Annotated in this window: 59 protein-coding genes, 1 tRNA gene and 1 pseudogene (2 of these 61 cut by a window edge); 23 read left to right on the plus strand and 38 right to left on the minus strand. The window is 51.0% G+C overall.

Annotation, left to right across the window (positions count from 1 at the left end; all coding sequences use genetic code 11):
* Positions 1–1,385 carry the final stretch of a type I Zorya anti-phage system protein ZorD gene (zorD, locus tag FDX22_RS16470; protein WP_146717488.1) on the plus strand. The gene continues 1,858 nt to the left of window position 1, outside the view, so only the last 1,385 of its 3,243 coding nucleotides appear in the window; its start codon lies beyond the left edge, outside the window; the stop codon is at positions 1,383–1,385.
* Positions 1,386–1,541: 156 nt separating this feature from the next.
* On the opposite strand, the gene FDX22_RS16475 is transcribed toward zorD, so the two are convergent.
* The 3 genes from FDX22_RS16475 to proB all read right to left on the minus strand — a co-directional run bounded on the left by FDX22_RS16475 (position 1,542) and on the right by proB (position 4,100).
* A tRNA-Thr gene (locus FDX22_RS16475) sits at positions 1,542–1,617 on the minus strand.
* 114 nt (positions 1,618–1,731) lie between these two features.
* On the minus strand, positions 1,732–2,985 hold the full coding sequence (gene proA / locus FDX22_RS16480; RefSeq protein WP_096758187.1) for a glutamate-5-semialdehyde dehydrogenase: 1,254 nt from the start codon (positions 2,983–2,985) through the stop codon (positions 1,732–1,734).
* 11 nt (positions 2,986–2,996) lie between these two features.
* On the minus strand, positions 2,997–4,100 hold the full coding sequence (proB, locus tag FDX22_RS16485) for a glutamate 5-kinase (protein ID WP_146717489.1): 1,104 nt from the start codon (positions 4,098–4,100) through the stop codon (positions 2,997–2,999).
* A 288-nt stretch (positions 4,101–4,388) separates the two neighbouring features.
* Between proB and phoE the strand changes: the two genes are divergently transcribed.
* On the plus strand, positions 4,389–5,444 hold the full coding sequence (gene phoE / locus FDX22_RS16490) for a phosphoporin PhoE (RefSeq protein WP_096758189.1): 1,056 nt from the start codon (positions 4,389–4,391) through the stop codon (positions 5,442–5,444).
* Positions 5,445–5,500: 56 nt separating this feature from the next.
* Here the strand turns inward: phoE and crl are convergent, their stop codons facing one another.
* The 3 genes from crl to gpt all read right to left on the minus strand — a co-directional run bounded on the left by crl (position 5,501) and on the right by gpt (position 7,762).
* Positions 5,501–5,902, minus strand: coding sequence for a sigma factor-binding protein Crl (gene crl / locus FDX22_RS16495; protein ID WP_096758190.1), 402 nt, complete (start codon positions 5,900–5,902; stop codon positions 5,501–5,503).
* 57 nt (positions 5,903–5,959) lie between these two features.
* Positions 5,960–7,204 (minus strand): esterase FrsA, encoded by a 1,245-nt coding sequence (frsA, locus tag FDX22_RS16500; RefSeq protein WP_115259348.1) that lies wholly within the window; start codon positions 7,202–7,204, stop codon positions 5,960–5,962.
* Positions 7,205–7,303: 99 nt separating this feature from the next.
* On the minus strand, positions 7,304–7,762 hold the full coding sequence (gene gpt / locus FDX22_RS16505; protein ID WP_115259349.1) for a xanthine phosphoribosyltransferase: 459 nt from the start codon (positions 7,760–7,762) through the stop codon (positions 7,304–7,306).
* Between the two features lie 262 nt (positions 7,763–8,024).
* On the opposite strand from gpt, the gene pepD reads away from it, so the two are divergent.
* The gene (gene pepD / locus FDX22_RS16510; RefSeq protein WP_115259350.1) at positions 8,025–9,482 is read left to right on the plus strand and encodes a cytosol nonspecific dipeptidase; all 1,458 of its coding nucleotides are present in this window, start codon (positions 8,025–8,027) and stop codon (positions 9,480–9,482) included.
* A 103-nt stretch (positions 9,483–9,585) separates the two neighbouring features.
* Here the strand turns inward: pepD and dinB are convergent, their stop codons facing one another.
* The 11 genes from dinB to lafA form a co-directional block, all read right to left on the minus strand.
* Entirely contained in the window at positions 9,586–10,641 is a 1,056-nt protein-coding gene (dinB, locus tag FDX22_RS16515; RefSeq protein ID WP_146717490.1) for a DNA polymerase IV, read from the minus strand.
* Between the two features lie 64 nt (positions 10,642–10,705).
* A complete protein-coding gene (locus FDX22_RS16520) occupies positions 10,706–11,353 on the minus strand; it encodes a DNA primase (RefSeq protein WP_117342049.1) in 648 nt (215 codons plus the stop codon).
* Between the two features lie 57 nt (positions 11,354–11,410).
* On the minus strand, positions 11,411–12,409 hold the full coding sequence (gene lafU, locus FDX22_RS16525; RefSeq protein ID WP_135912521.1) for a putative lateral flagellar export/assembly protein LafU: 999 nt from the start codon (positions 12,407–12,409) through the stop codon (positions 11,411–11,413).
* A 2-nt stretch (positions 12,410–12,411) separates the two neighbouring features.
* Entirely contained in the window at positions 12,412–13,275 is an 864-nt protein-coding gene (motA, locus tag FDX22_RS16530) for a flagellar motor stator protein MotA (protein ID WP_117342047.1), read from the minus strand.
* Positions 13,276–13,304: 29 nt separating this feature from the next.
* Positions 13,305–14,021, minus strand: coding sequence for a FliA/WhiG family RNA polymerase sigma factor (locus FDX22_RS16535; RefSeq protein ID WP_146717491.1), 717 nt, complete (start codon positions 14,019–14,021; stop codon positions 13,305–13,307).
* A gap of 20 nt (positions 14,022–14,041) precedes the next feature.
* Complete coding sequence (gene fliL, locus FDX22_RS16540) at positions 14,042–14,506, minus strand: flagellar basal body-associated protein FliL (RefSeq protein WP_135912522.1); 465 nt, start codon at positions 14,504–14,506, stop codon at positions 14,042–14,044.
* A 7-nt stretch (positions 14,507–14,513) separates the two neighbouring features.
* Complete coding sequence (locus FDX22_RS16545) at positions 14,514–15,695, minus strand: flagellar hook-length control protein FliK (RefSeq protein ID WP_117342044.1); 1,182 nt, start codon at positions 15,693–15,695, stop codon at positions 14,514–14,516.
* Positions 15,692–16,009 carry a flagellar protein FliT gene (locus tag FDX22_RS16550; RefSeq protein WP_117342043.1) on the minus strand — a complete coding sequence of 106 codons (318 nt, stop codon included), beginning with the start codon at positions 16,007–16,009 and terminating at the stop codon, positions 15,692–15,694. The genes FDX22_RS16545 and FDX22_RS16550 overlap by 4 nt, the downstream gene beginning before the upstream one ends.
* 4 nt (positions 16,010–16,013) lie before the next feature.
* Positions 16,014–16,406: a flagellar export chaperone FliS gene (gene fliS / locus FDX22_RS16555; protein WP_117342042.1), complete on the minus strand. Its 393-nt coding sequence runs from the start codon at positions 16,404–16,406 to the stop codon at positions 16,014–16,016.
* 33 nt (positions 16,407–16,439) lie between these two features.
* The gene (gene fliD / locus FDX22_RS16560) at positions 16,440–17,774 is read right to left on the minus strand and encodes a flagellar filament capping protein FliD (protein ID WP_117342041.1); all 1,335 of its coding nucleotides are present in this window, start codon (positions 17,772–17,774) and stop codon (positions 16,440–16,442) included.
* Between the two features lie 205 nt (positions 17,775–17,979).
* Positions 17,980–18,894, minus strand: coding sequence for a lateral flagellin LafA (lafA, locus tag FDX22_RS16565; RefSeq protein ID WP_117342040.1), 915 nt, complete (start codon positions 18,892–18,894; stop codon positions 17,980–17,982).
* Between the two features lie 565 nt (positions 18,895–19,459).
* Between lafA and FDX22_RS16570 the strand changes: the two genes are divergently transcribed.
* Together FDX22_RS16570 and FDX22_RS16575 are read left to right on the plus strand one after the other, a co-directional pair.
* Entirely contained in the window at positions 19,460–20,410 is a 951-nt protein-coding gene (locus FDX22_RS16570) for a transcriptional regulator (RefSeq protein WP_146717492.1), read from the plus strand.
* Positions 20,388–20,867, plus strand: a complete 480-nt coding sequence (locus FDX22_RS16575) for a hypothetical protein (protein WP_135912526.1) — start codon at positions 20,388–20,390, stop codon at positions 20,865–20,867. Before FDX22_RS16570 ends, FDX22_RS16575 begins: the two co-directional genes overlap by 23 nt.
* Here FDX22_RS16575 and FDX22_RS16580 read toward each other — a convergent pair.
* The 12 genes from FDX22_RS16580 to FDX22_RS16635 form a co-directional block, all read right to left on the minus strand.
* A complete protein-coding gene (locus FDX22_RS16580) occupies positions 20,864–21,865 on the minus strand; it encodes a flagellar hook-associated protein (protein ID WP_117342037.1) in 1,002 nt (333 codons plus the stop codon). The two genes, FDX22_RS16575 and FDX22_RS16580, sit on opposite strands and share 4 nt — an antisense overlap.
* A gap of 89 nt (positions 21,866–21,954) precedes the next feature.
* Positions 21,955–22,884, minus strand: coding sequence for a flagellar hook-associated protein FlgL (flgL, locus tag FDX22_RS16585; RefSeq protein ID WP_146717493.1), 930 nt, complete (start codon positions 22,882–22,884; stop codon positions 21,955–21,957).
* Between the two features lie 14 nt (positions 22,885–22,898).
* On the minus strand, positions 22,899–24,275 hold the full coding sequence (gene flgK, locus FDX22_RS16590) for a flagellar hook-associated protein FlgK (protein ID WP_117342035.1): 1,377 nt from the start codon (positions 24,273–24,275) through the stop codon (positions 22,899–22,901).
* Between the two features lie 97 nt (positions 24,276–24,372).
* Positions 24,373–24,675: a rod-binding protein gene (locus FDX22_RS16595; protein ID WP_117342267.1), complete on the minus strand. Its 303-nt coding sequence runs from the start codon at positions 24,673–24,675 to the stop codon at positions 24,373–24,375.
* 8 nt (positions 24,676–24,683) lie between these two features.
* Complete coding sequence (locus FDX22_RS16600) at positions 24,684–25,820, minus strand: flagellar basal body P-ring protein FlgI (protein ID WP_117342034.1); 1,137 nt, start codon at positions 25,818–25,820, stop codon at positions 24,684–24,686.
* A complete protein-coding gene (flgH, locus tag FDX22_RS16605; RefSeq protein ID WP_117342266.1) occupies positions 25,820–26,485 on the minus strand; it encodes a flagellar basal body L-ring protein FlgH in 666 nt (221 codons plus the stop codon). The genes FDX22_RS16600 and flgH overlap by 1 nt, the downstream gene beginning before the upstream one ends.
* 66 nt (positions 26,486–26,551) lie before the next feature.
* Positions 26,552–27,337, minus strand: a complete 786-nt coding sequence (gene flgG / locus FDX22_RS16610; protein WP_117342033.1) for a flagellar basal-body rod protein FlgG — start codon at positions 27,335–27,337, stop codon at positions 26,552–26,554.
* 30 nt (positions 27,338–27,367) lie between these two features.
* Positions 27,368–28,105, minus strand: coding sequence for a flagellar basal body rod protein FlgF (locus FDX22_RS16615; RefSeq protein ID WP_135912530.1), 738 nt, complete (start codon positions 28,103–28,105; stop codon positions 27,368–27,370).
* An 11-nt stretch (positions 28,106–28,116) separates the two neighbouring features.
* Entirely contained in the window at positions 28,117–29,319 is a 1,203-nt protein-coding gene (gene flgE / locus FDX22_RS16620; protein WP_117342031.1) for a flagellar hook protein FlgE, read from the minus strand.
* A 22-nt stretch (positions 29,320–29,341) separates the two neighbouring features.
* Positions 29,342–30,214 (minus strand): flagellar hook capping FlgD N-terminal domain-containing protein, encoded by an 873-nt coding sequence (locus FDX22_RS16625; protein WP_117342030.1) that lies wholly within the window; start codon positions 30,212–30,214, stop codon positions 29,342–29,344.
* Positions 30,214–30,645 (minus strand): flagellar basal body rod protein FlgC, encoded by a 432-nt coding sequence (gene flgC / locus FDX22_RS16630; protein ID WP_117342029.1) that lies wholly within the window; start codon positions 30,643–30,645, stop codon positions 30,214–30,216. The genes FDX22_RS16625 and flgC overlap by 1 nt, the downstream gene beginning before the upstream one ends.
* A gap of 2 nt (positions 30,646–30,647) precedes the next feature.
* Positions 30,648–30,995, minus strand: coding sequence for a flagellar basal body protein (locus FDX22_RS16635; protein WP_117342265.1), 348 nt, complete (start codon positions 30,993–30,995; stop codon positions 30,648–30,650).
* 82 nt (positions 30,996–31,077) lie between these two features.
* Here FDX22_RS16635 and flgA point away from each other — a divergent pair, with 82 nt between their 5' ends.
* The 10 genes and pseudogenes from flgA to FDX22_RS16685 all read left to right on the plus strand — a co-directional run.
* A complete protein-coding gene (gene flgA, locus FDX22_RS16640; RefSeq protein WP_146717494.1) occupies positions 31,078–31,848 on the plus strand; it encodes a flagellar basal body P-ring formation chaperone FlgA in 771 nt (256 codons plus the stop codon).
* A gap of 82 nt (positions 31,849–31,930) precedes the next feature.
* Positions 31,931–32,221, plus strand: a complete 291-nt coding sequence (flgM, locus tag FDX22_RS16645; RefSeq protein ID WP_146717495.1) for a flagellar biosynthesis anti-sigma factor FlgM — start codon at positions 31,931–31,933, stop codon at positions 32,219–32,221.
* 12 nt (positions 32,222–32,233) lie between these two features.
* The gene (flgN, locus tag FDX22_RS16650) at positions 32,234–32,662 is read left to right on the plus strand and encodes a flagellar protein FlgN (RefSeq protein ID WP_117342026.1); all 429 of its coding nucleotides are present in this window, start codon (positions 32,234–32,236) and stop codon (positions 32,660–32,662) included.
* Between the two features lie 138 nt (positions 32,663–32,800).
* On the plus strand, positions 32,801–33,745 hold the full coding sequence (locus FDX22_RS16655; RefSeq protein WP_135912532.1) for a lysine-N-methylase: 945 nt from the start codon (positions 32,801–32,803) through the stop codon (positions 33,743–33,745).
* A gap of 47 nt (positions 33,746–33,792) precedes the next feature.
* On the plus strand, positions 33,793–36,354 hold the full coding sequence (locus FDX22_RS16660; RefSeq protein ID WP_146717496.1) for a glycosyltransferase: 2,562 nt from the start codon (positions 33,793–33,795) through the stop codon (positions 36,352–36,354).
* Positions 36,355–36,383: 29 nt separating this feature from the next.
* Positions 36,384–37,454 (plus strand): glycosyltransferase family A protein, encoded by a 1,071-nt coding sequence (locus FDX22_RS16665; RefSeq protein ID WP_146717497.1) that lies wholly within the window; start codon positions 36,384–36,386, stop codon positions 37,452–37,454.
* A 2-nt stretch (positions 37,455–37,456) separates the two neighbouring features.
* Positions 37,457–38,569 (plus strand): DegT/DnrJ/EryC1/StrS family aminotransferase, encoded by a 1,113-nt coding sequence (locus FDX22_RS16670; RefSeq protein WP_146717498.1) that lies wholly within the window; start codon positions 37,457–37,459, stop codon positions 38,567–38,569.
* Positions 38,566–39,834, plus strand: coding sequence for an ATP-grasp domain-containing protein (locus tag FDX22_RS16675; RefSeq protein ID WP_146717499.1), 1,269 nt, complete (start codon positions 38,566–38,568; stop codon positions 39,832–39,834). Before FDX22_RS16670 ends, FDX22_RS16675 begins: the two co-directional genes overlap by 4 nt.
* A 3-nt stretch (positions 39,835–39,837) precedes the next feature.
* A complete protein-coding gene (locus tag FDX22_RS16680) occupies positions 39,838–41,031 on the plus strand; it encodes a sulfatase-like hydrolase/transferase (RefSeq protein WP_146717500.1) in 1,194 nt (397 codons plus the stop codon).
* Between the two features lie 342 nt (positions 41,032–41,373).
* Positions 41,374–41,802 (plus strand): annotated as a pseudogene (locus FDX22_RS16685) (class I SAM-dependent methyltransferase); the annotation flags it as partial.
* A 50-nt stretch (positions 41,803–41,852) separates the two neighbouring features.
* Here the strand turns inward: FDX22_RS16685 and FDX22_RS16690 are convergent.
* From FDX22_RS16690 to FDX22_RS16725, 8 genes are read right to left on the minus strand one after another with little or no spacing between them, the layout of a single operon-like run.
* Positions 41,853–42,248, minus strand: a complete 396-nt coding sequence (locus tag FDX22_RS16690) for an adenylyltransferase/cytidyltransferase family protein (RefSeq protein WP_146717502.1) — start codon at positions 42,246–42,248, stop codon at positions 41,853–41,855.
* The gene (gene fliJ / locus FDX22_RS16695; protein ID WP_117342017.1) at positions 42,245–42,688 is read right to left on the minus strand and encodes a flagellar export protein FliJ; all 444 of its coding nucleotides are present in this window, start codon (positions 42,686–42,688) and stop codon (positions 42,245–42,247) included. Before fliJ ends, FDX22_RS16690 begins: the two co-directional genes overlap by 4 nt.
* Positions 42,689–42,690: 2 nt before the next feature.
* Positions 42,691–44,034 (minus strand): flagellar protein export ATPase FliI, encoded by a 1,344-nt coding sequence (fliI, locus tag FDX22_RS16700; RefSeq protein ID WP_117342016.1) that lies wholly within the window; start codon positions 44,032–44,034, stop codon positions 42,691–42,693.
* On the minus strand, positions 44,027–44,737 hold the full coding sequence (gene fliH, locus FDX22_RS16705; RefSeq protein WP_135912538.1) for a flagellar assembly protein FliH: 711 nt from the start codon (positions 44,735–44,737) through the stop codon (positions 44,027–44,029). Before fliH ends, fliI begins: the two co-directional genes overlap by 8 nt.
* Before the next feature lie 3 nt (positions 44,738–44,740).
* Positions 44,741–45,757, minus strand: coding sequence for a flagellar motor switch protein FliG (locus FDX22_RS16710; RefSeq protein ID WP_117342014.1), 1,017 nt, complete (start codon positions 45,755–45,757; stop codon positions 44,741–44,743).
* Entirely contained in the window at positions 45,735–47,405 is a 1,671-nt protein-coding gene (gene fliF, locus FDX22_RS16715; RefSeq protein WP_146717503.1) for a flagellar basal-body MS-ring/collar protein FliF, read from the minus strand. The genes FDX22_RS16710 and fliF overlap by 23 nt, the downstream gene beginning before the upstream one ends.
* A 4-nt stretch (positions 47,406–47,409) precedes the next feature.
* Complete coding sequence (locus FDX22_RS16720; protein WP_117342012.1) at positions 47,410–47,772, minus strand: flagellar hook-basal body complex protein FliE; 363 nt, start codon at positions 47,770–47,772, stop codon at positions 47,410–47,412.
* 47 nt (positions 47,773–47,819) lie between these two features.
* A complete protein-coding gene (locus FDX22_RS16725; RefSeq protein ID WP_146717504.1) occupies positions 47,820–48,806 on the minus strand; it encodes a sigma-54-dependent Fis family transcriptional regulator in 987 nt (328 codons plus the stop codon).
* A 597-nt stretch (positions 48,807–49,403) separates the two neighbouring features.
* On the opposite strand from FDX22_RS16725, the gene FDX22_RS16730 reads away from it, so the two are divergent.
* From FDX22_RS16730 to flhA, 7 genes are read left to right on the plus strand one after another with little or no spacing between them, the layout of a single operon-like run.
* Positions 49,404–50,267, plus strand: a complete 864-nt coding sequence (locus FDX22_RS16730) for a FliM/FliN family flagellar motor switch protein (RefSeq protein WP_117342010.1) — start codon at positions 49,404–49,406, stop codon at positions 50,265–50,267.
* Complete coding sequence (locus FDX22_RS16735; RefSeq protein WP_117342009.1) at positions 50,260–50,631, plus strand: FliM/FliN family flagellar motor switch protein; 372 nt, start codon at positions 50,260–50,262, stop codon at positions 50,629–50,631. The genes FDX22_RS16730 and FDX22_RS16735 overlap by 8 nt, the downstream gene beginning before the upstream one ends.
* On the plus strand, positions 50,628–51,386 hold the full coding sequence (fliP, locus tag FDX22_RS16740) for a flagellar type III secretion system pore protein FliP (protein ID WP_117342008.1): 759 nt from the start codon (positions 50,628–50,630) through the stop codon (positions 51,384–51,386). The genes FDX22_RS16735 and fliP overlap by 4 nt, the downstream gene beginning before the upstream one ends.
* A gap of 2 nt (positions 51,387–51,388) precedes the next feature.
* Positions 51,389–51,661 carry a flagellar biosynthetic protein FliQ gene (locus tag FDX22_RS16745; RefSeq protein WP_117342007.1) on the plus strand — a complete coding sequence of 91 codons (273 nt, stop codon included), beginning with the start codon at positions 51,389–51,391 and terminating at the stop codon, positions 51,659–51,661.
* Position 51,662: 1 nt separating this feature from the next.
* Positions 51,663–52,445, plus strand: a complete 783-nt coding sequence (gene fliR, locus FDX22_RS16750) for a flagellar biosynthetic protein FliR (protein WP_117342006.1) — start codon at positions 51,663–51,665, stop codon at positions 52,443–52,445.
* Positions 52,435–53,574 (plus strand): flagellar biosynthesis protein FlhB, encoded by a 1,140-nt coding sequence (gene flhB, locus FDX22_RS16755; protein WP_137363204.1) that lies wholly within the window; start codon positions 52,435–52,437, stop codon positions 53,572–53,574. Before fliR ends, flhB begins: the two co-directional genes overlap by 11 nt.
* Positions 53,558–55,651 carry a flagellar biosynthesis protein FlhA gene (gene flhA / locus FDX22_RS16760; protein WP_117342004.1) on the plus strand — a complete coding sequence of 698 codons (2,094 nt, stop codon included), beginning with the start codon at positions 53,558–53,560 and terminating at the stop codon, positions 55,649–55,651. Before flhB ends, flhA begins: the two co-directional genes overlap by 17 nt.
* Before the next feature lie 37 nt (positions 55,652–55,688).
* Here flhA and FDX22_RS16765 read toward each other — a convergent pair whose 3' ends face one another.
* Positions 55,689–56,450 carry a C40 family peptidase gene (locus FDX22_RS16765; RefSeq protein ID WP_096758196.1) on the minus strand — a complete coding sequence of 254 codons (762 nt, stop codon included), beginning with the start codon at positions 56,448–56,450 and terminating at the stop codon, positions 55,689–55,691.
* A gap of 348 nt (positions 56,451–56,798) precedes the next feature.
* Between FDX22_RS16765 and dpaA the strand changes: the two genes are divergently transcribed.
* Positions 56,799–56,939 carry the 5' portion of a peptidoglycan meso-diaminopimelic acid protein amidase gene (gene dpaA, locus FDX22_RS16770; RefSeq protein WP_117342003.1) on the plus strand. It continues 600 nt past the right edge of the window, so 141 of the gene's 741 nt are visible here — the first part of the coding sequence; its start codon is at positions 56,799–56,801; its stop codon lies off the right edge, out of view.

Genomic DNA, 56,939 nt, shown 5'->3' on the forward strand with positions numbered 1-56,939 from the left:
TGAGCTTCCTGGTGTGGTTCATTGAAAAATTCCCTGACGAGCCACCAAGTCTCATCGTTGCCCCCGTCTCTCTTTTGGATAACTGGGAGCGTGAACTCGACAATTTCTTCTACACCTCCGGGATTTCGGTGATGAAATTGTATGGCGACACTATCAAAGCGGTGAAATACCCGAAACAAGCTATTCCTGCTCATCTACAGTCTCAGGGGATCAAAAATTTGCTCAAACCCGGCTGGCAGGGTGAGGCGAAAATCATTCTGACAACCTACGAAACGCTTCGCGATCAGGAGTTCTCCCTGGCACGCCAGTCATGGTCCATCATGGTCTGCGACGAGGCACAAAAAATAAAGAACCCGGCGGCATTAATCACTCATGCAGCCAATGCGATACAAGCAAGATTCAAAGTGGCATGTACCGGCACGCCTGTCGAAAACACGCTTGTAGACCTGTGGAGCCTCTTTGATTTCGCTCAGCCGGGCCTCTTAGGCGCACTCAATGAATTTGGCAAACACTATGTTCGCCCGATAGAGAACGAAGCGGGTCGGGACACAGGGCAGCTTGAAAGTTTACGAACGTTGATTGAACCACAGACATTACGCCGGACTAAAGAAGAGGTTGCGCGTGATTTACCGCAAAAAATCGAAGTCGTCAGCTGTAAACAACTGCCGCTTTCTGGCCCTCAAAAGCAACTGTATCTTTCTTCGATAGCCAACTGGCAGCAACAGCAGGCACTTAGTGAAGGAATGCAGCAAGCAGGCGCGGGGATGCTGGGGTTATTACATCGTCTTAAACTGATTTGTGCGCACCCGGCAGTCGTTAACCCTGAGCCTCGATATCGGGAAGGGTCGCCAAAGCTAAACTGGATGTTGAAAACGCTGGATGAAATTAAGCACACCAGCAAAGACAAAGTAATCATCTTTACTGAACTGCGCGATCTCCAGCGCGAGATACAGCATGCTATTCAACAGCGATTCGGTTTCCGTCCGGTGATCATCAACGGCGACACCAGTACTAAAAGTCATAGCCAGAATAGCCGCCAGCGATTGATTGATGATTTCCAGTCCCAACCCGGCTTTGGCGTGATTATTCTCTCTACCGTCGCAGTTGGATTTGGGGTTAACGTGCAGAAAGCGAACCACGTTATTCATTTCACCCGCTGCTGGAATCCGGCAAAAGAAGATCAGGCAACTGACCGCGCTTACCGTATCGGCCAGACAAAGGATGTGTATGTGTATTATCCGACGGTAATGGACTCTGAAATCACGACGTTTGAAGAAACGCTGGACGAACTCCTTCAGCGGAGACGGACATTGGCCAGAGATATGTTGTGCTCTACACCGGATCTAAGCAGCGCTGATTTTGAGAACATTTTAAAAGGGACATAACTGATCAAGGACCGAACACAGAATGCCCCCACTTATGCCCCCAACTGCGACTTGATTTCGGTTGAGTCCAGTTGATAACAGGAGATAAGATACGGGCCGTAAACCGCAGTATACGGGCTTTTAGTTGATTTCAATAGACTTGAGAAGAGTTTGAAATGGTGCCGATAATAGGAGTCGAACCTACGACCTTCGCATTACGAATGCGCTGCTCTACCAACTGAGCTATATCGGCACTGATAAAGACATGCCCACGATTGTGAACACGGGGTAGAAGGTTAAAACTAACCGGGCGACGCGTCAATGGCCTTGCGAATCAAACGCCTATTTTTGCATCACCCGGTTTCAATTACGCACGAATCGTGTCGTCACCGAAGCCGATCCACTTGTACGTGGTCAGTGCTTCCAGCCCCATCGGTCCGCGTGCGTGTAATTTCTGCGTACTGACTGCCACTTCCGCACCCAGTCCAAACTGGCCGCCGTCGGTAAAACGGGTGGAGGCGTTAACGTACACCGCAGACGAATCCACCTCGTTAACGAAGCGGTTGGCGTTGTGCATATCGCGCGTCAGGATCGCATCGGAATGCTGGGTGCCATGTTCGCGAATATGGCCGATGGCCTCATCCAGGTCGCTGACAATTTTTACGTTCAGATCCAGCGACAGAAACTCATCGTCGTACTCTTGTGCTTTTACCGCCACCACGTTGGCCGGACCGGCCTGCAATTGAGTCAGCGCGGCCTCATCAGCATGCAGCGTGACGCCGCTTTGCGCCATCTGCTGGCTCAGCACGGGCAGGAAGCGTCCGGCGATATTCTGGTGCACCAGCAGCGTCTCGACGGTATTACAGGTGCTCGGGCGTTGGGTTTTGGCGTTAACGATAATCCGGAGTGCGGCGATGATATCTGCGCTTTCATCCACATAGATATGACAAACACCAATACCGCCAGTGATCACCGGAATAGTCGACTGTTCGCGACACAGTTTGTGCAGGCCAGCGCCGCCGCGCGGGATCAGCATATCGATGTACTTATCCATGCGCAGCATTTCGCTGACCAGTGCGCGGTCCGGATTATCAATCGACTGCACGGCGGCCGCCGGTAAACCACAGGCCTCCAGCGCCTGCTGAATCACTGCCACAGTTGCCGCATTTGTCCGGTACGTCTCTTTGCCCCCGCGCAGGATCGCCGCATTGCCGGTTTTCAGGCACAGGGAGGCGACATCAACGGTGACGTTAGGACGCGCTTCATAAATCACGCCAATCACGCCCAGCGGGACGCGACGACGCTCCAGACGCAGGCCGCTATCCAGCAGACCGCCGTCAATCACCTGCCCGACCGGGTCGGCGAGGTTGCACACCTGACGTACGTCGTCGGCGATGGCTTTCAAACGTGCCGGGGTCAGCGCCAGACGGTCAAGCATTGCTTCACTCAGACCGTTTTCCCGCGCCTGCTCAACGTCTTGTGCGTTAGCGCTGAGGATGCTTTCGGTTTGTGCTTCCAGTTCATCGGCAATCTTTTCCAGCACACGGTTTTTTTCGCGGCTGGAGAGTAGCGCCAGCTTATACGACGCTGCTTTGGCAGCAATGCCCATTTGTTCCAGCATATGCCTGCTCCTTAACGGGTGATCATGTCATCGCGATGGACGGCAACCGGGCCATATTCATAGCCGAGGATCGCGTCAATCTGTTGAGAGTGGTGTCCGGCAATACGGCGCAGCGCGTCGCTGTTATAGCGAGTGACGCCGTGGGCAATATCGCGCCCTTCAAGATTGCAGATACGAATCACTTCACCACGAGAGAAGTTGCCTGTCACGCTTTTAATGCCTTTGGGCAATAACGAACTGCCGCGTTCCAGAATGGCTGAGGTTGCGCCTTCATCGACGGTGATTTCCCCGGCGGGCGGTGCGCCGAAGATCCAGCGTTTGCGGTTCTCCAGCGGAGAAGCCTGAGCATGAAAACGCGTCCCCACGGACACGCCTTCCATTACATCACCAATCACGCCAGGCTTGCTGCCTGCGGCAATAATGGTGTCGATACCGGCGCGGCAGGCCACGTCTGCCGCCTGCAGTTTGGTGCCCATACCGCCGGTGCCGAGGCCAGAGACGCTGTCTCCGGCGATAGACCGCAGCGCGTCATCAATCCCGTAGACATCTTTAATCAGCTCAGCCTGCGGATTGGTACGCGGGTCAGCGGTGAACAGGCCCTGCTGATCGGTGAGCAGCAGCAGCTTATCGGCCCCGGCCAGAATCGCCGCCAGCGCCGACAAGTTGTCGTTATCACCGACTTTAATTTCGGCGGTTGCCACCGCGTCGTTCTCATTGATGACAGGAACGATGTTGTTATCCAGCAGCGCACGTAACGTGTCGCGAGCGTTAAGGAAACGTTCTCTGTCTTCCATATCCGCACGCGTCAGCAGCATCTGCCCGACATGAATGCCATAAATGGAGAACAGCTGTTCCCAGAGTTGAATCAGTCGGCTCTGCCCTACTGCCGCCAGCAGCTGTTTAGAGGCGATCGTTGCCGGGAGTTCAGGGTAACCAAGATGTTCACGCCCGGCGGCAATCGCGCCCGAGGTAACAATAACAATGCGATGCCCTGCGACATGGAGCTGCGCGCACTGGCGGACCAGTTCTACGATGTGGGCACGGTTCAGGCGGCGCGATCCGCCCGTTAGCACACTGGTGCCAAGTTTTACCACCAGCGTCTGGCTGTCACTCATGATTCTCTGCCATTCAAGATTGGGGAAATGATATCAAACGAACGTTTTAGCAGGACTGGCCCCGGTTGCCAACAGCCAGCGCACAAAGCATGAAATTTTATTGCGCAGGATCAGCAAGCGTAGCGGCAGGTTGTGACGTTTTTATGACAGAAACAAATAAACATTCTTTTTTAAAAATATTCTTACTTTGTCATAAAACGTTCATTGCCAGACGTTAAAAACCCTCCTGTCTTTGAACGGGGAACACACCCAGTAAATATTCGCGCGTACTTTAAATCAGGAATGAAAATGAAAAAGAGCACTCTGGCATTAGTGGTGATGGGTATTATGGCATCGGCATCCGTACAGGCAGCGGAAGTGTATAATAAGAACGGAAATAAACTGGATGTGTACGGCAAAGTTAAAGCCATGCACTACATGACCGATAATGACAGCAAAGACGGCGACCAAAGCTATATCCGTTTTGGTTTTAAAGGTGAAACTCAAATTAACGATCAGCTGACCGGTTATGGTCGTTGGGAAGCAGAGTTCGCAGGCAATAAAGCCGAAAGCGATCCTAACCAGCAAAAAACACGTCTGGCCTTCGCGGGTCTGAAATTGAAAAACCTCGGTTCCTTCGACTACGGTCGTAACCTGGGTGCGCTGTACGACGTTGAAGCGTGGACCGATATGTTCCCGGAGTTCGGCGGGGACTCTTCCGCGCAGACCGATAACTTCATGACCAAACGCGCCAGCGGTCTGGCGACGTACCGTAACACCGACTTCTTCGGCGTCGTTGATGGCCTGGATCTCACCTTGCAATACCAGGGTAAAAACGAAGACCGCGATGTGAAAAAACAGAATGGCGACGGTTTTGGTACGTCGGTGACCTATGACTTTGGCGGCAGCGATTTCGCCATCAGCGGCGCCTATACCAATTCCGATCGTACCAATCAGCAGAATCTGCAAAACCGTGGTGCGGGCGATAAAGCCGAAGCCTGGGCAACCGGTTTAAAATACGATGCCAACGATATTTATATTGCCACGATGTACTCTGAAACGCGCAAAATGACGCCTATATCCGGTGGTTTCGCCAATAAAACACAGAACGTCGAAGCAGTGGTTCAGTACCAGTTTGATTTTGGTCTGCGTCCGTCCCTGGGATATGTGCTGTCGAAAGGCAAAGATATTGAAGGTATCGGTAATGAAGATCTGGTGAATTATATCGACGTTGGCGCGACCTATTATTTCAACAAGAATATGTCAGCATTTGTTGATTATAAAATCAACCAGTTGGATAGCGATAATAAGCTGGCCATCAACAATGATGATATCGTCGCAGTGGGGATGACCTACCAGTTCTGATCTAACATAAAAAATGCCGGATGGGGTTGCGCCGCCATCCGGCATTTTGCTGTTCACTATGCCGTTAATTTAACCGGCTGATCTTTAAAGTCGTCCGCAGGTTCCAGCGCCAGATTCAGCGACGTTAGCAACCCACGCAATTTTTCATGGAACTCACGTAAGGTGTACTCCAGTCGATCTACCACTTCAGTCTCTTTGATGGGCACGGCGGTCCAGTTGCCGTCTTGATCAAACAAACCAAACTGGTAGCTGTACGTGAAGCGTTTTTCCTGTGCTTCTAACTCCATCCACCAGCCCCAGAATTCACGCTTCTCCGGCGCGGGTTTCACGTTGACGCAAACAGCCAGACAATCGAAAAAAAATCGATTATCTTCGCACTGCCCTTCCCGGATGTAGGGGCCAAGCGCGGTGAATTTCTTGATCAATCTGCTTTTCGGGTGTCCACTCGGTAACGTCATTGCGATCTCCTTAGGTGAAGCAACTGTTTTACCAAATCAATAAAATTTAGCAATCTATTAACACAATCTCTGATTGATCCATCCGGTTATTTCTTGCAGCGCTTTATCAAAATTGCGATACACCGGGTTGAACGGGATCTCCATCAGCTTACCGTCAGAAGATGACGATGTGATTAAGCGAGACTCCTCTTCCGGACTAAACGGATCGTTTTTCCAGAAGCCCGATAGCATCGGCGTTGGACAACGTCGGCCCAACAGGCCTTGTACCTTTAATGAATAGCGATTGAGCTCGACACGCAGTGCGTCATCAGAGGCGTCGTGCATACCCAGACGGCTGGCCAGTACATCAAGATACATTTCCGGGACGCTTGCCTGCCGCTGCGGGTCGCTGAGCAGCGCATGCACTACCGGCCCCAGACACGCCACCGCTTTCAGGCGCGAAGATTCGAGATACGCCAACCGTACCGCCACGTTGGCGCCAAAGCGAAAACCAAATGCCGCCACGCGGGTGTGATCGACCCAGGGAATGTTGGGCAGTGCTTTTAATACGTGCTGATGCAGCAGGCTGGAATCCTGGGTCAGTTTCCATTTCGACGAAAACCCGACCGAGGGCATGTCCAGCGTCAGCATGGCAATACCACGCGGGGCAAAATAGCGTTCATACAGGGTGTAGTAATCCGTTTGCATGGAATCCAGCCCCCCGCACATCAGCACCGTCGGGAACGGGCCGTCACCTTTTGGCATATGCAAAAAACCGGTGATCGGCGCACCGCCGGGAACCGTGAATTCCAGTTCGCGCAGCTTGCCGGGCAAGCGCTGAGCCGCCTCTTCATACGCGCGATTCGCCAGGGCCTGCGCCTGTTCAGCCAGCTCGTCGCCTTTCAGATGCGGATACGCCGCAATGTTGTACAGCGTAGAGGCGTGCAGCCAGTGGCGTCCGCTAATTTGTGGGTCCTGTTCTGCCATGGCCTTCTGTTGCCAGTCCATCGCCTGCTTCGCCCACTCGTAGATCCAGTTCCCGCCACGATAGCCAATGACCGTGTCATAGAGCTCTTTATCTGTACGCTCTGCTTCGCTCATGACGATACGCGCCTGCACCTCAAGGATTTCGCGCGGATCGACGCCGCGCCAGATCCACATCAGGCGATTCACCATGCGGTACCAGTGCGGGATGGTTGTGCCATCCAGGGCAGATTGCACAGACGGCTGCGCGCCGTGATTAAATCGACGAACCAGCGTTGACGTTTCAGGGTGTTTGAAGCGGGGTTTAAACAGGACTTCGCTGAGGTTAGCCTGTGACATAATTACGGCCTCCATGAGTACTCACTAAGGCATAGTGTAACCTGACACGGCACAAAAAGAACAACGCCCGGCATAGCCAGGCGTTGAAAACGATTTAGATTAGCGGCCTGAAATCGGCGGGACGAACACGACGCCCATATCCCACGGCTGCTCGATCCAGGTATCCTGAGGGATATCAACAACATAATCATTCACCAGCGGACGGCCTGCCGGTTTAGCGAAGATGGTGACGAAATGCGCTTTAGGGTACATTTCGCGAATCGCAACCGCGGTACCACCGGTGTCAACCAAGTCATCGATTACGATGAAACCTTCACCGTCACCTTCGGCACGTTTCAGAACGGTCAGTTCGCGCTGATTGTCGTGATCGTAGCTGGAGATGCATACGGTATCGACATGACGAATACCCAATTCACGCGCCAGCAGCGCGCCTGGCACCAGACCACCACGGCTAACGGCAATGATGCCTTTCCATTGTTCAGAAGGCATCAAGCGGCTTGCCAGTTTACGTGCATGGATCTGCAACATGTCCCAGGTGACGACGTATTTTTCGCTCATGTGAAGTTGTCCCAGCCTGTTTATCTACGGCTTAAAAAGTGTTCGAGGGGGAAATAGGTTGCGCGAGATTATAGAGATCTGACGCGCTAAAAACCAGTGTTAAGCGGAATCCAGGCCTCTTTTTGCATGCTTTTTGCTAGCCGTGAGCAGAGAAAGTGGTATTCTCAATTGCATCGCGCAAGCCTGACTTGTGGTGTTTTTAATTCTGCTAACCCCGTGGCCTGTAAGTCAATTTTGCAGGGCATCGCCAAGGAGACTCAACGTGTCTGAACTGTCTCAATTATCCCCGCAGCCGCTGTGGGATATTTTTGCCAAAATCTGTTCTATTCCTCATCCGTCCTACCATGAAGAGCAACTCGCTGAACATATTCTGAGTTGGGCCCAAGAGAAAGGTTTCCACGTCGAGCGCGATCAGGTGGGTAATATCCTGATTCGCAAACCCGCTACCGCAGGAATGGAAAACCGCAAGCCGGTTGTTCTGCAGGCGCACCTGGATATGGTGCCGCAAAAAAACAACGATACCGTTCACGACTTCACCAAAGATCCGATCCAGCCTTATATTGACGGCGAATGGGTGAAAGCCCGTGGCACCACGCTGGGTGCGGATAACGGTATCGGTATGGCCTCTGCGCTGGCCGTTCTGGCGGATGACAGCGTGGTTCACGGCCCGCTGGAAGTTTTGCTGACCATGACCGAAGAAGCGGGCATGGACGGTGCGTTTGGTCTGCAGGCTAACTGGCTGCAGGCAGATATTCTGATCAACACCGACTCCGAAGAAGAAGGTGAGATCTACATGGGTTGCGCGGGGGGGATCGACTTCACCGCCAATCTGCCGCTGTCTCGTGAAGCCATTCCTGCAGGTTTCCAGACCTTTAAGCTGACGCTGAAAGGCCTGAAAGGCGGTCACTCCGGCGGCGAAATCCATGTTGGCCTCGGTAATGCCAACAAGCTGCTGGTACGCTTCCTGGCTGGCCACGCTGAAGAACTGGATCTGCGTCTGGTTGATTTCAACGGTGGTACGCTGCGTAACGCGATCCCACGTGAAGCCTTTGCTACCCTTGCTGTTGCCGCAGATAAAGTCGATGCGTTAAAAGCGCTGGTCAGCACTTATCAGGAAATCCTGAAAAACGAGCTGGCAGCAAAAGAGAAAAATCTGGCACTGCTGCTGGATACCGTCACTAACGACAAAGCCGCACTGACCGCTCAGTCCCGCGATACCTTTGTTCGTCTGCTGAACGCGACACCAAACGGCGTGATCCGCAATTCAGACGTGGCAAAAGGCGTGGTGGAAACCTCCCTGAACGTCGGTGTTGTCACCATGACTGACGACAACGTGCAGATTCACTGCCTGGTTCGCTCGCTGATCGACAGCGGTAAAGACTATGTGGTGAGCATGCTGGATTCTCTGGGCAAGCTGGCAGGCGCTAAAACCGAAGCCAAAGGCGCGTATCCGGGCTGGCAGCCGGACGCGAACTCACCGGTCATGCACCTGGTGCGCGAAACCTATCAGCGTCTGTTTAACAAGACGCCAAACATCCAGATTATCCACGCGGGTCTGGAATGCGGTCTGTTTAAGAAGCCGTATCCGGAAATGGACATGGTTTCCATCGGGCCAACCATCACAGGTCCGCACTCCCCGGATGAGCAGGTTCATATCGAAAGCGTTGGCCATTACTGGACGCTGCTGACTGAACTGCTGAAGTCTATTCCGGCGAAGTAAGTCCCTGCAATAAATGCCGGATGGCGCTGCTGCTTATCCGGCCTACGATCGCGTAGGTAAGCCGGATAAGGTATTTATGCCGCTATCCGGCAATACATCCAACTCAAAGCCCCAGTACCAACTGCCTTTCCAGCTGTGGATCCAGCAGCGTGACGTGTAATCCCACCAGCCTGACCCCACGTCCTCCCCGACGCTCATCCCAGGTTTTGCGCGCCGTGGTAATCAAATCGTCTTTACTTAAGCGCGGCCAGACGTGCTCCTGAGTGGTCTGCTGAAAGTCATTAAACTTTAATTTAATGCCCTGGCGAGCAATACATAAATCCGGTTTTACCTTTGCCAGACGCCGCTCCAGCTCCGGATAAAGCCGCTCGATAATCGCCTCACATTCTGACCACTCATGAATATCCTCTGCCAGCGTGCGTTCAACACCGACGGATTTGCGCATTCTGTCGTTATTCACATCCCGCTCGTCAATACCCTGGCTGCGCTCCCACAGCACGCGACCAAATTTACCAAAACGCTTAAGCAATATCGCCAGGTCGCACTGTTGTATATCTTCACAGGTACGTAATCCCATGGATTCCAGCTTGGCGGCGGAAACTTTGCCGACGCCGGGGATTTTCCCCAGCGGGAGCGTTCTGATAAATTCCGGCACATCATCCGGTGTGATCACATATTGCCCGTTGGGCTTATTGAGATCGGAGGCGATCTTGGCCAGAAACTTGACCGGTGCAATCCCCGCGGAGGCGGTGAGCTGTAGCTCGTCAAAAATCGTCTGGCGAATTTGCTGGGCAATCAGTGTGGCCGATCCGTGACAGTGCGTGCTGTCGGTGACGTCCAGATAGGCTTCATCCAGCGAAAGGGGTTCGATAAGCGAGGTGTAGCGTGCGAAGATCGCCTGAATCTGGCGAGACGCTTCTTTATACGCCTCATAACGACCGGGTAATAAGGTGAGATGCGGGCACAGTTTTAGCGCCATCCCCGTGGGCATCGCGCTGCGTACGCCAAATTTCCGCGCCGGGTAATTGGCGGTGCTGATCACCCCCCGGCGTTCACGGCTGCCACCGATAGCGATCGGGATATCACGCAGCGCGGGGTTATCACGCATTTCCACCGCCGCGAAAAAGCAGTCCATATCGACATGTATAATTTTACGCATCGCCCCTCCCACAACACTGTTTAAGTATACAGTATCTTTATGTAATGAGAAGTCTGAACACGTATTACGGTACTGCGGGTCCATTCATAACGAAACGGGCATCACACAGATAACGCACAACCTCTTTTGACGCATGCTCTGCAGGGTTACCCGCCGTACTGACAAACAGCTTATTCACTTTTCGCACATTCGCCTTAAGCAGATTTTCAATGGTCATCCGGCGAAAGGCATCATTTTCAACGCAGAAAAGTTCATAGTCTCCCAAACGCTCGCCGCAAATTTCACAATGGTTCATCCAGTAGCGTAGTCCGGTGGTTTTACTCTTATCCAGGTAGTAATTGCTGGCCTTGATGTTCTTCATTATTTCTTCTGGCAGCGCATTAATATGGAACAGAAACGTATTCCGCCTGACGGACAGCCAGCCTTCACCATCCTGTATTTTTTTAATATAACGGGTAAACATAACCCCATGGATTCGGGTGATTTGATGGCAGTTCCAGCAGTGCATCTTTGAGGTAATGACCAGATAGTAGGGCGCTATGATGTTGTAACTATCCATAGTGTAGGCATAGTCCAAAAGCCCCTCCTTTAGCCCATCAGGCTCGGTATACCAGATCCCTGATACATTATCGAAATGCGCGCCCTGACAGGCCACATCTGTAACATTATCTGATTGAATATTCAGTGGAATAATTTGAGTTACAGCTATCACATTACCTTCCTTAGCAATAATATGCCCCCACGTTGCGTGGGGGACGAGAGAACAGAATTAATGAGGCACAACAACGGGGGGTTGACGTAAGGAAGTCACCTGCTTTTGTTTATCCAGCTTATCCACCAACGGCTGCACGACCTTCTCGCCGTGCTGGCCAAAGTATTGATACAGCGTGTCGGACGCACTTTGCGTCAACACCATAATCTCAATGCGGCGGTTACCCGCGCTCTCTGGATTTTTCGCATCCAGCAGCATCTGGTCCGCCATGGCGCTGACCTGCATGACTTTATCCTGCGGCATCCCCGCTTCTTCCAGCACACGTCGGGCGGAGAGCGCCCTGTCACCAGACAGATTCCAGTTGTTATAAATATTATTTTTATAGCCCATCGCATCCGTGTGACCGGTGATGATGATCTTATTGTCCAGCGTGTCAAAAACCGGTGCCAGTTCAACCAGTAACGATCGGAAGAATGGCATGATCCGCGCGCTACCGCGTTCAAACATATTGCGGTTCTGGTCATCTTTAATCAGCACGCGTAACCCCTGAGGGACGATCTCCATCTCCAGGTTAGTTTCCATATGCGCATTGCGGGCGATGGTGTTGATGTTAGTCGCCAGCTCTCCCAGTTCAGTCGCGGACTTTTTCTTCAGCAACGCCGTCTTCTCATTCACATCCATGACTTTTTTGGCCGTTTCTTCCGTCACTTTAGCCGTTTCCTGCGGTAGCGCTTGTTTATCTGACTTGCTGCGAGTGACATTTTTACTGCTGGCCCCCGGTGCAATCGGCTGTTTGCCAATTTTATTTAACGGTGCGAGCCCTCCCCCGTTGAAGATGGACTGGCCGTGCAGCGCCGCAACGATATTTTCGCGATCGGATTTACTGACGCTGTTGACAATCCACAGCGTCATAAACAGCGCCATCATCGCCAGCGTAAAGTCGGCAAATGCCACCTTCCACGCACCGCCATGATGACCTGCATGATTCTTTTTAATTTGTCGCCGAATAATGGTGGTCTTCGCACCACGGTCGCGACGATTTGGCGCCTTCCTCATGCTTATTCCTGCTCCAGCATCGCATTCACCCACGCGTCCAGATTGGCAAACGTTGGTTTAGATGCCAGATGCAGAAGTTTACGTCCTGCATCCACCGCCAGCAGCGTTGGCTTACCGCCAGCATGCGCCACCAGCACAGTACGCACACATTCCAGCAGAGAATGTTCCGCACGCGCCTGTTGCTCCATCGAGTTCGCCAGCGGATCCATCAGGCAGTAGCAGATAAATACCCCCAGGAAGGTCCCTACCAGCGCCGCTGCTACTTTCAGGCCGATCAGTGCAATGGAGCCATCAATAGATTGCATGGTAATAATGATGCCAAGTACCGCGGCGCAAATACCGAATCCCGGCATAGCTTCAGCCGTACGCTGTAATGAACGAGACGGTGTCAACAGCTCTTCTTCTACGGTATCCAGTTCCTGATCGAGGATCCCTTCCAGTTCGTGGGCGTCAATTTTGCCCATTGCCATCAGGCGGAAGTTATCAGCGATAAAGGTCACCAGTCGCTCTTGAGTCAGCACCAGCGGGTACTTTTGGAAAATGGTACTTTCAGCCGGTTTTTCAATGTGCTGATCCAACATGCGTAAGCCGCCGTTTTGTACCAACTCCAGCAGTTCAAACAGGCACATTAATAGTTGGCGCTGAAACTCTGGCCCCAGCTGTTTCTTGCTGAGGACACCTTTCAACTGATGGCCGATCTCTTTCAGCACGTGCTTCGGGTTGCCGATAATCATGGCACCAAATCCGGCGCCGAGAATAATAACAATTTCAGCAGGCTGCCAGATGGCAATTAATTGTCCACCCGCTTCAAAATAGCCGCCAAAAACACAGCCAATGACCACCAACAAACCTAAAATCTTTTGCATTCACTTCTCCGCATTTCAATTCGAAATTGTTAATCTTGATATAAACAATCACGAATTTTGTGCGTGATTTTTTTATTCATTTGACAAATTCTGGCTTCAGTTACGCCTAACACCAGCGCAATCTCTTTTAAATTCATATCGTGTTGGTAATACATGGAGAGCACGAGGCCCTCTTTTTCACTGAGTTGACCGAGGGCATAGCTCAGCATCTCTTGCGTCACAAATTGTTCTTCCAGCCCCCGCCCTTCAAGCGGTGCAATTGGCAGGTCGCCATTCAGTAACTCATCCAGGCTGGCCAGCGTTTCGGCCCCTTCCAGCTGTTGAAATTCCAGGTAATCCTCAGACGATAGCCCCCATTGCGAAAGCTCCTCCCGGGTGGGTTCGTGTCCGAGTTTTGTGCGCGCTTCACGAATCACATCCTTAATTTGATGATATTTCTGCCGTAACTGGCGCGGCCGCCAGTCAAGACTGCGCAATTCATCCAGAATAGCCCCGCGAATGCGGTGTACGGCGTAACCCGCAAAGCCTTCATCGGGCAGGCCGTAGCGGCGAATCGCATTCAGCAATCCCATCAGCGCCGTTTGCTCCATGTCCTGCCGGTCCATCACGCAGGTACATTGCGGCGCGAGTTGGCGCACGACTTTGCGCACCAACGGAAGATAAGCCTGTAAATAATGACTCTCTTGCTGTGGGGTGAGCACCGGTGTCGCGCTGAATTCCTCTGACTCGTAAGCGTCTTGCATCATTTAAATTCCTGACTCATCGCTTACTGGAACACGACTTTTTTCACCAATATATCTTTATACGGTGCGGTTATTTTTCGATTCTTTAATTCTTCCTTCAACGCTTCAGCGATTAACGCCCTTATTTGCGATATTTTCATCGCGCGAACTTCTTCATATTTCATTTCAGACAGTCGCTCAACGGCAATGCTCTGATACAGCGGCTCTTGCTGTTTTATTTTCTCCGATTCTTTTTCAGTGGCGACAACCAGCACTAATTCCGCTGACATATAGTGATCGGCACCTTCATTATCGTGCAGGGTGACAATCGTCTCCTGCAACGAAACAAACAGGCTGTTACTTTCATCCATTGATTCCACGGCATCAGTATGCGCGGCTGCCGCAGGTTTTCCATTTCCGACGAAATGGTACATCCCCCATCCAGCCCCGCCACCCACGACGAGGGCCAGGACAGAGCTAATTACACTCGCTATCACGATTTTCTTCATTTGGCTTTTACACTTTGATCAGAACGGATTCATTCCGTTGAAATTGAGGCTCGTCATTAAGCATTAATGCCGATGTCACCTCGTCCTGTTGATGACCAGACTGCTGTTGTTGTTGCTGCTGCGATTGCCCCTCGGAGGAGACCTGAACATTGACCTCCATGAAGTTCTGCGCCGTCAGATGCTGGCGTAAGTTCTCGCTAAATTGCTGCAGCGAACGGCAAACATCGCTTTGGTTTGCGCCGATGTGCACCATGAGTTTTCCCGCATCCAGCTGTACGGCAATTTCCAGTTTGCCAAGCGAAGGTGGGTCAAGACGGATGGTAGACACTTGCTGCTGCTGGCCGAGCTGGAATTGGATCCGGTCTTTCAGTAGCGCCGTCAGTTTTTCACCGAGTTCATCAGGCGACATCTCCACCGGCTGCGCGGTGTGCGTGGTGATTGCGCTCGTATCCGCTATCGCACTAACCGACTGATTACCTTGTACCGCCACGTTGACCAGGTTTTGAGCTACTGCCGGCTGGGTCACGTTAAGGGCGGCGTTCTTTTTCACCACCTGCGGGCGCGGGGCAACGTGACTTTCAGTCTCTTTCACTCGCGCGGTAATTTGCTGAGAAGTCGACAGCGTCGGCTGCTGGGGTGCAATGGCGCGTAAATCCTGCGCCGAAAAGGTCGCCAGTTTCGCCTGTTGCTCAGGTGTGGCCGGTTGCCCTGCCGTCGCCTGCTGCGTCAATGCCGTCAGCGCACTCTGTAATTTTGCCGGTAGCGACGACAAGTCTGCCGCATCCAACTGGGCTGGCGTCGTGCCATTGGCCTTCTGTTCTACCGCGCTCGACAACTGACGCAGGGCCGGTGACCCTGGGTTTGCGGACCGTGCCGCGATCAGCGCTTTCAACGCATCACCATCCGGTTGTTTTTGCAAACCAGCAGACACCGCTGACTGCACCGGTTGGGCCAGAAAAAGCGCCATCAACGCCTGCATCGCCGCCGGATCGTTATCGTGCTTTTGTGCCGCTGATGATTGCTGCTGGTTGGTTTTCGCACTATGGATACGTTCAGCCACCGCGTTTAGCGCCATTTGTGGCAAGGTAAACGCCCCACCGCTTTCGGCTGCCACCGGTGCTGAAATCGTGGCGTTTTCCGGCGTGGCATCGGTCAACGCACTGGCCGTGGCCAGCAATACAGGGTTCATGCCTTCTCCGAAATAATATTAACCATTGAATACGCCAGCACGCCTTCCTGATTTCGCTGATGCGTATCCATACGCGCTTTCAAGATTTCTGCACGTCGGGTCCGCCGTTCAATGAGGGCGGCAAACCCGGTGCGCAATGTCGCTTTTACCTTCCGCAACTCTTCTGCTGACGTCTCTGCGACTTCATATTCATGAAATAAACGCATCAACTGCTGATGCTGCGCGGGCAATCGTCGCCAGCGCTGCTGATCCAGAGATTCGTTCATCGCGTCGATCAGGGCGAAAAGCTGTTGCTGCTGGCCGTGTCTGTCCATTGACTTACCCGAGCTTGGCTGACAGGCCATCCCAGCCTTCACGCAAATTCGTCAGAATGACAATCACCTCATCGATCTTCTCAATCGATAATTCCCCGCTGGCTTCATACAGGCGGTAGACACAGTGGTCGTAAAGACGTGACAGATTCACCACCAGCTCGCCGCCGGTTTCAAACTCCAGCGAGCTGGTTAAGGCATTGAGAATATCGATGCATTTGTTGATGCTTTGCGCCTTCTTCTCAAAGCGCTTGTTTTCGATATGGCTTTTGGCGCGTTCCAGCTCGTCCATCAAACCAGAAAACAGCACCAGCACCAGTTCAAGAGGCGAGGCCGCCGCCGTGCGGGCGGCAAGATCGATCTCTTTATATTGCGAATAACCATCCTGTGTTTCGTACATATTTACAGTAAATCCTTGAGTGAACTCGGTCGGTTACGAGAATGCAGCCATGCTCATTTTCATGGTGTACACCTCAATAATGGTGTTGGTGTACTCCGTCACATAGCGGTCGTAGTTGGTGTTGTAGGTCTCGGTCAGCTGGTCACTTCTGTCATCAATGCGGGTCTGATCGTCATCCAGACCTTGTTGACGTTGGGCGATGATGCCGTTGCTGGAATCGAGATAGCTGTCCATCAGGTTATCGAGTTGGGCGACCATGCTGTCATCACCCACAAAGATTGAGGTCAGACCGTCCGGATTTTCTTCCATGGCGTCATCGAAGGTGTCAGCGTCGATCTGCAAATGGCCGTCGCTGTCCAGCGTGATGCCGTAATCCACAATCGAGGAGCCGTCGTAGTAAGAGTGAACAATGTCATCCATCTGACTGGTGAGCGATTTGAGACCAGCATCACCAGCGAATACACCTGCCGAGGTATCGTCGTCCCCGTAGGTGGTCAGCGAGTCAATGGTATCGACCAGCGAGTTATAGGCGTCGACAAAGGTCTGGACCTTGGCTTCAGAGGCAGAAGAATCTTCAGCAACCGTAAAGGTGGTGAGATCCGTCGGATCATCCAGATCGCTGACTTCACTGAACGTCATCGTGACGCCCGGGATGACATCATCAAATGTATTTGTGCTGTTGGTAATCGTCGGCCCCGTTGAACTTCCCAGATGAATAATCGCATCCTGCGATTCGGTCAGGGTGTCCAGCGTGGGTACCGTCGTACTGGTGTCATTGGTCGGATCGTGATCGATAACCGACACCGAAAAAGCGCTCTGCTCGCCGGTAGTGTCAGAGGTGAGCATGATGGTCGTCGTACCGTCCGTTTTCACCAGCGCGGCCGACACGCCAGGGTTATCGTCGGAATCATTAATCGCGCTGACCAACTCGCTGGCATCGATAAACCCATCACCATCGCCATTGGCATCTGCTGACGCCAGGTCGATGTCCATGGTGCTGTCACCCATCGTCAGTTCAAACGTCCCCGTCGCGGAATAGGTGTCATCAGTCATATCAAAAGTCGACTGCTGCGCTTGCGCTAACTGCTCAACGAAAAAAGAATAGGTTCCCGGCTGGGCCTCTGAGTTGGCAGAAACGGTTGCCGAGTCATTATTGCTCGTTGCAGAAAACACCACCGGCCCGTCGGTGTCGCTATTGAGCGCATCCACCGCAGACTGAAAATTCGTTAGCGCCGTGCTGAGCGAATCAAGCCCATTGCTTTCCGCAGTCAGATCGCTCTGCTGCTCTTGCAGGCTCGCGACCTGATTCGAGATGTCGGCATATGCCATTTTCTGCGCCATTGCTTGAACAGCACTTGTGTAACCCATGATGATTGACTCCGTGCAACGTTATTGAGGTAACAGCAAAAATCATGCCAACATTTTATATATTGATAAATCAGTTAGTTATAAATGTGATGGAAGCTAAACTTCCGTTTATCAGGAAGGTTTGCCAAAAAATATCGCGCCGCTGAAAGCACAACACCGCCAGCAGGCGGTGTTGTGTATACGTGGCTTCACCACTAAACAGAGATTACTGCAGCAGGCTGGAAACCATGCTGGACATGCTGTTGGACTGCTTAAGCATGGTGATGCCGGTCTGCGACAGAACCTGCTGTTTAGTCATGTTGGACGCTTCCGTCGCGTAGTCGGTATCCATAATGTTACCGATAGCCACTTCCGTGTTGTCCTGCATGCTGGTCAGGTTGTTGGCGGTGTCGTTCAGACGGTTGATAGACGCACCCAGCTTGGACTGGATCTTCGACACGTCGTCCATCGCAGTAGAAATGCTGTCAATCATGGTGTTCGCGGAGCCAGAAGCGGTCAGCTCAGTACCGCCAGAAACGCCTGCGGTGCCGGTGGTATCAGCCTGGTCAGCAGAGAAAGAGGCACTGATGCCTTTCAGATCGGCGGTCAGATTACCCAACTGGCTGGAGATATCGACCGTCATGGTATCAGAAGATTCTGCGCCGACCTGGAAGGTGACAGAGCCCTGGAACAGGCCATCTTCACCGGTGTTGCTGGTGCCGGAGGTACCAAACAGGTTGGTGCCGCCGTAGGTGGTGTTTTGCAGCATGTCAGACATCTGCTGACCCAATTCGTCGTATTCGTCCTGCATCGCCTGCAGGTCGTCGTCGTTGTAGGTTCCGTTCGCTGCCTGCGTGGCCAGGTCGCTCATGCGGCCCAGTACGTCGGTCATTTCATCAAAGGTGCTGTCAGCAGTTTGCAGCATGGCGGTCGCATCATCGATGTTGCTCAGCGCAACGCCCATACCGCTGGACTGTGCAGTCAGACGGTTAGCAATCTGTTTGCCCGCAGCATCGTCAGAAGAAGAGTTGATGCGGTTACCTGTCGCCAGACGTTCCATTGAGGTGGACAGAGAATCCATGCTGGTGTTGATGGCGTTAACGGCGGCCATTGAGGCGCTACTGGTATTAATAGATAACATGATACTGCTCCTTGGGATTAATCGTCTTTGTTTCGATACTCTGTAAAAACGACCATCCGTTTGGAAAACTTAACGCACCCTAAAAAATTTTTTTACTCCTCCCCCTCTCTTTATTGCCTCCATATAAAATCACTTACCCGCATTAATTTAGCTTTGCGTGCTCATCGCCTTCATTAACCCACCACCACAGGAAGATCTCAATCAATTTTTAATTAAAAGATTATTAGAAATATCTAATAATGCTTTTACAACCCGCCCCACAAAGGGTTTAAGATTATGAATCAAATGAGATTATCCTTAATCCGACACATTCTAAATTCATCATTTAATCCGTTATTTTACATTTAGTTGCAAATGCCATCAGCCTTGTATGTTGTGAGTTTCAGGCTCTTTCGCTACATTTCAAATCCGATTTCGGACTGCAAAAAAAACAATACTGATTATGCTGTCACTTCCTCATCCGAACAGCCAGAAAGACATCGCAGTTCATTTATGATTCTAATACGTTGATTTTTAACAGCGTGACGCAAAGGATCTAAAAAACCTTGCATGGGCAAATAACACTATGAGTATTGTTGTCAACCACTGGCGGATGGATTCTTCGCTTAATGCATTAATCCATTGTGAGACAGGTGAAACCCGTCGTCTCGGCGAGTACCATTTTATTCTGTTAGAAACATTAGCTAAAAATGCCGATACCGTTTTAGCGCGTTCGTTTTTAATGACCGAAGTTTGGAAAAACCGCATCGTCGGGGGAAATAGTCTTCCCACTGCTATTCATGCTTTGCGGGTCGCTATCGATGATGATGGTAAACAACAGGAAATCATTAAAACCATTCCCAAGAAAGGCTATTTATTTAATAAAAATTACCTCACTGAAACTGTTAACAAAAATAAGTGCAATGTTAATAATGACATCATTGAAGCGGTGGCAGAGCACGCAGCACTCCCCGAGAGCACAACGGAGGATAAGCAGCAAAATGGCAATCAGGTGCTGATGTCCCCGGCATTAGACACCGCTACAGACACACTAAAAACGCCACGCACTGCGGTTAAAAAACGCCCTTATCAGGCAGCTATGATGGTAGGTTCGGTTATCGCCATTGCCTTATTTTTGTTCACATTTATGTATTACTTTAACGCACAGCCAAAAATGACAACCGCTGAAACACCACAATTAATAAAAGAAAACCTGAATAACGCTAAACGTATTACCGTTTACCACCTTTACGATCCTGATACCCAACCGGCCGCCGTTACGCCATTTTCGCAGCATATGTCACCGGGTATTCAAGGGATTAATCAGTTGCTGGACACGCATAATGCGTCAATGGAACTGTATTACCGGGTATCGCTGAATAAATTTGTTTTGGATATAGTGCTGAGTAACCAATGCAATGACAGTTGGCAGTTAGCTTTGAGCTTTGAACGCTGGCAAAACAAAGATAATGAAATGAATAATGTTATGTATAAAGAAGTGGAGAAAGTGTTGAATGAAATGCCAAAATGCAAATAATTACTTTTTCTATGCCCTTCCTGTTATTGCAGCATTCACCATCTTTACCGCCAGTGCGCGTATTGAGAATACGATTATTGCGAACTATGACCTCGAGGCGGGAACCAGCGCACATTATGAAATGATGGTCAGCCCACCGGGCAAAAACACCACCGTGACCTTGATTCCTCTCGATACCAATAAAAAAACGCCGTCCATTTTTAAAATCTCGGCCTGCGTTAACCGCTACTCTGGAGCTGTTAAACAGGGGGAGTTTCGTTTCAGTGGTGCTGAAACCGACCAGAATGATTTGCGTTTATCAAATTTAGGTTCATTCGTTAATGAACACAATCTGCGAACGTGGTGGATTCATTTAAATAAACAACAAAATTTACTGTTTAATCAAGATGTCGGTGGCCTGATTGTTTCAGACCCTTCCTCATTTTCCTTCACCGCAAAAGCCTGCCAGCCTGACTAACGTAATAAACTACGGACGGTTTGGCTGGACAGTCGAGCCTGGCCGTTAACTGCTTGCGCTAACACCTGATAATTATGATTGGCGTGATCCAACACCCCGCCAAGTGTTTCTGACGCTTTGACCGCGCTTTCGGCCTGCGGGAAACGCGCCATCCCGTCAATCAGCTGCCGGGCCTTCTCCTGCTGCGCCGCCATTTGTGAGCGCTGTTCACCAATGGTGTCCAGCGCCTGCTGAATCCCCTCCAGGCTACGGGAACTCCCCTGCTGCAAGGTTTGCAACAGCGCATCCGTACGTGAAGGATCGGCGAAAGTTTTCAGCGGGGTAAAGGTGGAGGGTTTATCACCCTCTTCATGCACGCTCAGCGTCTGTGCCAACTGCGCCCATTGTGTTTCGGTGGTGGAGAAGGTGATAGCCCCCTGATTCTCATGCGTTTGCACACCAACACGGCGTAGCGCGTTGCCGATCATCATTTTATATTGCCCAGAATCAGCATCCTCCCCAACAACCACGGCAGAGAGCTGCGTCTGACGACCGTCTGACACACTGAACATTTTCGCCCCGGTTGAACGCTGCTGGAACATTTTCTCCAGTTCGGGCGACTGGAACGTCACCCGCGCATCTCCCTGCAATACCGATTTCAGTTGCCGATCGACGGCGCCTCCTGACAAGGTTGAACGCTTATCCAGCCACTGCACCACATCGGCCCTTTTCTGCTGCTGCGCCTGGCCGCCACGTCGTGAGGCATGACGGTAATCCAGCAACTGCTGCTCAAGCTGCCCCAGATAGTGGTCAGCCTGTTGCAGCGTGGTGAGCTGATCGTTTAGCTGAACGCTGTAACGCTGTGGGCGTGTAGTGATCAGCGGCGAAGCCGGATAATCACTCGCCGTTGCGGGTAACTTTTGACGAACCGGGGCGTTCTGCGCAACAGCATGCTGCTGCACCGAAGGATTGAGCGCTCCGCTACCGGAGAGGGATGTTGTATTTAAACCGACCTGCATAGTATTCCTGAACTGCTGTTGACTATTGTTGCCGGATGACGGCGCACGCACCTTATCCGGCCTACAAACTCATCGGGTATTTAAGAGACTTAAAGCTGACTAAAGAGGTTTAACTCACTCACCTGCGAGTACGTTTTTAAGGTGGCTTCCATTGCCATCTCCAGACCGGTAAAGGTAATGGAAGCCGGACCGTAATCGAGATCGCTCAGCGAGCTCATTAACTGCTCGTTAGAGGTGGAAATATCCGTCTGCGCGTCACTCATCATCGTCATCGTGTTCTGCGACTCGCCCAGTGATGCTATAGAAGCGTTCAGTGAATCCGACGCGTCGTCAACCACGTCAATGGCACTGGAGATGTCGCTTTGCACCTGCGGATCAGCCGGGTCGACTGACGGATCCTGCAACTCCTGCGACAACGAGGTCAGCGTGTTAAGCACATCCAGATTGTTGCCAAAGAAATCGCTCACTGCCACGTTGGTATCCACCTCAACACCATTCGACACGGTGGTCTCGCGATGATCGCTGTTGCCCTGATAGCTGTAGCTGTCGGTGACGCCGTCGCCATCATCGTCCACCGCCACAATAGGCGGCTGGTCATTTACCGTCCCACCGAAGACATAGTGGCCGTCTTCATCCTGGTAATTTAACGCCGCGACCATCGATTCTGTCAGGGATTGAATATCCTGACCGAGGCTGGACAGCGAGTCAGCGGTATTGGTGCCGTTAGCCGCCTGCAGCAGATCGTCACGCACAGCCAGCAAACTGTCATTGACGCCATCGAGGATCGACTCCTGCTGGCTCATCCCCGCCGAGGCGGAATCGATATTCGTCTGATACTGTTCAATCGCTGACTGTTGGCGATCCAGCTGCGTCATGCGGGTATAAGCAACCGGATCGTCCGAGGGCAGCAGAATGCTTTTTCCCGTCGCCATCTGGGTGACAACGTGTGCCAGGTCGGTGGAAAGCTTATCAAAGCTCTGATTCATGGATGTATAAGATTGTTGCGCAGTCACTCGCATGATAACTCCCCAGGTTAGCTACACATTTCCAGTACGGAATCGAAAATATCCGCACCGGCGGAAATCACTTTCAGGTTGGCCTCATAAATTTGCTGATAGGTAATGAGGTTCACCGCTTCTTCGTCCATGCTGACGCCGCTGACGCTGCTTTGCTGATTCTGCGCTTCGGAATAGACGTTGGCTGCCGCTTCCGCCTCGGTCTGGTTTTGCTGGCTATAGATACCGATATTGCTGATGATCGACGAACACGCTTCCCCTACCGTCACGCTTCCCAGTCCGTCAATCTCCAGCGGTTCGGTGGAGATGTTGATCAACGCCTGCAGGTTATCGCTGTTGCCGCTTTCGTCCGGTGAGCTGGAAAATGCCAGTTCATCGGCGGTGATATCCGGGTTGACCTCCAGCGGGCCATCGGCTGAATTTTCATCATAAATAAACAGCGGCTCCCCGGGATTACCGTTCAGATCGTAACCCTGGGCCAGTTGGGTGTTGACGGCATCGGCAAACTGCGACGCCATGCTGTTGATGGTATCCGTCAGCGGAGTCAGCACGTCATTTTGATAATCAAACAGCGCCCCCATTGATCCACCGGTATCGGTATTCATGGTAGAGGTGGTGCCGGCGAAGGTCAGCGACATCGTTTGTGAGCCGTCGGCATTGGTTTCGAGCGCAATGGTCGAGCTCTCCTGCCCGCTAACTAACGGCTGACCGTTTTTCAGCGTTACGTCGTAGTTACCCTGATCGTCAGTGTTGACCTGTACGTCCATGATGCCGCTGAGCTGTTCGACCATCTGATCACGGGCGTCATACAGCGCGGAAGCGTTATCGCCGTTGGCTTCTGCCTCAGCGATTTGCTGGTTGTAGCTGGCAATCCCACTGGTCAGGGTGTTGACCTGCGCCACCATCGCTTGCTCCTGGCTGACGATTTCACTGCTTTGCGAGTCAATATAATCCAGCGTGTTATTGACACGCAGCGCCAGCGCGCCGGATTCGCTGATCACCTGCTCGCGCAGGGCGGAGTCATCGGGGCTGGAGGTCGCGGCATTGAGCGCGGCAAAAAAATCATCAAAACCGCCGCTCAGGCTGGTGTTGTCGTCGCTGAGCACCGTTTCCAGCTGGGTTAAATATTCCTGCTGGGTGCTGTAGTAGCCGTTATCGCTGGCGGCGTACCATACCTGACTGACCTGATACTGGTTGGACACACGGCGTATACTGTCGACCTGCACCCCGTTACCCGCGCTGTTTGACGAACCCGAGCTGGCGCCAATGCTGCTGATCATCGCCACCTGGCGGGTATAACCATCCGTCATCGCGTTAGCGGTGTTTTGCGCCGTTACGTTCAGCTCTACCTGCGCCGTACTGGCGCCGCTGTAGCCGATACTAATCATATCCATCAAAAAATCCTCGCCGGCCTGCTGCCCGGTGTCTCGTTAACAACCTTGCTGATAAAGAGCGGCGAAAACCTGACGGTTCTTAAGTCGCCGCCGGGCTTTACCCTTTGTGATGAGGCGACAGCTGCTTCACAATCATCGCCGCAATCCCGATACCGTGCTGCTGCGACAGCGAGTTACACAGTTGGTCATCATAAAAACCCTGCATCATGCGTACCGAGTCACTGTTGAGCGGGTTATCTTTTGAATCAAAGATTTCGTTGGTTTTACGCATCTCTTTCAACATATTGCGTAAGAAAATCGCCTCAAACTGCTGTGCGGCTTTCTGCAAATCGTTGCTTTTGATTTTGGGACCCATTAAGGCATCGCTGCCATCCGTGCCGCCGCTGCGATTCACTTTGATATCTGTCATTAAATAACCTCCAGATCGGCATCCAGCGCACCCGCTTCATGCAACGCCTGCAAAATAGACATAATGTCGTCCGGCGTGGCCCCGAGGCTATTTAGCGCATTAACCAACGTTTTCAGGCTGCTGGATTCGGGCAGAGAGATGATGCCAGGGCGCGCGTGGTTAACCGAAATGTTGCTCTGCGGCGTGACGGCAGTACGTCCTCCCGCCAGTGCGTTCGGCTGACTGACGTTGCTGGATTCATTGATCGATACCGTCAGGCTGCCGTGAGATACCGCCGCCGCATGCAGCGCGATCCCCTCACCCATCACCACGGTGCCGGTACGCGAATTGAACACCACACGAGCGCGGACTTTCTCAGCCTGCACCTGCACATCATCCAGCTGCGACATAAACGCCACGCGCGCACCGGGACTGGTCGGGGCGGTGACGACGACGTTGGTCGAGCTTTGCGCGGTAGCAATGCCGCCAAACGCCGCATTGATCGCCCCGGCAATATTATTGGCGTCTTTAAAAGAAGGGCGTTTCAGGTTTAGGGTGATAGTGTTGCCCAACTGGAAGTCGCTGGGAATTTCACGTTCCACCGACGCCCCATTGGGGATAAGTCCGGCGGTAGGCGTATTCACCGTCACGCTGGAGCCACTGGCGCCGGTCGCATTCATCCCGCCAACCACCACACTTCCCTGCGCTAGCGCATAAACTTCACCATCTGCACCATGCAGTTGGGTTAACAATAAGGTGCCGCCACGCAGGCTTTTAGCATCACCAATAGACGAGACGGTGACATCAATGGTCTGCCCGCGTGAGTACATCGGCGGCAGCACGGCGCTCACCGCCACCGCCGCGACGTTTTTCACCTTCGGATCGATCTTGCTCGGCAACTGCACGCCAAATTGACGCAGCATGTTGGTAATGGTCTGGTTAGTGAACTTCACCTGGTTTTTATCACCGGTTCCGTCCAGCCCGACCACCAGGCTGTAACCCACCAGTTGGTTGGTCCTGACGCCCTGCACATTGACCAGCGATTCAAGAGATTGCGCCTGCGACGTGCCCGGTACCACCAGACACAGAGCGATCACGACGGCGTTTAACGCTTTCATCCAGCGCCCGCGTAAGTGTTGCATAGTAAAATCCTGCATTAGATCGGGAACAGTGGATGGTTAAACAGACGCGTCAGCCACCCCGCCGCGTTGGCATCGCTTAATGCCCCGCGTCCGGCGTAGGAGATGCGCGCATCCGCAATCCGTTGTGATGACACCGAGTTGTCGTTCTGAATATCGTCAGCGCGTACCAGGCCACTCAGTCGAATGTATTCATCCCCCTGGTTAAGGGTGAGCCACTTCTCGCCGCGAATTTCCAGAATGCCGTTCGGCTGCACAGAATGGACTGACACCGTAATCTCGCCGCGTAAGCTGTTCTGTTGCTGCGAGGTGGCGCTGCCGTCAAAGTCACGGTTGGCATCTATCGAGCCGGACAGCTTGTCTTTGGTATGCCCAAAGATGGTCGGCGCGCCGATGTCGACGGTATTGCTCTTACCGAAGTTGGTTTTCGCCTGCTTGCTGGACTGGGTAGATTCTTCCAGGATGACGGTCAGGATATCGCCCACCCGATAGGCGCGTCGGTCCGCCGTCAACGACCAGTTATAGCCTGTTTCAAACACACCGCCCGCACGACCATCCGCCGGAGCCGGGGCCTCTGTTTTGGGGGGCGCAAAGAATTCGTCATTTTTTTTGACCAGGATAGCCTGCGATTCACACCCACTGAGCAGGGGAAGCAGCACCATCAGCCAGAGATAATTTTTCACGTTCTGCCTATTTCGTTTAAACCTTGCCGGATGGCGCTGTGCCATCCGGCATTTCACGTTGTTGCGTTACAGCGTCTGACTAATAAACTGCAGCATGTCATCTGCCGCAGAGACCATTTTGGCGTTCATCTCATAAGCACGTTGCACCGTGATCATCGCCACCATTTCGTTGACGATATCCACATTGGAGCCTTCCAGTGCCCCTGACTGCAGCGTGCCGAGCCCATCTTCACCAGGTACCCCTTCCGTTGGCTGGCCGCTGGCGGCAGTCTCCAGATACAGGTTGTCCCCTTCGGCAGAAAGCCCGGCAGGGTTAGCGAAGTTCACCAGCGTCAGCTGGCCCAGTTCAGTGGTGTCAGTATCGCCAGGTAAGATGGCCGTCACCGTGCCATCCTCACCAATTGACACGCTGGTCGCGCCGGACGGCACGTCGATTTCCGGCTGCAACGGCAAGCCCTGGGAGTTGGTCATTACCCCATCAGCATTGACCTGTAGGTCGCCGTCGCGGGTGTAGGCAATATCGCCGTTGGCCTTCTGCACCTGCAAAAAACCCTGTCCCATAATGGCGACATCCATCGAGTTCTCGGTCGTTTCCACATTGCCTTCACTGAAGGTTTTCTGGGTTCCGACAATTCGCACACCGCTGCCGAACTGCATGCCGGTCGGCATGATATTGTTTTGATCGAGCATCGAGCCCGGCGCTTCCTGAGTCTGATAGAACAGATCCTGGAACATCACGCGGTCACGCTTAAAGCCTGTGGTGTTGACGTTGGCGATGTTGTTGGCAATCGCACTCATCTCAGCATCCTGTGCCGACAGGCCGGTCTTACTGATCCATAACGCTGCATTCATAATGCTTTATTCCTGATGGGTCACGGCGGCTCAGGAGCCGGTTAACAAACGGTTGCCCGAATCACTGATCTCTTCGGCGGTTTTCATCATCTTGATTTGCGCTTCAAACTGGCGGTTCATCGCAATGGAGGACATCATTTCACTAACCGCCGACACGTTGCTGCTCTCAAGAAAGCCCCCGCTCACTTTGATGTTTTCATCGCGCTGGGCCGGAACGCCATCGGCAGTGATCAGCATGCCCTGCGCATTTTTCGCCAGATTGTTCACTGGTATATCCACCAGCTTCAGGCGGTCAATGTCCATGGTAGCGGTGACATCACCGTCGTCTGGCGTCACCGAGAGCGTGCCGTCGCTGCCAAAAGACGCAATGGCATTCGGCGGCAGGATGATCGGGCCGTTATCGCCTAACACCACGTTACCGTTGATGGTGAGCTGCCCCTGATCGTCCTGCTGGATATTGCCGTTGCGGGTATAGACTTCGTTACCATCTTTATCCTCAACCGCAATATAGCCAGTGCCCTGCAAGGCCACGTCGAGTGGACGCTCCGTTTTCTCCGCGATGCCGGTGCTGTCGTTCACCCCGCTTGGACTCTCCTTCGCCATATAGCGCGTATCGAATCCGCCGCCTTTCACTTTGTCATTACTCGCCATCGCCATATCCGCGCGAAACCCCGTGGTGTTGACGTTAGCGAGGTTGTTGGCGCTGATTTGCTGCTCTTGCAGCGTCTGGGTGGCCCCGCTCAGGGCGGTATATATCAAGCGATCCATTTATCCGCGCCTTACATTGCCTGGAACAGCGCATCATCAAGCTGCGTACTGGTGGAGATCACTTTCGTGTTCGCCTGGTAGTTACGCTGGGCCGTCATCAGGTCAACCAGTTCAGTGGTGATATCAACGTTGGAGCTTTCGAGCATGCCGGAGGAGAGCGTGCCGCAAGAACCGGATCCCGGTGTACCAATCAGCGGCGTGCCGGATTCCCCCGTTTGCACCCAGGCGGTGCCGCTCACCGCTTCCAGCCCATTTTCGTCGGGGAAGGTCGCCAGCACGACCTGACCTTGCAGCATGCGTTCGCCGTTGCTGTAGGTGGCGTAAACTTTTCCGTCGTCATCAACCTGCACGCCGTTTTGGGTTGCAGACGCATAACCATTCGCGGAGTTGGTGGTGACGGAGAAATCGGAACCGTACTGGGTGCAACTGGAGTAATCGACGGTCAACTCAATCGGCGCGGCCGCATCGGTAGTGAATTCAACGGTCTGCGGCGTGGTCGGTGAGGTCAACTTGCCGGTGTTCGGATCGAACGTTAAGGTGGTTGGTGCTGCGCCGTCCTGAGCAGCACCATCAAAGGTATAATCAACTTCCCAGGTGTTATCCGAGGTTTTAGTAAAGTACTGGCAAACCGAGTGCTCGTTACCCAGTGAGTCATAAACTGTGGTGGTATAGCTGTCGGAATAAGACGCGCTGTTGGTGGGATCAAACGCGACCGTGGAACGATCAATGGTGGCATCACTGGCGTCAAAGTTAGCCGTAAAGGACAAGCTGTCTGACGCTTCTGCCGGAATGTTACCGGTCTGAATTTGGATATCGGACACCGTCCCGGTTTGCAGCGTACCGCTGTCATCAACCGGATAGCCCTGCAGGTAATCGCCGGACGCATTGACGATATAGCCATTTTTGTCCGTTACGAAGGAACCGGCGCGGGTATAGGAGATGTTCCCGGCGCTGTCGCACATCACGAAAAAGCCATCATCGTTAATGGCCAGATCCAGCGCATTGCCCGTTGAGACCATAGAACCACCGGTGGAGATACTTTGCGCTGAACCCGCCACGCTCACGCCCATGGCCTGCGTCCCGGCATACATCGCAGAGAATTGGGTGGTCATCGATTTGTAACCCACCGTACCGGAGTTAGCGATGTTGTTACTGATCCCATCCAGTTGTTCGTTAACGGCGTTTAACCCCGTCGCTGCAATTTCATAACTCATTATTTATTCCTGTAATGTAAAATCAGATAACGTTATCGCTGTCAGAATTATCACTGCCGCCGTCGGTATCAGGTGGCGTGGTGTCATCGGAACCGCCGCTGCCATCAGTGCTATCCGGCACGCCGAACTGGGTGATCATGGTGAAAGGCACTTCCCCGACGCCGTCCACGTTAAGAACCGGTGTGCTGCCATCGAGCGGAATACGCACATCCTCAACCTCACCGGTGACTTCAATAGGTACTTCCGCTTCCCCGGTGTTGGTCACCACCGACACGTTGTAATCACCCGCCGGAATACCGTAATCAGCGGGATTAATATCGAAATCCACCTGCCCAGGTCCGACGGAGGTTTCCCCTTCCGGGATCAGCGATACGGTGTAGTCATCACCGGCGGCGTCAGTGAAATGCAGATCCACATCGGTACAGCTGTCGTCCAGCGTGACGCGCCCCTGAATCTCTTTGGTGTTGTCGGCAATATCCAGCGTGGTGGTTTGCACCATAATGTCGTCACCCACCAGATTCCCTAACGCCATGACCTGAATGTTGCTCATCAGCACGGCGTTGGTATTGGCCTGAACGCTCATCTCTTCCATCATCGCCACCTGCGCCATTGAGGCGAGCTGGTCGATATAGTCTGTCGGGTCCGCTGGATCGGTGGGATCCTGATTCTCAATCTCCGCCACAAACAACGTCAGGAACGTGTCCACGCCAGAGGAGTCCGTGGAGGTGGTTGTGGTTGTCGTAGTGGATGACGTGTCGCTGGTATCCGTGGTGGACGACGTGCTGCTGCTATCACCCAGGTTACTCGTGGAACCGACATTGTTCTCCGCCACCGCTGTCGGCTCTTGGGAAGAAGCCAGCGACTGCGATTGGGCATACAGAGCCAGGGCGTTCATTATGCTTCTCCTAATTTGAGTAAACTTTGCTGCATACTTTTGACGTTATTCAGCACATCAACATCCGTTTCAAAGTCACGGGACGCAGACATCATGTCAGCCATTTGCTCAACCACGTTGACGTCCGGGTACCAGACAAAACCATCCCGGTCTGCCATGGGATGGTGAGGCTCATAACGCTTCACCGCCCCGCCGCTTTGCATGACGTCCTGCACCTGAACGCTGGCGCCATCAATCGCGTGGCGGTTATGCGCACCAATCAGGCTATTGTGGTAAACGGCGGCAAAGACTGGACTACGCGCTTTGTAAGCCTGCGCCTCGCTGCTGGCGGGCGCTTCGGCGTTCGCCATGTTACTGGCGACGGTATTCAGGCGAATGGTTTGCGCCGTCATCGCCGAACCTGAAATCTGATAAATATCAGTAAACGACATGGTTATTTCCCTTCAATGGCCTCGTTGATACCGCTAAGTTGCAGGTTCAAGAAGGTCAGACTGCTTTGATAATCCATACTGTTTTGTGAGAACCGAGCCTGCTCGGTATTCAGCTCTACGGTATTGCCGTCCTCTGAGGGCTGCATCGGCACGCGGTACTTCACATCAACCTCTGGCATTACATTTGTTCGACTTGCCCGTTGCATCTCAGCGGCAAAATCAATATCTTTAGCTTTGAAATTTGGCGTATCGACGTTTGCCAGATTCGCAGTCAGTAACTCGGTCCTCTCAAGACGTAATTTCACTGCCTGCGGATGTACTCCCAACGCTTGCTGAAAACTGATTCCCATTTCTCGCATCACTCCTGCATCAATATCGCTGTTATAAGCAATATGCATGCCAACTTTTAAGTGATTGATGAGAAATGATTTTATGAAACTATCGTCCCGCAGCAGGAAGCCTTCCTTCCCCTTTGTCGCAATAACCCTGCTGGCATTAAGCATTGCCTTACCACTGCATGCCGCCGTCCATCCCGTTCAGCACAGCGCCCGGGAGCAGATCAACGCGCAGGTCCTCACTGCAGCAAGTCAGCAGATCGACGCCCTGGCACAAAAACAGCAGTGGCATGACTACCGCTATACCTTCAATGTCTATATCCCTTCGATGGTTGCGACCGCCCCACTCTGTCCTTCTGAGCCGCACATTAGCGCGTCATCTCCCGCCGAAACGGCCTTAAGCCGGATGAATTTTGAAGTGAGCTGTCCAGGCCACACAGGCTGGAAGGTCAGCGTGGCGGTGCGCCCGGATGTGTTTGTGCCAGTAGTGATGCCGAAATCGTTGATTGAGCGCGACACCGTGCTGACGGTGGATGATTTACAGTTGAAGAAATATCACATCAGCGGGCAGAGAAATGAGCTGTTGATGCAACTGGACGATGCCGTCGGGCTCACCAGCAAACGCACCCTGCAGCCAGGTAAACCGCTGACTCGCGCTGAATTAGTACAACCCATTCTGGTTAAGCGCGACCAGCCGGTAACTATCGTGTCGCATATGGCGGGGATCACCGCATCAATGCCCGGCGTAGCGTTGAAAAACGGCCGTAAAGGAGAAGTGATTAAAATCCGTAACACCAGCAGTCAGCGGGTGATTAGCGGCGTGGTGGATGATACGGGCATCGTCAGCACGCTAACGGCAACGCAGTAACGGGATTTTTTGTGATGGAATTAAAGTTTTCTCCTTCACGGTCGCTTTTAGCAAGTAACAGAAGAATACGCACGAGGTTGCTATGAAAATAACCCCAACGCTGTCCGGTAACCGCCCTACGCCAACGACGTCCGGGAACAGTGCTGCCGACAAAAGCACAACGAAATCCAGCACCGTCAGCACCACGTCACTAACGGCTGATGATGTGACTCAGGCCGGGCTGCAGTCCGCTCAGCAGACGTTGAATGAAGACACGCAGGGCGATGTTGATTACGACAAAGTCGCACAAATGCAGGCTGCGCTGGCCAATGGCGATCTGCAGGTTGATACCGATCGGCTGGCAGGTGACATGCTCAGTTTTTTCCAGAAATAAGAGGTCAGAACCGTGAGTACTAAGCTGCAACAGGTGAAATTGTTGCTTCAGGGCATTCGGGAAGACGAAACGCTGTATGACACACTGCGAACTCAGTTGGAACAGCAGCGTTTGTGTATGATTCGTCGAGCCAGTGACGAGCTGTTGAGCGTCAATGAAGTCATCCAACAGCATTATGAACAGTTAAATAGCAGTAGCCTGCAGCGCCGCGCGATCCTGCAACAGCTGGGCGTGAGCGTCAATCGTCGCGGTCTGGAACAGGTATTTAGCTGGTTGCCCGGCCCACAAAAAAACGCCGCGCAAAGCTGGTGGCAGCGTCTGGAACAAAAAGCGGAACGCTGCAAATCCTATAACGAAAAGAATGGCGATCTGCTGATTCGCCAGTGCGAATTCATTCAGTCGTTTTTGGGCACCGAGCCTGATTTTATTTACCAGCCTTAATCCTGCCACCTTCCGTTTTTAACGGAAGGCGCCTTTCCCCTGCAAATCTAACCCATTGATATATTAATTAAAAAAAACAGGCACGCAAATTGCAATACAGTGCCCAGATTTGAATATTGGAATTTCTGAGAACACGTTATGAGTACAATTAATTGCTACGAGCCTGACTTTGTCCGTGCATTTTTAGCCCACAACCCGGACTCTCCCTTGCATGTCCAGATGACGTGGCAACATGAAATCCGCCAGAGCCTGGCGTTAACAGACATCGCCAGTTGCACAGCCGCCCTTGGCGATGCCAATGCTTTTGTATTGCATGTCACCCAGAGTGATTGCAACTCACAGAGCGCCCTGTTATCACCACGCGATCGGGTGCTGAATCAGGCCGCACTCAATGCCGTAACGATTGCCGGTTTAACGCCAGACCTGCGTCTGTACGCGCTGGGCATTATGCTTTCGTGGTCCGAAAAGCTGCCGGGCGACGACGCCGACACGCTGGCAAAAATTGCCTCACAGCCCAACGTCCTTGCTGACTATGCCGCAACGGGAAAATTGCAGAATCAATTTTCACGTCTACCGGCCCTGCCACAATTGCAATGCCATTTGCTGTCTCTGATGGGCGGCTTGACCTTCGACTGGGAGATCCTGCCCGAAAGCCCGCGCAAAATGACGCTGCCGCTGCAGTTGAGTTTGCTCATGATGCAGGATGCCAACAGCGAAGCTTTGCTGCTCCAGCAATTACAGAAACAGTGGCATAAAGCCCATCAGCAGTACTTTGCCGAGGAAGCCTGGATTTTCAGTAACTATCTGATCTATCGCCTCTACCATGACACCTTCCCGCAGCATGAGAGCGCCAGCATCACCCAACGTCTGTTTGAGCTGGTCACCGATTTTTACCTGATCCGTACCCTACTGAGCCTGTGGACGCTGGACGGCTCGCCGCTGAGCCAGGCTGACATTTTCGCGCTGTTTACATTGCTTGAGCGCTGGCGCCACAGCGAGGAATCAGCCTCAGTACGCCAGCAGGTGCAGGCCATACTGCCAGCGGATTATCTGCTGTCTGCTTTTTCACTGCTTATTTGTTAGCGCCCCTTGGCCGGGAATCTACCGGCCCTTTTTTCCGTGAAGTCATCATGTCCAAATCCGCTAAAACTCGCACTATTTTGCCTGGCGTCGTTAAGACTCTGGATACCGGTCGTGAAAAACCGTTTGTCAGCGTCGTTACGCCGACCTGGAACCGTGCCGCTTTCTTGCCATGGCTACTGTACATGTTCCGCTATCAGGATTATCCGGCGGATCGCAGAGAGCTGGTGATCCTCGATGATTCACCGCAAAGCCACCTGCCGCTTATTGAGCAACTGACGCAAGGCAAACCTGGCGCATTTAATATCCGTTATATCCACCATCCGGAAAGGCTGGCGCTGGGTAAAAAACGCAATATGCTCAATGAACTGGCGCAGGGTGAATATATTCTGTGTATGGACGATGATGACTTTTATCCGGCGGATAAAATCACCTATACCCTTGCGATGATGCAGCGTCACCGGGCGCTGATTTCCGGTTCAGACCAGATCCCTATCTGGTACAGCCACATCAATCGTATTTTTAAAACCCACCGTTTTGGCCCACAAAATATTCTCAACGGGACTTTCTGCTATCACCGTAACTATCTGAAAAAACACCGTTATGATGATGAGTGCAACCTAAGTGAAGAGGCGGGGTTCACCCATAATTTCACCGTTAACCCGCTGCAACTCCCTGGAGAACGCACCATTCTGTGTATCTCACACAGCCAGAATACGTTTGATAAAGATTTTGTACTGGGAGCCAGTGAACCGTTGCAGACCAGCCTCGAGCAGGCAATCCCCGATCCGATGCTGAAAAACTGGTATCAGAGCCTGCATAACGCCACCCACCATCAGCCGATCCACTGGGATGCCATCGATCAGGTGGTGATCGTCAACCTTGATGCGCGCACGGATCGTCTGGGACAGATCCAACAGGAACTTGCCCGGCTGCGTGTCCCGGCGGAAAAAATCACCCGCCTGGCCGCCTGCGAAGACGTAAATGGTCAGTTGGGCCGTCGCCAGTCTCATTTGCAGGCCTTGCATCTGGCACAACAGCAGGGCTGGAAAAACTACCTGTTACTGGAAGACGATACCGTTATTCTGAAGCAAGAGAAGCACATCAGCGTGCTGAATGCGCTGCTCAGCGCCCTGCCGAAATTACCCTGGGAAGTGATCCTGCTCGGCGGTGAAATCAAACAGGGCACGGTTTTGAAAAGCCTCAACGGGATGATCCATGCCCGCGATTGCCGGAAAGTGTGCGCCTACCTGGTTAACGACCATTATTACGCCTCGCTTGCAAGGCAGATGGCGCAGGATCCGTCCGAGTCGCTGGAAGCACAATGGCAGCCCCTGCTGCGCGACGGAAAATGGCTGGCCTGCTATCCGAGCATTGCCTACCAACGCGCGGGCTATAGCGACATCGAAAAGCAGGAAACAGATAATATTCGTTTTTATTTCAATAAAATAAATAAAGCCCCCGCTAACTTTCAATCGGTAACTAGCGCACCATCTCAGCCCGTTAACGCGATAGATAATACGATCGCCTTCTTTATGGAGACCTCATTTCATTATGCCGTCTATCAGCCAATCATTGCCGCACTGCAAGCAATGGGGCATCCATGCTCGTTGCTGGTAAACGATCGCATTCACAAGCCTTTCCTTGATGAAATGGCGGCAACCATTAACGCTATCAACGACCCAACATTGGGTGGCGCACGTATTTCTGAAGTTATTCAGCAACGTAAACGTTTCAAATGTCTGGTCAGCCCCTACTACACGCCGGCTCTGAAAGATTTGGCCGATATTCACGTTCGCGCCATGTACGGACTGGCAAAAGAAGAGTGGAATCATGCCTGGTGGAATACGTTCTACCACCGTATTTTGTGTTACAGCCATTACAGCAAACAAGCGCTGGATATTAACGGCAGCGCGAAGGTGGTTGGAAATCCCCGCTTTGATCGCTGGCATCAAGGACACGTTGAGACATCTCTCCCGGCATCGCTGAAATTTGATGCCAAAAAACCAACGCTACTGTATGCCCCAACCTACGGCGCATTAAGCTCACTACCGCACTGGGCGGAAAAGCTGAGCCATTTAAGCCATGACTTCAATATCATCTGCAAATTGCACCACGGTACCTGCTCTCGGCCGGAAGAGGCCGCTTCGCTGACGTTGGCGCGCAAGTGTTTTAAAAACCGAACCGATGCGCCGGATCACGTCCTTCCGCTGCTCGCGAAGGCCGATTACGTCCTCACCGATAACAGCGGATTTATCTTCGATGCCCTTCATGCCAACAAGCGCGTCATCCTCCTCGACTGGCCGGGTATGCAGGCGTTACTGGATGGGCAGAAAAGTTACTCCAGCCCCCGCAGTGCCGACCAGCAGATCCGAGCGATTTTGCCGGTCGCCGGCGATATGGTGGAACTCAGAAACCTGCTGTCCAGCTCAAACGACTGGAACGCGTTACAGGCGCCATTGGACGAGATCCGCCAACATTATTGCGACGCGTTTATGGATGGTAAGGCGGGGAAGAGAGCGGCCAGTGAGATTGCAGAGGTGCTGGAAAACAGCTCTCTGGTGTCAATGAATACGCTACTGCTCAGTCTGCAGAAAAAATTATTCCCATGATGCTTCCAGACTTCACAGGATAGAGATAAATGACCAGCCCATTAGTGAGTATTATCGTCACCAGTTATAACCACGCTCAATATCTTGAAGAGGCACTGGAAAGTGTTTACAAACAAACATGGAAAAATATTGAGGTTATTATTGTTGATGATGCCTCTACCGACAACTCTCAAAAAATCATCAAGAAATACCAAAAAAAACACCAGTGTAAAACGATTCTGAGAGAAGAAAATTATTACTCCCAACACATTAAAAAAGGTGAAAAACCAATAATACAAGCAATGAATCTTGCACAAGGAAAGTACATTGCTGTCGTCGACTCAGATGATCTAATCATGCCCACAAAAATCTCGCATCAGGTAAACATGATGGAGAAAAATACCAACTTTTCAATGTGTTACAGTGCTGTGCAAGTTATCATGCCTGATGGCTCGATCTTTCCATACAATAATATATTCCTCAATGGCGATGTGTTCGAACATATGCTCATCACGGGTAATTTAAGCCTCTATATTGGCTCACTTATCCGCCGAGATGCTTATTTAAGAATTGAACGTTCCCCTCCTGATTTAGTACAGGAGGACTGGGACATGTTTTTAAAGCTTGCGAAACAAGGGGAGTTTATATCTTCTGAGCGAGTCGTGGCCAAGTATCGTCGCCATAATAATAACACATGGTTCAGAAGAGATAATAGCAAGTTAATGTACCGTAACAGAATGATGATCCTCAACCAATGGAAGCATGAACCTGCATGGGTAAAAGCAATAGATAGCCGTTGGAAACAATATGCGCATCCAGATCATACATTGTTAAATAAAGACATTGATGACTTACTTATTGACGATCCGACTGATGCTCTTTTACATTACCAAGGGTATTTAGTTGCCTTAAATCATAATAACGTTAACAAAATAACATATCACATCGTACAGGCAATTATCCATTGCGATTCACGCTTACAGATCTTGCCAGAACTTTATCGCATAGCGCTTCGTCATATTGATGACCAGAAAATCAGAGAACTCATTATTTTAAGTATCAAGTCGAGATTACCTGACTCTTATCAAACAATAATCAATAACTTATCTCAGGAACATTAATAATGAAATCTTTGCAGCAGAATCCCATTACGGTTACAAAACCCTTTATGCCTCCGCTTGAAGAGTTTTTACCTTATTTAGAGGATATTTGGTCATCACGACAATTAACTAACAATGGCAGCATGCATCAGCGACTTGAGGAGCACTTAGCCGCTTATTTGAACGTCCCGTATATTTCATTATTTTGTAACGCAACAATCGCACTCATTGTAGCGATGCAAGCACTAAGAATTAAAGGTGAAGTCATTACCACCCCTTACTCATTTGTTGCAACTACCCATAGTATACTCTGGAATCAATTAACACCGGTATTTGTTGATATTGATCCTGAGACTCTTAACATTAATTCCAGGCTCATTGAATACGCAATCACCAAAAACACCGGATTAATAATGCCTGTTCATGTTTATGGGCAGAGCTGCAAAACTGAAGAAATAGAAGAAATATCAAGCAATTATGGCATTCCTACCCTCTACGATGCTGCGCATGCTTTTGCGATCGAAGATGTTGGTGGCAGCATCCTGCGTCATGGCGATCTTTCAGTACTCAGTTTTCATGCAACAAAAGTTTTCAACACGTTTGAAGGCGGCGCAATCGTTAGTTACGATAAAAAGACAAAGACACGAATTGATTACCTTAAAAACTTTGGTATCGCCGACGAAGTCACTATTGTGGCTCCCGGTATCAATGGAAAAATGAATGAGATACAGGCTGCATTCGGTTTATTACAATTGAATTATGTAGATGATGCTATCGCTAAACGTAAAAAAATCGATCAGCTATATCGTCAAAACCTGGTCGGTATCAAAGGCATAAGAATACTGAATAATACCAATTATAAAAGCAACTACAGCTACTTTCCGGTATTCATCGAATCAGACTATAAAATATCCAGAGACGAGCTTTACACACGCTTAAAGAACAATAATATCCTGACCCGACGATATTTTTATCCACTACTGTCTAATTTGATGATGTATCAAAAAATGCCCGGAGCACAAAAAGAAAATCTACCGGTAGCAAACTATGCTTCGGAACACATCCTGTGTCTACCAATCTACCCGGATATGACATCTGAGGAGATTAATACAATTATCGAGTTTATTGCAGCATGACTAATATACTTATATTTCCGGCAGGGACAGAAATTGGTAAGGAAATCTATTACGCCTTACGCCATGATAAGCACATCAATATTACACTGGCCGGGTCTGATTACGACAGCCACGCCCGTCACTGTGCTTGCGCATATCATGTCATTCCAGACATAGCGCAACCGAATTGGCTGGATGCCTTGCAGCAACTACTCCAGTTAGAAAAGATCGATTATATTTTTCCGGCACATGACGATGCTCTACTTGCACTCTCTGAAAAAAGAGATGCTCTTTCAGCAACGGTGTTGTGTCCCCCCCATGAAACCTGCCACACCACCCGTTATAAAAGCAAAACATATCAGTCTCTTAGAAAAATATTACCCGTTCCTGCGGTGTATACTGACAGTAACAAAATTACGCAGTGGCCGGTTTTTGTGAAACCCGATCGTGGACAGGGAGCGCAAGGCGCCAGCTGTATTGAAACGCCAGAAGCCTTAGCGTCGCTTCTTGCCCAACAAAGTGATCTGATCGTTTGCGAATACCTTAGCGGGGATGAATATACCGTTGATTGCTTTTCCGACCGCGACCGGGGATTGCTGTTTTGCCAGCCGCGCACCCGCTCACGGATTCGTGCTGGAATTGCGATGACGTCGAGGCTGGTCACGCTTGAACACGTCGAGGAATATGCTCGTGCTATTTCAGATCGATTTCACATGCGTGGAGCCTGGTTTTTTCAGCTAAAACGCGCCGCGACAGGTGAGTTGACATTATTGGAAGTCGCTCCACGTATTGCCGGTACAATGGCGCTAAATCGCGTGAATGGCATCAATTTTCCTCTACTTACTGTCTATGAAGCAATGCGGAAAAAGATTGCTTTGCTCCCCGTCTGTAAAGAACTTCAGATTACCCGTAGTCTGTCTAATCAATACAAGCACAGCATACAATTTCAGCATGTTTATATCGATTATGATGATACCGTTATTATTAATGACAAACTCTGCCTGCTTGTCATTACCTTTTTATATCAATGTATTAACCACGGAATATCAATCCACTTAATCACTCGTCATGCTGGAGATATCCATCTCGAACTTAATACACGTCGTATTAGCATGCTTTTTGATTCAATAATACATTTAGATAAAGATGCAAAGAAAAGCGACTGGGTTAAACAGCAAAAATCTATTTTTATCGATGATAGCTTTTCAGAACGGATGGAAGTCTTTAACGCTAAAGAAATCCCAACCTTTGATATAAACATGCTTGAACTCTTAATTCGTGATTAAAAAATGAATAAAAACATCATATTTCTACATCTTGAAAGTCTCAATCAGACAATTTTTAGCCACAGGGAATGGTTTCCATTCCTTAGCAAAATAAATTCGCAATCCATTAGGTTTAACAACTTCATATCCAGCGCGACATCTTCACTTATGGCCTTCAGCGACCTGTTACATGGCGAAGACAATACGCTTGAGCATAATACTCACCTCGAGACAAATATTACCCTTAAGCGTCGCTGCCCGCCACTTTTTGATACCCTGAAACAACATGGTTATCGTACCGCAGGAATGGGATATCCTAAAAACTGGGCCAATGTTGATTCAATATGGAGCGAAACAGACTCATTCAACTGGTACGACACATCGGCGACCATTCTCGCTGAAATGCGCCAGGTCGTGTCACAGACTGAGCCTTTTGCTTTATATTTATGGAACTTAAGCAGCCATCTTTGTTACCACGATGAGATAAAAAAAGGCGGTAAAAACAGTCTCGACAGATGGCAACGCGGATACCAAAGTATGGATATAATGATTGGCCAAACGATTAAAATACTACTCGATGCAGGAAAACTGGACAATACTATTATTGTCGGGTTCGGCGACCATGGTGATGATTTCTGGGGGCATGGATTTAATGGTGGATACGCCCATGGAATAGAGCCATACACTTCATTAGTGCACACCCCCGCGTTTATTTTCTGTCCGGGAATGAAATCTTGCGATATAAATCACATGGTTAGCATGGTTGATCTGCATAACACTGTTTTAAATTTACTGACGATTCCTACAACACCTTGTGAAGATAATCAATTTTTTGCCTTAACGCCCAAACGTAAGGTCTGTTTTAGTCGTAATCTCTTTTCCCAACAAAAAAGTCTGCACAATGGTAGCCCATTAAAGAAGGGGTATGCTGCCACTAATGAGTATTTCCATTTATTGAAGGTGGATAAAAAATATCAGATGTTTTTATGGAAAACTGACCCAACAAACCAGCTTGATATTTTAAGCTTATTAAAATATAACAAATCTGCAATCCCTTTTATCGATCTTGAAAAAGTAAACCGACAGCGAGTGGGAGGAGCACACCCACATATCACACATTTTTTCTCTCCCGATATGGCACAGGTTATCGCTGATAATTTTCATGATTTGCAGCAACAACTTGAATTATGGATTGGTGGAAAGAAAGTCCTGCGATAACAAATATCAATTATTAACCTATTTTTTATTAAGAAAATAATGAAATTACATACTACTTCATCACCACATTGCAAAATTTGCGATACTGAAGCTGATATTTATGGCGTAACTGACTTTAATGTTTCTTGCTATGGAAACAACGTTCACCGATATAACTATCCGCTAAGCGGCCATGCCGTCTATTATTATAAATGCAAGAACTGTGGATTGATATACAGCCACGCCTTTGATAAATGGTCTGATGCAGATTACTCCAGATACATTTACAATGACGAATATATAAAACATGATCCTAATTTTATTTGAAAAAGATCTCTTCACAACTTCAACTTACTTCGCAATGCATTCAAAAATCTACAAAATTTCCGTATGCTAGATTTTGGTTGCGGTGACGGACAGCTGGTACAGTTATTACAAGAATATGGCACAGATGTGGTTGGTTGGGACCCCTTCAATAATTCAGCCACCATACCAAATGAAAAGTATGAGTTTATAACGTCATTTGAAGTCATGGAGCATACACCAACGCCAGTAAAGACTATGGAGATGATAGACTCTCTTTTAGATCAAAATAATGGTAAATATTTCTTTTCAACACTGACTAACGATTTCCATCTAAATAAGCTGATGAATTTTTGGTATATAGCGCCACGTAATGGACATATCACCATCTACTCTAACAAATCCCTCGATATACTTTTTTCCAAATTCGGAATGAAAGTAAAGCATATTTCAGAGCTTTATCACTTGGCTTACAAGCATAGTGAATAAATAGAAAATCATTGTATTCCATAGCAGAATAATGCCTTGGCACATATGTCCTACTTATATGTCTTGACCACCTCAATAATCGTGGTGGTCGAAATGGCCGGTGTCCGAGGGAAATAAACGACGTCACAAAGATACGAGAAGCTATCAAAGCGGCCCGCCCAGTCATCCCCCATCACTAACATGTCGGCATTGAACTGGCGGATATAATCGGCTTTTAGTTCCAGCGACTCTTCGAGAAACACGCGATCCACGCATTTTAACCCCGCCACAATTCCCATCCGGTCAGACTGGCTGTACACCGGTGTCCGCCCTTTCTTAGCGATATTGAGCGCATCAGAAGAGACCCCTACCACCAGTTTCCCGCCTAACTGCTTCGCCCGTTGCAGGATATTGAGATGACCAACGTGAAATACATCAAAGGTGCCAAACGTGATGATTGTTTTCATTCTTGCCGAAAGACCTTATTACGTAACCAACACTGCGTGGCAATCTCATCCACGATCTTCTGTTCCTTGATAGCGACTTCGTCCTGCAGATCTTGCCGTTTTTCATCCAGCGTCATGGCAACGATTTTTTCCTGGCAGGCCGCTGCGATCAGGTTTTTCTGGATACGCACTTCTTTAATTTTCGCCAGCGTCTTTTCCTGCTCTTGCCAGGCAATCACCTTGCGCAGCGTGCTTTTATAGCCGGACACATTTTTGAGAGATTCAATGCCTGGAGCATCAACCCCGGGACCGGTTTTTTGCACCAGGTAGCCTAGCGCTTTGATGTTGTTTTCATAGCCAGAGCACAGCTGTTGTTGTTTCGCCAACTGCACCGTGATGTCTTTTACTGATTTATCCCGCAGGCGCTGGAGTTGCGCCAGGGTATCAAGAATCTGTCGCACGGTTATTTACCTTCTGCTTTCGATTTGGCGACCGGGAAAAGGGCCTGCAGACGATTTTGTACCAGCTCCAAAGAGGCGGGTTCGCTCACCTCCTGACGCAGAAAACGCTCAATCGCCGGGAAAATTTTGACCGCTTTGTCAACGCCGGGGTCAGCGCCTGCAACATAGCCACCGAGCGGAATCAACGGTTTGATTTCCATGTAGGCGGCGTAGTTCTGTTTTAGCGCCCGAGCGGCCTGCTGGTGCTCCGGGCGGGTGACCTGGGTCATGCAGCGACTGATCGACTGGGCAATATCGATAGCGGGGTAATGCCCGCCTTCCGCCAGCTTGCGGGTCAATACGATGTGCCCATCCAGCACCGCGCGCGCGCAGTCAACGATCGGATCCTGCTGATCGTCCCCTTCCGCCAGCACCGTATAAATAGCGGTCATCGATCCTGTGCTTTCGCTGTTGCCCGCGCTTTCCACCAGCTTTGGGATCATGCCAAATGCCGACGGCGGATAGCCTTTGGTCGCCGGGGGTTCCCCCAGAGAAAGCGCTATTTCGCGCTGCGCCATGGCGTAACGGGTGAGTGAATCCACCAGCAGTAAAACGTGGTGGCCGCGGTCACGAAACCACGCGGCGATAGAATGACACAGCTCGGTGGCTTTTAAGCGCATGAGGGGGGATTCATCCGCCGGGGCGGCGACGATAATCGATTTTGCCAGTCCTTCTGCCCCCAGCGAGTGATCGATAAATTCTTTTACTTCACGGCCGCGCTCGCCGATAAGCCCAACCACCACGATATCAGCCTTGGTCTGGCGGGTGATCATCCCCAGCAGCACGCTTTTGCCGACACCACTCCCCGCCATTAGCCCAACTCGCTGGCCCTTACCGATGGTTAATAATCCATTGATGGCCTTCACACCGACATCCAGCGGTTGATTAACTGACTGACGGGTAAGCGGGTTGATTGACGGGGCTTGAGACGGCAGTACGTCATTGCCGGTCAGACGCCCTTTGGCATCCAGCGGTTCGCCGAGGCCGTTGACCACCCGACCCAACCAGCTTTCGCTAATCAAAATTTCCTGGGCTTTTTCTTCGGGGAACACCCGTGCACCTGCCATCAGCCCGACTGGATGTTTGAAGGGCATCAGGTAGGTAATGTCACGATTAAACCCCACTGCCTGCGCATCAATTAACGTGTGGTTGGCACTTTCAACGCGGCACAGTTGGCCGGTCATCAGCGGGCACCCCACGCTCTCGAGCAAAATACCGTTCACCCGCACCAGTCGGCCGGCAACCCGGGCAAGCGGAATCGACTCAATAGCGCGCAACGCGTTGTCAAAGAATGAAGGGTCACTCACCCTGCGGCTCCGGCAGCAACGTCTCTTTCAGTGCCGACATGCATTGATCGAGCCGGTGTTCGCAGCCGATATCCAGCTCGGACTTATCGGTAATGACCCGGCATTCGCCCGCCTGCAAATCGGCTGAAGGCGTCAGCCCCCATTCATTCACCTTTTCCGGCGCAGCATCTTTGATGCGATTAAACTCGTCGTTACTCAGCAGCACCTGTAACGACTCGGGCAGGGTCGGAAAGGCCGAGATCGCCTCTTCGACCAGTGAGAGGAGTTGCGTCGGTTGCAGCGCCAGTTCACAGCGAATCACCTGACGGGTCACCTTTTCAACCAGTTGCAACAGGTCTTCCCGTTGTTTACGCTGAATGTGCGCCAGGTAGTCATTCACCTGGCCAGAAATACCGTCCAGCGGTTGTGCCGCGAGGGCAAATTGTTTGCGCCCTTCCTGCTGCCCGGCGAGGCTGCCTTCGGTATACCCCTGACGAGAGCCCTCTTCCTGGCCCTTTTGATGCCCTTCCTGAAAGCCCTGTTCATGACCTTCAGTCATTCCCTGTTCAAAGCCTTTTTGCAGCCCTTCCTGGAAACCGTCCATTAACTGGCGTTGATAATCCGCCGGGGTAATCCCCGGCGTGAGCTGCTCTGTTTGCAAATGGCGCTGACGCGGAGGAAAGCGGTGCAGTCGGTAACGACCACGAATGGTTTCAATCGCCATGGTTTACTCCGCCGTCTGTTCAGCAAACAGCTGTAGCTGAATTTCACCCGCTTCTTCAAGTTCACGGGCAATCCCCATGATTTCACGGCGGATTTGTTCAATGCGACTCACCGGCACCGGGCCAAGACGCGAGGTGATCGCTTCCAGTTGCTGCGCCTGACGCTTCGGCATAACCGCATAAATAGAACGACGTAGCAGCGTCTCGGTGCCTTTCAGCGCCACCGCCCAGTCTTCCATCGGCACTTCGTCGAGCAAGCGACGACGTACCTCATCAGTTTGACGGCTCAGAATAAAGAAGTCGTACATCTCATCCTGTAGCTGTTCCAGCACATCTTCATCGCGTTCACGCAGTTGGTCGAGGATCACCTGCTGGTTGCCCTGGAAGCGGTTGACGATGTCGGCCGCCTGTTTGATGCCTTTCACTTTCGAGCCATGTTCGGACAGCACCGATAAACCACGTTCAATCAGACGATCCAACTCATCGACGACGTCCCGATTCACGTCATTCAGTTTCGCCACCCGATAGAGGATCTCATTCTGCACCGACTCGTTCATATACGAGAGCACCGTGGCCGAAATTTCCGGTGTCAAAAAAGCGAGAAATACCGCCTGCAATTGCAGGTGTTCTTCCGAGATCAAGATCGCCAACTGACGCGGCTCGACCCACTGCAAACGCGCCATACGTGAGCGGATCTCATCGCCATAGATCCCATTGATTACGCTACTGGCGATTTCAGTGCCCAGCGCTTTATTTAAAATACCTTGCAGCATCGAGCGCGATGCACCATTGATGCCACTCTGCTCGCGGAACTCATCAAAGAAATTATTGATGACCTTTCTCGCCATGCTGGTTTTCACCCCGGACAGACGCGCCATATTTTCACTCAGGCGAACCACCTCTTCACGGCTGAGCTTTTGCATCACCGTCGCTGCCGCTTCCTCTCCCAGACACAACAATAGAATTGCGGCCTGTTCCAGGTAGCTGTTGGTACTGCCGTTACTTGTTGTCAATTCGCTCATTGCTGGTAATCCATTGTCTGAGAACTTCAGCTACGCGATCGGTGTCGCTCATCGCCAGTTTTTGCAGGAACTCCAGCTTCACTTCCAGACCGGAACTCTGCGAAGGCAGGCTGTCGTCGCCAGGGAAAGAAGGCAGTTCAATATTTTTGCGTTCATCATCCGCAGCGGTAAGTTGCGCTGCCGGGACAGGCAGTACATCCACGTCCATCACAGGCTCATGAGGACGCGGTTTTTGCCGTATCGCCGTCAGACGCTTCATCACCGGGCGCACCACGAACAACAGGAGCAGCAGCGCTAGCAGGCCGCAGCCGATCATGCGTACCCAGGCCAGAATGCTGTCATCCTTCCAGAACGGGATAACCGGTTCTACCGGGACCGCCTGCGGCACAAAGTTAAGCAGGGACAGAGACAGATTATCGCCGCGCTGGGCGTCGATACCCGCCGCATTGTTCAGCAACGCGGTCAACTGCGCGGTTTGCTCAGGCTTCCAGCCTTTCAGCGCCGGTGCGCTCTGATTAAGCACTACCGCCACATTCAAGCGGTTAACTGTAAATCCAGGACGCTGGATGTGCTGCACGCTGCGGTCATAGGAGTAATCGCGCTTGCTTTCGCTGTGTTTTGACAGCGCGGCAGGATCGCGTGAGTCGGCAGTGGTATCAGTCGCTCCAGTCGCAACCTGATTGGGGGCCAGCGGCGGACGATTGCTGAGTGAACCCGGGATCCCCATCGCGATTTGGTTGGTATCGCTATCCAGAACATTCTCTTCGCGGTTGAGTTTCGGATCGTTGCCGTAATGCTCTTTTGTTTCGTCAATATTGCTCAGATCGAGATCGGGCATCACGCTCACCCGGTAATTACCTGCCCCCACCAGCGAATCGAGCACGTTCGCCAGGCTGGCACGCGTTTTATCCTGAATGTCTTTGAGGATCTGATCGTGTTTGCGGGTCGCGGCTGAAACGGCCTCGCCCGAGGCGATCCCGTCGGTCAGCAGATTACCGGCCTGATCGACGACGCTAACTTTCGACGCATTCAGACCCGGAATACTCCCGGAAACCAGATGCACAATGGCATTGACCTGATCCATATTCAGCTTCGCGCCATAGTGCAGTCGCACCACCACCGAGGCGCTGTTTTGCGGCTCATCGCTGACGACAAACGAACTTTCTTCATTCAGTGCCAGATGCACGCGCGCGCTTTCGACAGAATCCAGCGTCATGACGCTTTGCGCCAGTTCACCTTCAAGGCTGCGCTTATAGCGGATGTTCTGCACAAATTGGCTGCTGCCCAGCACTTCGTCTTTGTCCATCAGCTCGTAGCCGCTGGGCAACATCGCCTGCACACCTTTGGCGGCAAGGGTCATTCGCGTTTTGGACAGCGCATCGTCAGGAACCAGAATCTGCCCACTTTGCGGATCGATACGGTATTCCAGCTTTTCGCCATCCAGTACGGTGACTATCTGGGATACCGGCAGGTTTTCCTGTCGACCGTACAGCGAAACGTAGCCGTGATTCCCATTCCACAGCACGCTGACAATTATCGCCGTAGCCGCAATGGCCGCTGCTGCCAGTAACGCCCAGCGCTTATTGCCGTCCAGTTTTAACGACACGGCCGGGAAGGATTGCGTTATTTTTTTTATTAATTCATTCATAGCGTTAGACTGACATGCTCATCAGGTCATTGAATCCAGAAGCAACTTTATTTCTGACCTGAACCAGCGCGGAGAACGACAGCGATGCCTGTTGGCTGGCGATCATTGCCCCCGCCAGATCATCGCTTTTGCCCATCTCAACGGCCGTTTGTTGTTGCTCGGCGACCTGCTGATATTGATCAACATGATTCAGCGCCCCTTGCATAATCTGGCCAAAGGAGACCTGAGATGATGCCGACTGCGCACCAACACGGTTAATCTGCATCGGCGAGAGGATGGGCGACTGCGCGACCTCCTTCATCTGCTGCATGTCCTGCATCATTTGCGTCTGCATCGTACTGGCTGGGGCTAGGATATTTATGCTCATGACCTACTCTTAAAATGAAAAAAGTGCTCGCTGCACGACCAACGGATTCAGGAGAAGATTTCGATTCCCTGTTTTCTCATTGACGCCAGACGATAACGAAGCGCACGTGGGGTAATGCCTAGTAAATCCGCAATTTTGGTTTTATTGCCCTGATATTTGCGCATCAAGTCAGCGATATACTGATATTGCGCGCTGCGGCCATGCTGGCCCAAATTATCGCCTTCGCTTATTTGCGGACTGGGCTTAGGTTGCCATTCAGGCTCGCTCCAGGAATCGGATCCCACAGACGGAAGCCCCAAGGTATCGGGATAAATTACGCCATCTCGATTCAAAATCATGCCACGTTGAATGGCATTTTCTAGCTGGCGTACATTGCCCGGCCAGGCGTAGCTGAGTAATGCTCGCCGCGATGACTCTGAGAGTTTGATATTCTTCGCCAGTACCGTGGAGTATTTTTTGATAAAGGATTCAGCCAGAGGAATAATGTCTTCCATCCGCTCGCGCAGCGGCGGCATCGTCACCGGGATAACCGACATGCGATAATAGAGATCTTCTCTGAAACGTCCTGCGGCAACTTCGGCTTCAAGATTTTTATTGGTGCAGGCAATAAGGCGGAAGTTAAGTTTAATTAAACGATTACTGCCCAGGCGTTCAACCTGTTGTTCCTGCAAAACACGCAAAATCTTCGCCTGTAGTGCTAACGGCATGTCGCCGATTTCGTCGAGCAGTAAAGTGCCATTATTGGCTAATTCCATTTTTCCCGGTACGGTCGCAACGGCCCCAGTAAATGCACCTTTGTCATAACCAAATAACGTAGCTTCGAGCATATTTTCAGGAATAGCAGCACAGTTAACGCCGATATAAGGCGCCAGAGAGTCCTGTGCAAATGCAATAGAATGTATAAATTTCGCAACACATTCTTTACCCGTCCCCGTTTCACCATGAACAAGGACAGGAACATTAAAAGCAGCAATACGCTTAGCTAGTGCAAATGCATTGATGCTGGAGGTTGCTTCGGCAATAAGTTCAAACATGATTATTTTACACTTAGAAGTAAAGTTAACATCCATAACGAGAAATATACAAATTATTCCAAAGCGAGCACATTATCGAATAATAGATATCGCCCGTGCCATGTTTTTCATCCAGTCCCTGTTCATGTTTTACTGCCCTTCCACATGGCAGCCCCTTCGAAGACTATTTTCAAATAGGTTTTTTCCTAAAAAAAGATTACCACTGGTGCTGTTAACAATCTTAAATTAAAAGATAATAAAAATATTATTCATTTAAAAACAATGAGTTACAATGATTTGCGTGTAGAAATTAAGCATGAAAAAGGCATTTGTAGCGCTGCCGCTAACTGGTGAGAATGTCACAGTTATATGATTAATAATTTTTTAATTATAGAACCACATCATTAATAACTTGCAGAAGAGAGGGGCAGAATATTTAATATCCAGCCCGAGATTATCGATGTTCCCATGCACCTCATTTTATAGGTCATGGTCCCCAACAAAAGAGAATAGCGTCAAGGATGCTCAAAAAATTAAATGGATTTGTATTTTCTTTGATAACGTCGGGATGTGATATTTATTCATCCATCAACAAAATTACGGCTGAGAACGTGTACCATGCTGAAATATAGTCAAACACCCGGAATCTTTAAGCTTGAAGGAAACCGGCTTGGGCGTCCATATCATCGTCTGCCGACTATGTTTACGGGTAATTTTGATACAATTGAATCACATCTCGGAAACTATTTCCTGAAGAAACACCGCACAAATATAACACTCAAGAAGATACACTGCGAGATGGATGTTATTAACAAGAGTGCTGAGTTATTAATTTCGCAAGTTGGCCATTTGGCATTTGATATTGACCGCACATTATTGTTAATGCTGCTAGGTAACTTCTATGGTCTGACGTCATCAATGATTGACGAAAAGTCATCAGAAGATTTACCCACCAAAACCGAAACCCGGTTGAAAAGTCGACTGGCACTTGATACCTGTAATATCATTTTTAATAAAAACATATCCGGTATCCCACTCACGCTTAAGCCCGACAGCAGCACCGTCCAGACCCACTGGGCTTATCAACTGATATTTATACTAGGCGATGATGAGAACGCCAGTTTCAGGATCTTACTCGATGATTCACATACTGATTATATTTTGAATTTGATTCGTCGTAGTGAACATGGTGATAAAAAAAAGCTGGTTGATAAACCCCACGCCCAAGCGCGTAAAAAAACACTGATCAAAGAGATTATTAATACGCTGCCGCTGACCATGAACGTGAAGATAGCCGAGATCCCGCTCAATGTTGCCGACCTGACGACCATTAAGCCGGGAGATATTTTACCCATTGCGATGCCAGATACGTTCCCGGTTTATATCGGGAAGTCCGAATTATTTAACGCCCTGATCGTCGAAGATAAAGACAAACTGTTTTTGTCCGAGTTAACGAGTAAGACTGAGAAATCCTATGAGTAAGCAACAAGATATTTTAGAGCAAGGCTTCGAGTTAACCCCGGAAGCCACCACAGCGTCTGCGGTGTCGGTCACCGAAACACTGGTGACGCGGTTAGAAGATCGTTTTTCCGAATCCATGACCCTCCTCAAGCGTATTCCGGTAACGTTAACGCTGGAAGTCTCCTCGGTAGAGATCATGCTGTCTGACCTGCTGAACATTGATGATGACACCGTCATTGAGATGGACAAACTCGCAGGGGAGCCGCTGGATATTAAAGTGAACAATATCCTGCTGGGTAAGGCCGAGGTGGTGGTAGTGAATGAAAAATATGGCCTGCGGGTCCTTGAATTCAACACGCATGAAATCAACGATCTGGCCCCATGAAACGCGCACCTACCTTCACTCTGGTACTGGGTATCTCGTTGCTCATCCTTTCTCCCTTTGCCTGTGCGCAAGGGGGAGATATCCCGTTGCTGAATGTGATTTCACACGGTAATAGCCAGGAATACAGCGTCAAGATTCAGGTTCTGCTACTGATGACGCTGGTGGGCATTCTGCCTACGCTGGTGCTGATGATGACCTGTTTTACCCGTTTTATTATTGTCCTCTCGTTGCTACGTCAGGCGCTGGGGCTGCAGCAAACGCCGCCCAACCGCATCCTGATTGGCATCGCACTGTCGTTAACCATGCTGGTAATGCGGCCCATCTGGATCAACATCTACGATCATGCCGTGGTGCCTTTTGAAAACGACCAGATTACGCTTTCTGACGCGCTAAGCACCGCCGCCTCACCGCTAAAACGCTTTATGTTGGCGCAGACCAACAAAAAAGCCATTGCGCAGATCATGACTATCGCCAATGCGCACGGTAACGCGGCAGATCAGGATCTCTCCATTGTGGTTCCCGCCTATGTCCTGAGCGAGCTGAAAACGGCCTTTCAGATAGGCTTCATGATTTACATTCCGTTCCTGGTGATCGACCTGATCGTCGCCAGCGTGTTGATGGCAATGGGCATGATGATGTTGTCACCGTTGATCGTTTCACTCCCCTTTAAGCTGATGCTCTTCGTGCTGATCGATGGCTGGGCGCTGACCGTCGGGACGCTCACCTCCAGTATTCGCGGCCTGGGGCTGGGATAATTATGTTAACGATTGATGTAGCAGCCGATATTGTCGCCAGCGGCATAAAAGTCGTGATTATCCTGGTCTGCGTGCTGGTCGTGCCCAGCCTGTTGGTCGGCCTGTTGGTCAGCATTTTCCAGGCGGTGACGCAGATTAACGAACAGACCCTCAGCTTTTTACCCAGGCTGATTGTCACGCTGGCAGTATTGGGGATTGCCGGGAAATGGATGATCGTCCAGTTGAGCGATCTCTGCGTGCATCTGTTCACTCAGGCCGCCATTCTGGTGCACTGACATGCGCGAAACCGATATCACACAGCTAAGCAGCCTGATCCTGGGCATGTGGTTTCCCTTCGTGCGCATTATGGCGTTTATACACTATGCGCCGGTGCTGGATAACGCCGCGCTGACGGTCCGCATACGTATCGTGCTGTCACTGGCGCTGGCATTCATCATTACGCCGTTGATCCCCCACCCCGTCCCCAGCAGCCTGCTGTCAATAAACAGCATCATCCTGACCGCAGAACAGTTTCTGTGGGGTATGTTGTTTGGCCTGATGCTGCAGTTTCTGTTTTTAGCACTCCAGCTAGCCGGGCAGATCCTCTCGTTTAATATGGGGATGAGTATGGCGGTGATGAACGATCCCAGCAGCGGCGCATCGACGACAGTGCTGGCGGAAATGATCAACATTTACGCGGTAATTCTGTTCTTCGCGATGGATGGGCATCTGCTGCTGGTGAGTATTTTATTCAAAAGCTTTACCTACTGGCCGATTGGCAATGCGCTGCATCCGCAATCTCTCCGCACTATTTCCCTGGCGCTGGGCTGGGTATTTGCAGCCGCCACGCTGCTGGCGCTACCAACCACGTTTATCATGCTGGTTGTTCAGGGCTGCTTTGGTCTGCTGAACCGCATTGCGCCCCCACTCAACCTTTATTCCCTGGGCTTTCCTATCAATATGCTGGCGGGTCTGGTCTGTTTCGCCACCCTGCTGTACAACCTGCCCGACCACTATCTGCACCTGGCGAATTTCGTCCTGCAGCAGCTCGACGCGCTAAAGGGACACTATGGCGGATAGCAGCAGCGAAGAAAAAACAGAAAAACCCTCGGCGCAAAAACTTCGCAAAGCCAGAGAGGATGGGCAGATCCCGCGTTCAAAAGACATGGGGCTTGCCGCCAGCTTGTTTGCCGCATTTATGGTGATCTCCAGCAGCTTTCCCTGGTATGAAGATTTCGTGCGCGAAAGCTTCATCAGCGTGCATCAGTACGCACAGAATATTAATGACCCGGATATCATCGGACAGTTCCTCGAACATCATCTGCTGATTCTGGCGAAATTTATTCTGACGCTGTTGCCGATGCCCGTAGCCGCCCTGTTTGCCTCGCTGGTGCCGGGTGGATGGCTGTTCCTGCCGAAGAAAATTTTACCGGACTTCAGCAAGTTAAGTCCGATTAAGGGCATAGGGCGTCTGTTCTCCACAGAGCATCTGGTGGAAACCGGAAAAATGACGCTGAAGGCTATCGTGCTTTTAATCATGCTGTGGATAACCCTGCGCAATAACTTTGCCTCGTTTCTCGGGTTACAAGAGCTATTTTTTAAACAGGCGATTAGCGATGGTCTATCACTCTACAGCAGCGTGATGCGCAACTTTGTCATCTTGTTTATCTTTTTTGCTCTCGTGGACGTTCCTCTGGCGAAAAAAATGTTCACCAAAGGGCTGAAGATGACCAAGCAGGAAATAAAAGAAGAATATAAAAACCAGGAAGGTAAACCAGAGGTTAAAGCGAGGATCCGGCGTTTGCAACGGCAAATGGCGATGGGCCAAATTCGCAAAGTGGTACCGAAGGCCAACGTAGTGATCGTCAACCCAACGCACTACGCCGTCGCCTTACAGTATGACCATGCTCGCGCCGCCGCGCCGTTCGTTGTCGCCAAAGGCACGGATGAAATTGCACTGTATATCCGCCAGGTCGCTGCAGAGAACAACATTGAAGTCGTTGAGTTTCCCAAGCTGGCACGCTCTGTTTATTACACCACCCAGGTGAATCAGCAAATTCCGTTTCAACTTTATCGGGCGATTGCCCACGTCCTGACCTACGTCCTGCAAATGAAACACTGGCGTGACGGAGCACAAGCACGCCCTTCACTGAACAGACATATTTCCATTCCAAAAGAGGTTCTTAAACTGGATGCCGAAAATAACTAAACAATTCATGGCGCTGCTGCGTAACGGCAATATCGGCGTGCCGCTGGTGATCCTGTGTATTCTGGCGATGGTGATCCTGCCGTTACCACCTGCACTTTTGGATATTCTGTTCACCTTTAACATCGTGCTGGCGGTGATGGTGCTATTGGTGGCCGTTTCCGCAAAACGACCACTCGAATTCAGCCTGTTCCCGACCATTTTGCTGATTACCACCCTGATGCGACTGACGCTAAACGTGGCGTCAACGCGCGTGGTGTTACTGCATGGCCATATGGGTGCCGGTGCCGCCGGTAAAGTGATCGAGTCCTTCGGTCAGGTGGTGATCGGCGGTAACTTCGTAGTCGGCTTTGTGGTGTTTATCATCCTGATGATCATCAACTTTATCGTGGTCACCAAAGGTGCTGAACGTATCTCCGAGGTGTCCGCCCGCTTTACGCTGGACGCGATGCCCGGTAAACAGATGGCGATTGATGCCGATCTGAATGCCGGGTTGATCAACCAGGCGCAGGCGCAAACACGACGCAAAGACGTGGCGGGTGAGGCAGATTTCTACGGTGCGATGGATGGTGCTTCAAAGTTCGTGCGTGGGGACGCTATCGCCGGGATGATGATCCTGGCCATCAACCTGATCGGCGGCGTCTGTATTGGGATCTTTAAATACGATTTAAGCGCTGAGGCCGCGTTCCAGCAATACGTGCTGATGACCATCGGTGACGGCCTGGTCGCGCAAATCCCGTCTTTGCTGCTGTCGACGGCGGCAGCGATTATCGTCACGCGCGTCAGCGACAGCGGCGATATTGCTACCGACGTACGTAGCCAGCTGCTGGCCAGCCCTTCGGTGCTCTATACCGCCACCAGCATTATGTTCGTGCTGGCCGTTGTGCCGGGCATGCCACATTTCCCGTTCCTGGCTTTTACGGCGCTGTTAGGGTTCACCGCCTGGCGCATGAGCAAGCGTCCGAAAGTCGCCGAGACTGAAGAGAAAAATCTCGAAACGCTGACCAAAACCATCACCGAAACCACCGAGCAGCAGGTCAGTTGGGAAACCATTCCGTTAATTGAGCCCATTAGCCTGAGTCTGGGCTATAAGCTGGTGGCGCTGGTCGATAAATCGAAAGGTAATCCGCTGACCCAGCGTATTCGTGGCGTGCGGCAGGTGATTTCTGACGGCAACGGCGTGTTGCTGCCTGAAATTCGTATCCGCGAAAACTTCAGACTGAAACCCACGCAGTACGCCATTTTCATCAATGGGATTAAAGCGGATGAGGCGGATATCCCCTCAGATAAGCTGATGGCGCTACCCTCCAGCGAAACTTACGGCGAAATAGATGGCGTGTTAGGGAACGACCCGGCCTACGGGATGCCCGTTACCTGGATTGTGCCGGCGCAAAAAGCCAAGGCATTAAATATGGGGTATCAGGTTATTGACAGCGCCAGCGTCATTGCCACGCACGTGAATAAGATTATTCGTCGCTATATTCCCGATCTGTTTAATTACGATGATATTACGCAGTTACATAACCGCCTGTCGTCCATGGCACCGCGTCTGGCGGAAGATCTCAGTGCAGCGCTGAATTACAGCCAGTTATTGAAGGTTTACCGGACGCTGCTTATCGAAGGCGTTTCATTACGCGATATCGTTACCATTGCCACCGTGCTGGTTGCCAGCAGCGCGACCACCAAAGATCCCATTCTGCTGACGGCAGATGTCCGTCTTGCGCTGCGTCGCAGTATTACTCACCCGTTTGTACGCAAAGATGAGCTGGCGGTCTACACGCTCAATAGTGAACTGGAGAATTTACTGGCAAACGTGGTCAATCAGGCACAGCAAAGTGGCAAAGTGATGCTCGACAGCGTACCGGTCGATCCGAATATGCTTAATCAGTTCCAGACCAATATGCCGCAGATAAAAGAACAAATGAAAGCCGCGGGGAAAGAACCGATATTGTTGGTCGCTCCACAGTTACGTCCGCTGCTCGCTCGCTATGCTCGTCTGTTCGCGCCGGGGCTACAGGTGCTGTCGTATAATGAAGTGCCGGATGAGCTGGAATTAAAAATTATGGGCGCGTTGAGCTAACGCGTGATGAGGCGGTGCTGAAAGTACCGCCTGACTATTACAGAATTGTATTTTCCGTCAGAATTCGTCGGGCACCGAGATAATGATCCTGCCAGAAAGGTTCGGACAAGGTGCTGACCCGGATCGTTTCGCCGGTACGTGGCGACTCAATAAATTGCCCCTGCCCCAAATAGACGCCCATATGATCGGCAATATCCCGGCTGTGAATATGGAAAAACAGTAAATCACCACGACGTAAATCGCGATTAGAGACAATTGTCGCCCGCCGATAGTGATACATTTCATTGGCAGTACGGGGCAGTTTCGCCGCCAGAATTTTATTGTAGGCATAGAAAACGAGCCCGCTGCAGTCAAAGCCTTCATCCGGACGGGTTCCCCCCCACAGATACGGTTTACCTAACTGTTGCTCAAGGCGATGAATCGCCACTTCGGTGATGTTGTGCAGGTGATCGCTACTGAGAAAATGAGGATTTTCGGCGAGTTCCTGCCAGCGATGATCGCTGGCTTTAAGCGGACCTGGGAACCACTCCGGGTGCTGTTTAATCTGCACGCGATTCTGCTGGCGCAATGCCTTTTTACTTTCCGCATTACCTTCTACCACGTAGCTGGCCTGCTTTTTTACCTGCACATGATACTGCTTTAGTAAACGGGCACGATTACGCATACGCAACTGCGCCGCATAGTTTAAGGGGGTATTTGATAAGACAGGCTGAACTTTGGCGATACACGGTAATGACAACACGACACACAAAGACAGCAGGCCCGGCAAAAGGCGTCGGGGTGCAGTGGCAAAAGACATGAAAAAAGAATACCTGGTCAAACACGTTCGGCGCAGTGTACTGCTATTGGCGGGGTATCTTTTTTAATATTTGATTATTAATAGATTAATTTTTTAAATTCAATAGATTAGAAAGTCAGTATTAATCTTATGCAATGGACGGGTAGCAGCGACAAATTACGCCGCTGTCTGACTGTCTTTAAGTCCAATTTTGCGTATAAAGAGAAACTAAAGTGTAAACGCAGCACGAGAAACTTGCGAAAAACTTTCTTGGTGCTAATGTGAGCGCTCCAAATCCAGATTTATCCGATTTGGCGGCTCTATTTGCCGTCCTGGCGTGTGTAACCGTTTTATCAAGGAATAAGCAGTATGCGTAAAATCGCATTTTTTCTTGCGATGCTTTTATTACCGTGCGTTTCATTTGCCGGTTTGCTGAGCAGTAGCAGTCCAACTGCACCTGTCAGCAAAGAATATAAGCAGCAATTGATGGGATCTCCTGTCTATATTCAG

Source organism: Citrobacter sp. TBCS-14 (assembly GCF_005280805.1).
GTDB classification, from domain to species: domain Bacteria; phylum Pseudomonadota; class Gammaproteobacteria; order Enterobacterales; family Enterobacteriaceae; genus Citrobacter; species Citrobacter gillenii.

What these genes read in the sequence shown, in the direction of transcription:
- proA (WP_096758187.1), bottom strand. Translation starts at nt 2,985, where the DNA reads ATGCTGGAACAAATGGGCATTGCTGCCAAAGCAGCGTCGTATAAGCTG.
- proB (WP_146717489.1), bottom strand. Translation starts at nt 4,100, where the DNA reads ATGAGTGACAGCCAGACGCTGGTGGTAAAACTTGGCACCAGTGTGCTA.
- phoE (WP_096758189.1), top strand. Translation starts at nt 4,389, where the DNA reads ATGAAAAAGAGCACTCTGGCATTAGTGGTGATGGGTATTATGGCATCG.
- crl (WP_096758190.1), bottom strand. Translation starts at nt 5,902, where the DNA reads ATGACGTTACCGAGTGGACACCCGAAAAGCAGATTGATCAAGAAATTC.
- frsA (WP_115259348.1), bottom strand. Translation starts at nt 7,204, where the DNA reads ATGTCACAGGCTAACCTCAGCGAAGTCCTGTTTAAACCCCGCTTCAAA.
- gpt (WP_115259349.1), bottom strand. Translation starts at nt 7,762, where the DNA reads ATGAGCGAAAAATACGTCGTCACCTGGGACATGTTGCAGATCCATGCA.
- dinB (WP_146717490.1), bottom strand. Translation starts at nt 10,641, where the DNA reads ATGCGTAAAATTATACATGTCGATATGGACTGCTTTTTCGCGGCGGTG.
- lafU (WP_135912521.1), bottom strand. Translation starts at nt 12,409, where the DNA reads ATGAGGAAGGCGCCAAATCGTCGCGACCGTGGTGCGAAGACCACCATT.
- motA (WP_117342047.1), bottom strand. Translation starts at nt 13,275, where the DNA reads ATGCAAAAGATTTTAGGTTTGTTGGTGGTCATTGGCTGTGTTTTTGGC.
- FDX22_RS16535 (WP_146717491.1), bottom strand. Translation starts at nt 14,021, where the DNA reads ATGATGCAAGACGCTTACGAGTCAGAGGAATTCAGCGCGACACCGGTG.
- fliL (WP_135912522.1), bottom strand. Translation starts at nt 14,506, where the DNA reads ATGAAGAAAATCGTGATAGCGAGTGTAATTAGCTCTGTCCTGGCCCTC.
- FDX22_RS16545 (WP_117342044.1), bottom strand. Translation starts at nt 15,695, where the DNA reads ATGAACCCTGTATTGCTGGCCACGGCCAGTGCGTTGACCGATGCCACG.
- FDX22_RS16550 (WP_117342043.1), bottom strand. Translation starts at nt 16,009, where the DNA reads ATGGACAGACACGGCCAGCAGCAACAGCTTTTCGCCCTGATCGACGCG.
- fliS (WP_117342042.1), bottom strand. Translation starts at nt 16,406, where the DNA reads ATGTACGAAACACAGGATGGTTATTCGCAATATAAAGAGATCGATCTT.
- fliD (WP_117342041.1), bottom strand. Translation starts at nt 17,774, where the DNA reads ATGGGTTACACAAGTGCTGTTCAAGCAATGGCGCAGAAAATGGCATAT.
- lafA (WP_117342040.1), bottom strand. Translation starts at nt 18,894, where the DNA reads ATGTTATCTATTAATACCAGTAGCGCCTCAATGGCCGCCGTTAACGCC.
- FDX22_RS16570 (WP_146717492.1), top strand. Translation starts at nt 19,460, where the DNA reads ATGAGTATTGTTGTCAACCACTGGCGGATGGATTCTTCGCTTAATGCA.
- FDX22_RS16575 (WP_135912526.1), top strand. Translation starts at nt 20,388, where the DNA reads ATGAAATGCCAAAATGCAAATAATTACTTTTTCTATGCCCTTCCTGTT.
- FDX22_RS16580 (WP_117342037.1), bottom strand. Translation starts at nt 21,865, where the DNA reads ATGCAGGTCGGTTTAAATACAACATCCCTCTCCGGTAGCGGAGCGCTC.
- flgL (WP_146717493.1), bottom strand. Translation starts at nt 22,884, where the DNA reads ATGCGAGTGACTGCGCAACAATCTTATACATCCATGAATCAGAGCTTT.
- flgK (WP_117342035.1), bottom strand. Translation starts at nt 24,275, where the DNA reads ATGGATATGATTAGTATCGGCTACAGCGGCGCCAGTACGGCGCAGGTA.
- FDX22_RS16600 (WP_117342034.1), bottom strand. Translation starts at nt 25,820, where the DNA reads ATGCAGGATTTTACTATGCAACACTTACGCGGGCGCTGGATGAAAGCG.
- flgG (WP_117342033.1), bottom strand. Translation starts at nt 27,337, where the DNA reads ATGAATGCAGCGTTATGGATCAGTAAGACCGGCCTGTCGGCACAGGAT.
- FDX22_RS16615 (WP_135912530.1), bottom strand. Translation starts at nt 28,105, where the DNA reads ATGGATCGCTTGATATATACCGCCCTGAGCGGGGCCACCCAGACGCTG.
- flgE (WP_117342031.1), bottom strand. Translation starts at nt 29,319, where the DNA reads ATGAGTTATGAAATTGCAGCGACGGGGTTAAACGCCGTTAACGAACAA.
- FDX22_RS16625 (WP_117342030.1), bottom strand. Translation starts at nt 30,214, where the DNA reads ATGAACGCCCTGGCTCTGTATGCCCAATCGCAGTCGCTGGCTTCTTCC.
- flgC (WP_117342029.1), bottom strand. Translation starts at nt 30,645, where the DNA reads ATGTCGTTTACTGATATTTATCAGATTTCAGGTTCGGCGATGACGGCG.
- FDX22_RS16635 (WP_117342265.1), bottom strand. Translation starts at nt 30,995, where the DNA reads ATGGGAATCAGTTTTCAGCAAGCGTTGGGAGTACATCCGCAGGCAGTG.
- flgA (WP_146717494.1), top strand. Translation starts at nt 31,078, where the DNA reads ATGAAACTATCGTCCCGCAGCAGGAAGCCTTCCTTCCCCTTTGTCGCA.
- flgM (WP_146717495.1), top strand. Translation starts at nt 31,931, where the DNA reads ATGAAAATAACCCCAACGCTGTCCGGTAACCGCCCTACGCCAACGACG.
- FDX22_RS16655 (WP_135912532.1), top strand. Translation starts at nt 32,801, where the DNA reads ATGAGTACAATTAATTGCTACGAGCCTGACTTTGTCCGTGCATTTTTA.
- FDX22_RS16660 (WP_146717496.1), top strand. Translation starts at nt 33,793, where the DNA reads ATGTCCAAATCCGCTAAAACTCGCACTATTTTGCCTGGCGTCGTTAAG.
- FDX22_RS16665 (WP_146717497.1), top strand. Translation starts at nt 36,384, where the DNA reads ATGACCAGCCCATTAGTGAGTATTATCGTCACCAGTTATAACCACGCT.
- FDX22_RS16670 (WP_146717498.1), top strand. Translation starts at nt 37,457, where the DNA reads ATGAAATCTTTGCAGCAGAATCCCATTACGGTTACAAAACCCTTTATG.
- FDX22_RS16675 (WP_146717499.1), top strand. Translation starts at nt 38,566, where the DNA reads ATGACTAATATACTTATATTTCCGGCAGGGACAGAAATTGGTAAGGAA.
- FDX22_RS16680 (WP_146717500.1), top strand. Translation starts at nt 39,838, where the DNA reads ATGAATAAAAACATCATATTTCTACATCTTGAAAGTCTCAATCAGACA.
- FDX22_RS16690 (WP_146717502.1), bottom strand. Translation starts at nt 42,248, where the DNA reads ATGAAAACAATCATCACGTTTGGCACCTTTGATGTATTTCACGTTGGT.
- fliH (WP_135912538.1), bottom strand. Translation starts at nt 44,737, where the DNA reads ATGGCGATTGAAACCATTCGTGGTCGTTACCGACTGCACCGCTTTCCT.
- FDX22_RS16710 (WP_117342014.1), bottom strand. Translation starts at nt 45,757, where the DNA reads ATGAGCGAATTGACAACAAGTAACGGCAGTACCAACAGCTACCTGGAA.
- fliF (WP_146717503.1), bottom strand. Translation starts at nt 47,405, where the DNA reads ATGAATGAATTAATAAAAAAAATAACGCAATCCTTCCCGGCCGTGTCG.
- FDX22_RS16720 (WP_117342012.1), bottom strand. Translation starts at nt 47,772, where the DNA reads ATGAGCATAAATATCCTAGCCCCAGCCAGTACGATGCAGACGCAAATG.
- FDX22_RS16725 (WP_146717504.1), bottom strand. Translation starts at nt 48,806, where the DNA reads ATGTTTGAACTTATTGCCGAAGCAACCTCCAGCATCAATGCATTTGCA.
- FDX22_RS16730 (WP_117342010.1), top strand. Translation starts at nt 49,404, where the DNA reads ATGCTGAAATATAGTCAAACACCCGGAATCTTTAAGCTTGAAGGAAAC.
- FDX22_RS16735 (WP_117342009.1), top strand. Translation starts at nt 50,260, where the DNA reads ATGAGTAAGCAACAAGATATTTTAGAGCAAGGCTTCGAGTTAACCCCG.
- fliP (WP_117342008.1), top strand. Translation starts at nt 50,628, where the DNA reads ATGAAACGCGCACCTACCTTCACTCTGGTACTGGGTATCTCGTTGCTC.
- FDX22_RS16745 (WP_117342007.1), top strand. Translation starts at nt 51,389, where the DNA reads ATGTTAACGATTGATGTAGCAGCCGATATTGTCGCCAGCGGCATAAAA.
- fliR (WP_117342006.1), top strand. Translation starts at nt 51,663, where the DNA reads ATGCGCGAAACCGATATCACACAGCTAAGCAGCCTGATCCTGGGCATG.
- flhB (WP_137363204.1), top strand. Translation starts at nt 52,435, where the DNA reads ATGGCGGATAGCAGCAGCGAAGAAAAAACAGAAAAACCCTCGGCGCAA.
- flhA (WP_117342004.1), top strand. Translation starts at nt 53,558, where the DNA reads ATGCCGAAAATAACTAAACAATTCATGGCGCTGCTGCGTAACGGCAAT.
- FDX22_RS16765 (WP_096758196.1), bottom strand. Translation starts at nt 56,450, where the DNA reads ATGTCTTTTGCCACTGCACCCCGACGCCTTTTGCCGGGCCTGCTGTCT.